This is a genomic window from Streptomyces prunicolor (assembly GCF_045162825.1).
In the GTDB taxonomy this organism is placed as follows: domain Bacteria; phylum Actinomycetota; class Actinomycetes; order Streptomycetales; family Streptomycetaceae; genus Streptomyces; species Streptomyces prunicolor.
Window position 1 is genome coordinate 2,785,898 of the sequence record NZ_CP108676.1, and the last position, 57,671, is coordinate 2,843,568.

At 70.0% G+C, this 57,671-nt stretch carries 47 protein-coding genes (1 of these 47 cut by a window edge); 15 read left to right on the forward strand and 32 right to left on the reverse strand.

Features of this window, described 5'->3' with window-relative positions; genetic code table 11:
* On the reverse strand, positions 1 to 839 hold the 5' portion of the coding sequence (locus OG588_RS12580; RefSeq protein WP_405947351.1) for a histidinol-phosphate transaminase. 271 nt of this gene lie to the left of the window's left edge; only the first 839 of its 1,110 coding nucleotides appear in the window; it begins with the start codon at positions 837 to 839; its stop codon lies off the left edge, out of view.
* The gene (hisD, locus tag OG588_RS12585) at positions 836 to 2,158 is read right to left on the reverse strand and encodes a histidinol dehydrogenase (RefSeq protein ID WP_405947352.1); all 1,323 of its coding nucleotides are present in this window, start codon (positions 2,156 to 2,158) and stop codon (positions 836 to 838) included. The genes OG588_RS12580 and hisD overlap by 4 nt, the downstream gene beginning before the upstream one ends.
* A 171-nt stretch (positions 2,159 to 2,329) precedes the next feature.
* Between hisD and OG588_RS12590 the strand changes: the two genes are divergently transcribed.
* The 4 genes from OG588_RS12590 (at position 2,330) to ybaK (ending at position 6,457) form a co-directional block, all read left to right on the forward strand.
* Positions 2,330 to 3,907 (forward strand): oxidoreductase, encoded by a 1,578-nt coding sequence (locus OG588_RS12590; protein WP_405947353.1) that lies wholly within the window; start codon positions 2,330 to 2,332, stop codon positions 3,905 to 3,907.
* Between the two features lie 140 nt (positions 3,908 to 4,047).
* Positions 4,048 to 5,181, forward strand: coding sequence for a hypothetical protein (locus OG588_RS12595; protein ID WP_405947354.1), 1,134 nt, complete (start codon positions 4,048 to 4,050; stop codon positions 5,179 to 5,181).
* Between the two features lie 11 nt (positions 5,182 to 5,192).
* The gene (locus OG588_RS12600; protein WP_366092006.1) at positions 5,193 to 5,936 is read left to right on the forward strand and encodes an LON peptidase substrate-binding domain-containing protein; all 744 of its coding nucleotides are present in this window, start codon (positions 5,193 to 5,195) and stop codon (positions 5,934 to 5,936) included.
* 20 nt (positions 5,937 to 5,956) lie between these two features.
* Complete coding sequence (gene ybaK / locus OG588_RS12605; RefSeq protein ID WP_405947355.1) at positions 5,957 to 6,457, forward strand: Cys-tRNA(Pro) deacylase; 501 nt, start codon at positions 5,957 to 5,959, stop codon at positions 6,455 to 6,457.
* Between the two features lie 630 nt (positions 6,458 to 7,087).
* On the opposite strand, the gene OG588_RS12610 is transcribed toward ybaK, so the two are convergent.
* From OG588_RS12610 to OG588_RS12625, 4 genes are all read right to left on the reverse strand, one after another.
* Positions 7,088 to 7,828, reverse strand: coding sequence for a DUF2567 domain-containing protein (locus OG588_RS12610; RefSeq protein WP_405947356.1), 741 nt, complete (start codon positions 7,826 to 7,828; stop codon positions 7,088 to 7,090).
* 34 nt (positions 7,829 to 7,862) lie between these two features.
* Positions 7,863 to 8,690 carry an ABC transporter permease gene (locus OG588_RS12615; protein WP_019062297.1) on the reverse strand — a complete coding sequence of 276 codons (828 nt, stop codon included), beginning with the start codon at positions 8,688 to 8,690 and terminating at the stop codon, positions 7,863 to 7,865.
* A gap of 64 nt (positions 8,691 to 8,754) precedes the next feature.
* Positions 8,755 to 9,726: an ABC transporter ATP-binding protein gene (locus tag OG588_RS12620; RefSeq protein WP_405953107.1), complete on the reverse strand. Its 972-nt coding sequence runs from the start codon at positions 9,724 to 9,726 to the stop codon at positions 8,755 to 8,757.
* 152 nt (positions 9,727 to 9,878) lie between these two features.
* Positions 9,879 to 11,102 carry an NYN domain-containing protein gene (locus OG588_RS12625; RefSeq protein WP_266878055.1) on the reverse strand — a complete coding sequence of 408 codons (1,224 nt, stop codon included), beginning with the start codon at positions 11,100 to 11,102 and terminating at the stop codon, positions 9,879 to 9,881.
* A 224-nt stretch (positions 11,103 to 11,326) separates the two neighbouring features.
* On the opposite strand from OG588_RS12625, the gene OG588_RS12630 reads away from it, so the two are divergent.
* Positions 11,327 to 11,491: a hypothetical protein gene (locus OG588_RS12630; protein WP_199827393.1), complete on the forward strand. Its 165-nt coding sequence runs from the start codon at positions 11,327 to 11,329 to the stop codon at positions 11,489 to 11,491.
* A gap of 90 nt (positions 11,492 to 11,581) precedes the next feature.
* Here OG588_RS12630 and dnaE read toward each other — a convergent pair whose 3' ends face one another.
* Positions 11,582 to 15,121: a DNA polymerase III subunit alpha gene (gene dnaE / locus OG588_RS12635; protein ID WP_405947357.1), complete on the reverse strand. Its 3,540-nt coding sequence runs from the start codon at positions 15,119 to 15,121 to the stop codon at positions 11,582 to 11,584.
* Positions 15,122 to 15,308: 187 nt separating this feature from the next.
* Here dnaE and OG588_RS12640 point away from each other — a divergent pair, with 187 nt between their 5' ends.
* The 4 genes from OG588_RS12640 (at position 15,309) to OG588_RS12655 (ending at position 20,063) form a co-directional block, all read left to right on the forward strand.
* Positions 15,309 to 16,634, forward strand: a complete 1,326-nt coding sequence (locus OG588_RS12640) for a DUF2252 domain-containing protein (protein WP_405947358.1) — start codon at positions 15,309 to 15,311, stop codon at positions 16,632 to 16,634.
* A gap of 68 nt (positions 16,635 to 16,702) precedes the next feature.
* Positions 16,703 to 17,392 carry a hypothetical protein gene (locus OG588_RS12645; protein WP_405947359.1) on the forward strand — a complete coding sequence of 230 codons (690 nt, stop codon included), beginning with the start codon at positions 16,703 to 16,705 and terminating at the stop codon, positions 17,390 to 17,392.
* Between the two features lie 86 nt (positions 17,393 to 17,478).
* Positions 17,479 to 18,288, forward strand: coding sequence for a thioredoxin domain-containing protein (locus OG588_RS12650; RefSeq protein WP_405947360.1), 810 nt, complete (start codon positions 17,479 to 17,481; stop codon positions 18,286 to 18,288).
* A gap of 113 nt (positions 18,289 to 18,401) precedes the next feature.
* On the forward strand, positions 18,402 to 20,063 hold the full coding sequence (locus OG588_RS12655) for an alkaline phosphatase D family protein (protein ID WP_405947361.1): 1,662 nt from the start codon (positions 18,402 to 18,404) through the stop codon (positions 20,061 to 20,063).
* A gap of 21 nt (positions 20,064 to 20,084) precedes the next feature.
* Here the strand turns inward: OG588_RS12655 and OG588_RS12660 are convergent, their stop codons facing one another.
* Entirely contained in the window at positions 20,085 to 20,654 is a 570-nt protein-coding gene (locus OG588_RS12660) for a dienelactone hydrolase family protein (RefSeq protein ID WP_405947362.1), read from the reverse strand.
* Between the two features lie 29 nt (positions 20,655 to 20,683).
* Between OG588_RS12660 and OG588_RS12665 the strand changes: the two genes are divergently transcribed.
* Positions 20,684 to 21,793 (forward strand): mechanosensitive ion channel family protein, encoded by a 1,110-nt coding sequence (locus tag OG588_RS12665; protein WP_405947363.1) that lies wholly within the window; start codon positions 20,684 to 20,686, stop codon positions 21,791 to 21,793.
* A gap of 533 nt (positions 21,794 to 22,326) precedes the next feature.
* On the opposite strand, the gene OG588_RS12670 is transcribed toward OG588_RS12665, so the two are convergent.
* The 6 genes from OG588_RS12670 to OG588_RS12695 form a co-directional block, all read right to left on the reverse strand.
* Positions 22,327 to 23,067 carry an SDR family NAD(P)-dependent oxidoreductase gene (locus OG588_RS12670; protein WP_405947364.1) on the reverse strand — a complete coding sequence of 247 codons (741 nt, stop codon included), beginning with the start codon at positions 23,065 to 23,067 and terminating at the stop codon, positions 22,327 to 22,329.
* Between the two features lie 260 nt (positions 23,068 to 23,327).
* Positions 23,328 to 24,914, reverse strand: a complete 1,587-nt coding sequence (locus tag OG588_RS12675; protein ID WP_405947365.1) for a Na+/H+ antiporter — start codon at positions 24,912 to 24,914, stop codon at positions 23,328 to 23,330.
* A gap of 104 nt (positions 24,915 to 25,018) precedes the next feature.
* Complete coding sequence (locus OG588_RS12680; protein WP_405947366.1) at positions 25,019 to 25,489, reverse strand: GNAT family N-acetyltransferase; 471 nt, start codon at positions 25,487 to 25,489, stop codon at positions 25,019 to 25,021.
* Positions 25,486 to 26,430, reverse strand: coding sequence for an RluA family pseudouridine synthase (locus tag OG588_RS12685; protein ID WP_026151228.1), 945 nt, complete (start codon positions 26,428 to 26,430; stop codon positions 25,486 to 25,488). Before OG588_RS12685 ends, OG588_RS12680 begins: the two co-directional genes overlap by 4 nt.
* Positions 26,431 to 26,494: 64 nt before the next feature.
* Positions 26,495 to 27,070: a signal peptidase II gene (lspA, locus tag OG588_RS12690; RefSeq protein ID WP_405947367.1), complete on the reverse strand. Its 576-nt coding sequence runs from the start codon at positions 27,068 to 27,070 to the stop codon at positions 26,495 to 26,497.
* Between the two features lie 84 nt (positions 27,071 to 27,154).
* Complete coding sequence (locus OG588_RS12695) at positions 27,155 to 28,180, reverse strand: TraR/DksA family transcriptional regulator (protein WP_405947368.1); 1,026 nt, start codon at positions 28,178 to 28,180, stop codon at positions 27,155 to 27,157.
* Between the two features lie 604 nt (positions 28,181 to 28,784).
* Here OG588_RS12695 and ileS point away from each other — a divergent pair.
* A complete protein-coding gene (ileS, locus tag OG588_RS12700) occupies positions 28,785 to 31,922 on the forward strand; it encodes an isoleucine--tRNA ligase (RefSeq protein WP_405947369.1) in 3,138 nt (1,045 codons plus the stop codon).
* Between the two features lie 199 nt (positions 31,923 to 32,121).
* Here the strand turns inward: ileS and OG588_RS12705 are convergent, their stop codons facing one another.
* From OG588_RS12705 to rsmH, 16 genes are all read right to left on the reverse strand, one after another.
* Positions 32,122 to 33,363, reverse strand: coding sequence for a DivIVA domain-containing protein (locus OG588_RS12705; protein ID WP_405947370.1), 1,242 nt, complete (start codon positions 33,361 to 33,363; stop codon positions 32,122 to 32,124).
* A 52-nt stretch (positions 33,364 to 33,415) separates the two neighbouring features.
* Positions 33,416 to 33,706: a YggT family protein gene (locus OG588_RS12710; RefSeq protein WP_200712994.1), complete on the reverse strand. Its 291-nt coding sequence runs from the start codon at positions 33,704 to 33,706 to the stop codon at positions 33,416 to 33,418.
* 50 nt (positions 33,707 to 33,756) lie between these two features.
* The gene (locus OG588_RS12715) at positions 33,757 to 34,398 is read right to left on the reverse strand and encodes a cell division protein SepF (RefSeq protein WP_033284465.1); all 642 of its coding nucleotides are present in this window, start codon (positions 34,396 to 34,398) and stop codon (positions 33,757 to 33,759) included.
* 128 nt (positions 34,399 to 34,526) lie between these two features.
* Positions 34,527 to 35,246, reverse strand: a complete 720-nt coding sequence (locus tag OG588_RS12720) for a YggS family pyridoxal phosphate-dependent enzyme (protein ID WP_405947371.1) — start codon at positions 35,244 to 35,246, stop codon at positions 34,527 to 34,529.
* A gap of 6 nt (positions 35,247 to 35,252) precedes the next feature.
* Positions 35,253 to 35,981 (reverse strand): peptidoglycan editing factor PgeF, encoded by a 729-nt coding sequence (gene pgeF / locus OG588_RS12725; RefSeq protein ID WP_405947372.1) that lies wholly within the window; start codon positions 35,979 to 35,981, stop codon positions 35,253 to 35,255.
* Complete coding sequence (gene ftsZ, locus OG588_RS12730) at positions 35,978 to 37,165, reverse strand: cell division protein FtsZ (protein ID WP_366092026.1); 1,188 nt, start codon at positions 37,163 to 37,165, stop codon at positions 35,978 to 35,980. Before ftsZ ends, pgeF begins: the two co-directional genes overlap by 4 nt.
* 277 nt (positions 37,166 to 37,442) lie before the next feature.
* A complete protein-coding gene (locus OG588_RS12735) occupies positions 37,443 to 38,237 on the reverse strand; it encodes a cell division protein FtsQ/DivIB (protein WP_405947373.1) in 795 nt (264 codons plus the stop codon).
* A gap of 25 nt (positions 38,238 to 38,262) precedes the next feature.
* Positions 38,263 to 39,354 (reverse strand): undecaprenyldiphospho-muramoylpentapeptide beta-N-acetylglucosaminyltransferase, encoded by a 1,092-nt coding sequence (murG, locus tag OG588_RS12740; protein ID WP_033284460.1) that lies wholly within the window; start codon positions 39,352 to 39,354, stop codon positions 38,263 to 38,265.
* 6 nt (positions 39,355 to 39,360) lie between these two features.
* The gene (gene ftsW, locus OG588_RS12745) at positions 39,361 to 40,728 is read right to left on the reverse strand and encodes a putative lipid II flippase FtsW (RefSeq protein ID WP_365309908.1); all 1,368 of its coding nucleotides are present in this window, start codon (positions 40,726 to 40,728) and stop codon (positions 39,361 to 39,363) included.
* Positions 40,729 to 40,749: 21 nt separating this feature from the next.
* Positions 40,750 to 42,183, reverse strand: a complete 1,434-nt coding sequence (gene murD, locus OG588_RS12750; protein ID WP_405947374.1) for a UDP-N-acetylmuramoyl-L-alanine--D-glutamate ligase — start codon at positions 42,181 to 42,183, stop codon at positions 40,750 to 40,752.
* Positions 42,165 to 43,238 carry a phospho-N-acetylmuramoyl-pentapeptide-transferase gene (gene mraY / locus OG588_RS12755; protein WP_405947375.1) on the reverse strand — a complete coding sequence of 358 codons (1,074 nt, stop codon included), beginning with the start codon at positions 43,236 to 43,238 and terminating at the stop codon, positions 42,165 to 42,167. Before mraY ends, murD begins: the two co-directional genes overlap by 19 nt.
* Entirely contained in the window at positions 43,235 to 44,650 is a 1,416-nt protein-coding gene (murF, locus tag OG588_RS12760; RefSeq protein WP_405947376.1) for a UDP-N-acetylmuramoyl-tripeptide--D-alanyl-D-alanine ligase, read from the reverse strand. The genes mraY and murF overlap by 4 nt, the downstream gene beginning before the upstream one ends.
* 4 nt (positions 44,651 to 44,654) lie before the next feature.
* Positions 44,655 to 46,190, reverse strand: coding sequence for a UDP-N-acetylmuramoyl-L-alanyl-D-glutamate--2,6-diaminopimelate ligase (locus tag OG588_RS12765; RefSeq protein ID WP_405953108.1), 1,536 nt, complete (start codon positions 46,188 to 46,190; stop codon positions 44,655 to 44,657).
* A 173-nt stretch (positions 46,191 to 46,363) separates the two neighbouring features.
* On the reverse strand, positions 46,364 to 48,355 hold the full coding sequence (locus OG588_RS12770) for a peptidoglycan D,D-transpeptidase FtsI family protein (RefSeq protein ID WP_405947377.1): 1,992 nt from the start codon (positions 48,353 to 48,355) through the stop codon (positions 46,364 to 46,366).
* A gap of 5 nt (positions 48,356 to 48,360) precedes the next feature.
* Positions 48,361 to 48,969, reverse strand: a complete 609-nt coding sequence (locus OG588_RS12775; protein WP_405947378.1) for a septum formation initiator family protein — start codon at positions 48,967 to 48,969, stop codon at positions 48,361 to 48,363.
* 37 nt (positions 48,970 to 49,006) lie between these two features.
* The gene (gene rsmH, locus OG588_RS12780) at positions 49,007 to 49,963 is read right to left on the reverse strand and encodes a 16S rRNA (cytosine(1402)-N(4))-methyltransferase RsmH (RefSeq protein WP_405947379.1); all 957 of its coding nucleotides are present in this window, start codon (positions 49,961 to 49,963) and stop codon (positions 49,007 to 49,009) included.
* Between the two features lie 428 nt (positions 49,964 to 50,391).
* Here rsmH and OG588_RS12785 point away from each other — a divergent pair, with 428 nt between their 5' ends.
* The 4 genes from OG588_RS12785 (at position 50,392) to OG588_RS12800 (ending at position 55,935) form a co-directional block, all read left to right on the forward strand.
* Entirely contained in the window at positions 50,392 to 50,940 is a 549-nt protein-coding gene (locus OG588_RS12785) for a beta-class carbonic anhydrase (RefSeq protein ID WP_393042682.1), read from the forward strand.
* Between the two features lie 236 nt (positions 50,941 to 51,176).
* Positions 51,177 to 52,202 (forward strand): MoxR family ATPase, encoded by a 1,026-nt coding sequence (locus tag OG588_RS12790; protein ID WP_026151232.1) that lies wholly within the window; start codon positions 51,177 to 51,179, stop codon positions 52,200 to 52,202.
* A complete protein-coding gene (locus OG588_RS12795) occupies positions 52,202 to 53,557 on the forward strand; it encodes a DUF58 domain-containing protein (protein WP_405947380.1) in 1,356 nt (451 codons plus the stop codon). The genes OG588_RS12790 and OG588_RS12795 overlap by 1 nt, the downstream gene beginning before the upstream one ends.
* Positions 53,554 to 55,935: a DUF3488 and DUF4129 domain-containing transglutaminase family protein gene (locus OG588_RS12800; RefSeq protein ID WP_405947381.1), complete on the forward strand. Its 2,382-nt coding sequence runs from the start codon at positions 53,554 to 53,556 to the stop codon at positions 55,933 to 55,935. The genes OG588_RS12795 and OG588_RS12800 overlap by 4 nt, the downstream gene beginning before the upstream one ends.
* A 121-nt stretch (positions 55,936 to 56,056) precedes the next feature.
* Here OG588_RS12800 and OG588_RS12805 read toward each other — a convergent pair whose 3' ends face one another.
* Both OG588_RS12805 and OG588_RS12810 read right to left on the reverse strand, forming a co-directional pair.
* Positions 56,057 to 56,458, reverse strand: a complete 402-nt coding sequence (locus OG588_RS12805; RefSeq protein ID WP_019062335.1) for a DUF3040 domain-containing protein — start codon at positions 56,456 to 56,458, stop codon at positions 56,057 to 56,059.
* Positions 56,459 to 56,735: 277 nt separating this feature from the next.
* Positions 56,736 to 57,506: a methyltransferase gene (locus tag OG588_RS12810; RefSeq protein WP_393042679.1), complete on the reverse strand. Its 771-nt coding sequence runs from the start codon at positions 57,504 to 57,506 to the stop codon at positions 56,736 to 56,738.
* Positions 57,507 to 57,671: the final 165 nt, after the last annotated feature.

The following is a 57,671-nucleotide window of genomic DNA, read 5'->3' on the forward strand; positions in this document are numbered from 1 at the left end:
AGCAGTGTGTCGGTGTGCTCCAGGGCGGCCAGCGCGGTCGCCTGGGTGATCGCCGACAAGTGGTAGGGCAGCCGTACGAGTTGGACGGCGTCGACGACGGCCGGGTGCGCGGCGAGATAGCCGAGGCGGAGCCCCGCCGCCCCGAAGGCCTTCGACATCGTCCGCGAGACGACGAGATTCGGCCGACCTTCGAGCAGCGGCAGCAGCGAGTCGCCGTGGCTGAACTCGATGTACGCCTCGTCGACGATCACCATCGACGGCTTGGCGGCCTGCGCGGCTTCGTACAGCGCGAGGACCGTCTCGGGCGGAACGGCGTTGCCCGTGGGGTTGTTGGGGGTCGTGACGAACACGACGTCGGGCTTGTTCTCGGCGATCCACCGCTCGGCGGCGGCGAGATCGATCGTGAAGTCCTCGTTGCGCGGGCCGGAGATCCAACCGGTCCCCGTGCCGCGCGCGATGAGCGCGTGCATCGAGTACGACGGCTCGAAGCCGATCGCGGTACGGCCGGGCCCGCCGAAGGTCTGGAGCAGTTGCTGGATGACCTCGTTGGAGCCGTTGGCCGCCCACACGTTCTCGACCCCGACCCGGTAACTCCCGGTCTTCGTCAGGTAGTTGGCCAGCTCGGTGCGCAGCTCTACGACGTCCCGGTCCGGGTAGCGGTTGAGATCGCGGGCGGCTTCACGAACCCGCTCGGCGATCCGCTCGACCAACGCCTCGGGCAGCGGGTAGGGGTTCTCGTTGGTGTTCAGCCGTACGGGGACGTCCAACTGGGGCGCGCCGTAAGGGGACTTGCCGCGCAGCTCGTCCCGTACGGGAAGATCGTCGATTCCGAAGCTCACTTGCCGGGCACCTTCCAACCGAACCTAGCCTTGACCGCCGCGCCGTGCGCGGGCAGATCCTCCGCCTCCGCCAGCGTCACCACGTGATGCGCCACGTCGGCCAGCGCGTCCTTCGTGTAGTCGACGATGTGGATGCCACGCAGGAAGGACTGCACGGAGAGCCCGGAGGAGTGGCAGGCGCAACCCCCGGTCGGCAGCACGTGGTTGGAGCCGGCCGCGTAGTCGCCCAGCGACACAGGCGCCCAGGGTCCGACGAAGATCGCGCCCGCGTTCCGCACCCGGTCGGCGACCGCGGCGGCGTCGGCCGTCTGGACCTCCAGGTGCTCGGCGCCGTAAGCGTTGACGACCCTGAGCCCCTCGTCGATGCCGTCGACGAGGACGATCGCGGACTGTCGGCCGGCCAGCGCCGGGGCGATCCGGTCCTCGATGTGCTTGGTGGCCGCGACCTGCGGTTCCAGTTCCTTCTCGACCGCGTCCGCGAGCGTCACGGAGTCCGTGACCAGGACGGCGGCGGCGAGCGGGTCGTGTTCGGCCTGGCTGATCAGGTCGGCGGCGACGTGCACGGGGTCGGCGGTGTCGTCGGCGAGGACCGCGATCTCGGTCGGGCCGGCCTCGGTGTCGATGCCGATCTTGCCGGTGAAGTAGCGCTTGGCGGCGGCGACCCAGATGTTGCCGGGCCCGGTGACCATGTTGGCCGGGGCGCAGGACTCGGTGCCGTGGGCGAACATCGCGACGGCCTGGGCTCCGCCGACGGCGTAGACCTCGTCGACGCCGAGCAGCGCGCAGGCGGCGAGGATCGTCGGGTGCGGCAGCCCGCCGAAGTCCGCCTGTGGCGGCGAGGCGAGCGCGACGGAGCCGACGCCGGCCTCCTGGGCCGGGACCACGTTCATGATCACGGACGAGGGGTAGACCGACCGCCCGCCGGGCGCGTACAGCCCCACCCGGTCGACCGGCACCCACTTCTCGGTGACGGAACCACCCGGCACCACCTGCGTGGTGTGTGTCGTACGGCGCTGCTCGCGGTGGACGAGCCGGGCGCGCCGGATGGACTCCTCCAGGGCCGCGCGTACCTCCGGGTCGAGCTGCTCCAGCGCGTCGCTGAGCGCCTGCGCCGGGACCCGTACCGATTCCAGCCGCACGCCGTCGAACTTCTCGGCGAAGTCGATCAGCGCCGCGTCGCCCCGATGATGCACGGCCTCGCAGATCGGCCGCACCTTCTCCAGGGCGGCCGAGACGTCGAAGTCGGCTCGGGGCAGCAGGTCGCGCAGGGCGGGTCCCTCGGGGAGGGCGTCACCGCGCAGATCGATTCGGGAGATCACGGGGCCAATTCTCTCAGACTGAGATCGGGCGCCGCTCACGCATATCAATGGCTGATACAGAACGTGGCCGGAACCCGGAAGATCCCCTTCACGTCTAGTGTTCCGGGCGTCACGGAGCGGGCATGAACAGCTGTGCGAAACCCGTGAGTAGTTGAGAGGGATGAAAGAGCAGTGACCGAGGGTGCCGGCCTCCGCGCGGGGGATGTGCCGGACGATCTGACCGCCGCCGAGGCCGGTATGTGGCAGGCCTTCCGCAACGGCAGCGTGTACGACCTGAGCAGCGGCGACACGGTCGTCGACGATCCGCACGGCGGGCACCCGTGGGGCCCGGAGCGGACGGTACGGGCCCGCATCGTGTGCTGGCTGCTCCTGGACGGACCGCCCGCGCTGTCGGGCCGGGTGGCCTCCCTGAAACTCACCGGCGTGCAGATCAGCGGCGTCCTGGACCTGGCGGGCGGCACCGTCACGCCGTACGTGGAGCTGAAGGGCTGCCGTTTCGAGCGGGAGGTGCTGCTGCCGGAGGCCCGCTTCCAGACCGTACGGCTGGTGGACTGCTCGGTGCCGCGGTTGGAGGCGGCGCGGGTGCACACGGAGGGCGATCTGCATCTGCCGCGCTGTCGCTTCCACAACGGGGTGCGGCTGACCGACGCGCACATCGGCACGGATCTGCTGCTGAACCAGGCGATCGTGTACCGGGACCGCACCGGGCGTTCGATCGCCGCCGACGGCATGACCGTGGGCCAGGATCTCCAGGCCGAACTCCTCGAATCGCACGGCGAGTTGAGCCTGCGCAGCGCCAAGGTCGGGGTCTCGCTGAGCCTGCGCGGCGCCCGGCTGGCGAACCCGTACAGCCGACTCGCCCTGAACGCGCCCCAGTTGACCGTGGGCCGCACCCTGTACCTCACCCCGGCCGGTGTCGGCGGCCCCTGGCTGAGCGGCACAACTCCCGCGCGCGGGACCCGCATCCAGCGTTTCTCGTGCCAGGGCGGGGTGCGGCTGGACGACGGGCGGTTCGGGGACGCGGTGGACCTGGAGCGGGCCCGGTTCACGTTCACGGACGACCAGGAACTGTCGCTGCTGCGCATCCAGGCACCGGAGTTGCGCTTCCTCGGGGAGCGGCCGCAGCGCGGGAAGGTGGTGCTGTCGGGGGCGCGGGTGGTCAACCTGATCGATTCGGCGACCAGTTGGCCGGGTCCCGGCAACCTGCACATGGGCGGCTTCGTGTACGAGAACCTCGTACCGCAGGGCCCGTTCCCGCTGGACACCCGCCTCGACTGGGTGGCCGCGGCGACCGCCGAGTACGCCCCGGAGCCGTACGAGCGGCTTGCGACCGTGCTGCGCAACGCCGGTGAGGACGAGGACGCGCGCGAGGTGCTGCTCGCCAAGCAGCGCAGGCGCCGGGAGAGTCTGCCGATCGCGGCCAAGGTGTGGGGGATCGTGCAGGACTGGACGGTCGCCTACGGGTACCGGCCGGGCCGGGCCGCCGTATGGATGGCGGTGCTGTGGGCGGCGAGCTCGCTGGCCTTCGCACACGCCGACCACGCGCCGGTGAACACGAACGGGCATCCGCCGTGGAGCCCGGCCCTGTTCGCGCTGGACCTGCTGCTGCCGGTGATCGACCTGGGGCAGGTGGGCCAATGGCAGCTGCACGGGGGCTGGCAGTGGCTCTCGGTGGCGCTGATCCTGCTGGGGTGGATCTTGGCCACGACGGTGGCGGCGGGCGCCACACGCCTGCTCAGACGCGGTTAGGAACCCGTCCGCGAAGGCCCCCGGCACAGCACTCGAACAGGTGAGCAACAGTCACCTTTTACCTTCCCTTGACCAGGGCGCGTACAACTTTCAGCCGGGTGCTCAATCGGTCTGGCGCACTCCGGATCCACGGTCTTTCAATGGTCGACACCATGGCTCTGCTGCGCGCGTTCATCCGTACCGCCCGGATGGCAAGGAACACCTCGCGGCTCGCCGCCGGGCTGCCGGCCGACGACGAGGTCCTCCTCGACGCGCCCGACGACCGGCTCGGCCCCGCGCTGGTCGCCGCCGGACGCGGCGAGTACGGCCCGGCCTCCGCACTGCTGGCCGCCACGCGCGCGGCCGCCGAGTGGGAGGACCGCGACCGCCACACGCGTCGGCTCGCCGCGTTCGCCCGCTGCCGCCCCGAGTGGCTGGACGACTGGTGCGCGGCGGCCCCTCGGAATCCGGACGCACTCCTCATCACGGCTCAGCTGGCGATGGACCGCTGCTGGGAGTCACCGGCCCGCGCCGAACTGCTGCGCGAGCTGAGCCCGCTGATCACGGCGGCCGCCGAGGCCGAACCGCGCGACCCGGTGCCCTGGCGCATCGCCCTCGACCGGGCACGGGGCACGAACGCCGGGCACACCGAGTTCGAACGGCTGTGGGGCGAGGCGGTCCGCCGTTCCCCGCACCACTACGGCTGCCATGTGGCCGCCCTCCAGTACCTCTCGGCCGCCTGCTGCGCGCAGTGGGGGAACACACCGCACACCGCCCGCTGCTCCCACCGCGCGTGCTTCGACTTCGCCGAGCCGGCCGCACAGGACGCCCTGCCCGGCTCGCTCGTCCAGGCGCTGCCGGTGCGGGCAGCCTTCGCCTGTCTGACCGACGGCTGCGCTCCGCCGGTGCCCCGCGCCCGCCTGGACGCGGCGGCCGACCTGGCCATCGCCCTGTCGGCCACGTACGCGCCGGCGGACCCCTGGCCCGCGGAGGTCCGCAACCTCCTGACCTACGTCCTCATCCGCCTCGAACGCTGGACGGACGCGCTCGACCAGCTCCGCCTGATCGGCCCGTACGCCACGTCCTTCCCCTGGGACCGGATCTCGGACGACCCGCTGGGCCAGTTCCTGGAAATCCGGGACGGCGTACGCGTGGCGGTGGCCTCGGACGTCCCGCTCGGCGGCCCGATTCCCCCCACGCTGCCGGCGATTCCGACGCAGCCGTGGGCCTTCGAGGACGCTCCCGGGTATCCACGGAGTGAGCACGACGGCCGTGCCCGCTCCGGCGACCATTAGGATTTTGCGGCGTGACCACCGTCCGGCTGCCGCTCTTCCCCCTGAACTCGGTTCTGTTCCCGGGGCTCGTGCTTCCTCTGAACATTTTCGAGGAGCGCTATCGCGCCATGATGCGCGATCTGCTCAAGACCCCTGAGGAGGATTCGCGCCGATTCGCCGTCGTGGCCATCCGCGACGGCCACGAGGTGGCATCGACCGCCCCGGGCATGCCCGACCAGACGGCCGTGCCCGAACGCGGGCCCACCGCCGGCTTCGGCCCCGACCCGCTCAAGGCCTTCCACTCGGTGGGCTGCGTCGCCGACGCGGCCACGATCCGCGAGCGCGCCGACGGCAGTTTCGAGGTGCTGGCGACGGGCACGACCCGGATGCGACTGCTCTCCGTGGACGCCTCGGGCCCGTTCCTGACGGCCGAGCTGGAGGAGCTGCCCGAGGAGAAGGGCGACGAGGCGGGCGCGCTTGCGGAGGGCGTGCTACGCGCGTTCCGCCAATACCAAAAACGCTTGGCAGGCGCCCGAGAACGCACCCTGTCGACGGGCGAGGCCGAACTCCCCGACGAACCGGCGGTGGTCTCCTACCTGGTGGCCGCCGCGATGATGCTGGACACGGCGACAAAACAACGCCTCCTCCAGGCCCCCGACACGGCTTCCCGCCTCCGCGACGAACTGAAACTCCTTCGCTCCGAGACGGCCATCATCCGTAACCTGCCGTCCCTGCCCGCGTCGGACCTGACCCGAGGCCCGACAAGCCTGAACTGACCCGGAAACCGGACCAACTGATGGCCAAGAAGCCAAAACAACAACAGCCGGGCGGCACTCCCGCGACGGTCGTCCTGACGACCGCGGGAGTGCCGTACGACCTCCACGCCTACGACCACGACCCGTCCCACCCCTCCTACGGCGAGGAGGCGGCCGAGGCGATGGGCGTCTCCCCGGACCGGGTTTTCAAAACCTTGCTGGCGGACGTGGACGGCACGTTGACGGTCGCCATCGTCCCGGTGGCGGGCCAGCTGGACCTGAAGGCACTCGCGTCGGCGGTGGGCGGCAAACGCGCGGCGATGGCCGACCCGACCCTCGCCGAACGCACCACGGGTTACGTCCGAGGCGGCATCTCCCCCCTCGGCCAACGCAAAAAACTCCGCACGGTCCTGGACGACTCGGCCTCGTCCCACCCCACGATCTGCGTCTCGGCGGGCCGCCGCGGCCTGGAGGTGGAGCTCTCCCCCGAGGACCTGAAAACCCTCACGGCCGCGGTACTGGCCCCCATCGGCCGTGCGTGACCTCTCGACGCGGCGCCCGTCCTGGGTTAAGCACAAGGGGCATGTCGAAGAAAACGCGAAAACGAAAGTGGCGCGTACGGAAGCACAGGGCTAATCACGGACGCCGACCGGCGTAGGCGTTTCGGACGCCGGTCCGGTGACTTTCGGGGGGGGGCGTCTGGTGTCTCCCGGGGATGGCTTCTGAACGCGAGGGGGGCAACCCAGCCTGTCCGGCGTTCCTTGAGGGCGCGACTTCTCGCCGCAGGCGGGCGACCCAGCCCGTCGGGCGCTCCTTGGGGCCCGACTTTCTCAGCGAGAGGGCGACTCAGCGCCGACGGCCGGCCCATCCAGCTGATCCCGCGTTCCTTGAGGGGCCGGCACTTCTCCACGCCGACGGGCAGAATCCAGCCCGTCCGGCGTCCGAGGACAAACCAGGGCAATCCCCTCCATCACAGCCGACACATCCAGCCGGTCCGGCGTCTCCCGCAGGGGGCGCCTCTCAACACAGGCCCACAAATCCAGCCCGTCCGGCGATTGAGGACGAGGCCGTTCAGGCCGATGGGGGGTCTGGGGGCGGAGCCCCCAGACGGGGCTGAAGGGGCAGAGCCCCTGGGGGATGGGACGGGTAGGGGCGGCGGGGGCGAAAACCCCCTACCCCATCGGCGCCCCGTACCCGTCCTTGGGAACCGCCCCCTCCTGCAGATACACCGGCTCAGGATCCCGAGGCCCGAACAAGGCCGTCAGCCCCAGATGAACGACCAGCGCGGCAACCGGCCAAGCCAGCAACGCCCCCTTCGCCCCCAACTTCAGCGGCGCGGAGAACGTAACCCCCTTACCCACAGCCTTGGCATGCGCGAGCACATCCTTCGTGGGCCCGAACCACATCCCCAGCCGCCAGGCGAGGAACGAAGCGAGCAGCCCACCCAAGGCCAGCGCAGCGACCAGCGGCACTCCCCCACGCCGCCGCAACAGGAACACGGCAAGCGCACTCAGCACCCCGAAAGCCACCGCGAGCAGAGTGAACGTTCCGTCCACCCCCACCGCCTGCTCGCCCTCGGAGTCCTTGAGGTAGACGACCCAGCTCTTGTCGACCACGTCCCCGACCAGCGGCACATGCGGCGCCAGCCACCACCACAACACCCCGAGCAACACCCCACCGAGCGCGACGGCGACCGTGCCGACCACGCCCTCGATCAGCTCGGTCTTCATCCCGGGCCCGTCCTGGCCGTAGGACGCTTCCTGCGGGGGATACGCGGGATACCCGGCACCGGAGGCACCCGGGTCGGCCGAGGCGCCGGAGTCACCCGAGGTGTCCGGATCACCCGGCGGCTGCCACGGGTCGTGCGGGGACTGGTCACGCGGCGGCGGAGGCGGAGTCAGCGGTGCGGTCACGGTGCCATCGTGCCAGGCCCCGCTGTGCGGCGCGTCACCGGACGGCAGCCCGACGGTAGGCCCAGGCGGCGACGGCAAGCGAAACGACCCCGACCCCGGCGCATACGGCGAGGTCACCGAGGACGAGCGCCCAGTCCGGATGCGCGGCGAAGGTCTGCGCGAACGCCTCCACGCCGTACGTCGAGGGCACCAGATCCCGCAGGAACCGCACCGCGTCCGGCATCCGATCAGCAGGCAGCACACCCAGCAACAGAGCCGCGGACATGCCCAACTGCCCGAGCAGCGTGGCGAGTTCGGGGCGAGGCGCAAGCAGCCCGAGAGCCGCCCCGAGCCCGGCGAGCGCGGCCCCGGCGAGCGGGATCACCGCCGCCAGGATCCAGATGTTCCCCATCGGCAGCCCGAAGAGCACGCACCCGAAGACGGCGGTGAGCGCGGTCCCGGGCACGGTGAAGGAGGCGTACGCCCCCGCGGCGCCCAGCACCACGGCCGCGGGCGGCACCGGCAGGGTGGCGTAGTGGTCGAGCCCGCCGCTCCCGCGCAGCTGCCCGAAGTACTGCGCGAGCAGGTTGAGGCCGACGTAGGCGACGACGAGCACGGACGAGCCGGCGACGACGAACCGGGCGTCGTGGCTCCCGCCGTCGACGACCCCGCGCATCATGATCAGGATGCCGACCGACTGGAAGGTCGCCACGAACAGCAGCGGAATCCGCGCGACCCGCGCCCGGGACAGCTGCGCCCGGTACACGGCGGCCATGGAGGGCCACAGCCTGGCCTTCGGCCCCAGCTCGGCCGCGCCCGTCCCGACGGCCTCCGGCACGGCCAGCGGGCCACTCGGCAGAACATCGGCGGATACGACACTCACGTCGCGCTGCTCCTCTCGACGCCGGCACTCGCCCTGTCCCATACGGATACGACGGCTCGTGTACTCATGCCTTCACCAGCCCCTGCGCGTTTCCGCCCAGCGTCAGATACACGTCCTCCAGGCTGGGCGTGGCCAGGGTGAAGTCGTCCAGGGCTGCGAACGCGGCCCCGCCGGTCACCGTGGCGACGGCCACCCGGGCCTCCTCGGGGGCGAGCCTGAGCGTCCAGCGGCGGCCCGACTCGACGGCCCGGTCCCGCAGCGCGGCGACCTCCGGGACGTCCAGCGGCGGCTTCTCCCGCCACACCAGCTCGACCCGCACCTCGCCCGCGACCTGTTCCTTGAGCCCGGCGGGGGTGTCGCAGGCGATGACCTTGCCCTGGTCGAGGACGGCGACCCGGTCGAGGACGGTCTCGGCCTCGATGACGTTGTGGGTGACGAGCAGCACGGTGGACCCGCGCTCGGCCCGGCGCCGGTCGACGGCGGACCACACGGCCCTGCGCGCGACCGGATCCATCCCGGTGGTCGGCTCGTCGAGCACCAGCAGCGACCGCTCCCCGACCAGCGCGGCGGCCACACACGCCAGCCGCCGCTGCCCACCGGACAGCTTCTTGAGCGCCCGCCCGGCAATGGCCGTAAGCCCCAACTCGTCCAGTACGGCGTCCCGTTCGGCCCTCGCCTCGCGCAGGTCCAAGCCGCGCAGCCGGGCGGTGGTCTCGGCGGCCAGCGACACGGTGAGTTCGTCGAGCGCGGAGGACTCCTGGCCGAGGTAGGCGAGGATCCGCGCGGCCCGCTCCGGGTGGCGGACGATGTCGTGGCCGAGGATCTCGACGCTGCCGGCGTCGGGCCGCATGAGCCCGGTCAGCTGGCGTACGAGGGTGGACTTGCCGGCGCCGTTCGGCCCGAGCAGTCCGAAGATCTCGCCCCGGTGGATGTCGAGGGTCACGTCGTCGGTGGCCCGCACCTCGGGGGTGCCCGGCGCACCGCGTCGGCCGCGCACCGCCGGATAGGTCTTGCTGAGCCCGCGCACCGCGCACACGACATCCCCACCGTGTCGAAGTGCCACTCCCGCGCGCGTACTCACGGGACGAGACTACGGGGTCCGGGAGGCCCGCCCGTTCGCGGGTCGGTCGAGAACGGCACATTCGTCGGTAAAGCCGCCCCGCCGCAAGGCCACCCGGCCGACTCCGCTCACTCGCCCGCGGGTGCGTGCTCCGCGGCCGTCCGTACGTCGATCTCGCGCCAGAACCCGGCCCGGATCGCGTACCGGTCGTGCTCGTCGATCTGGTCGTCCTTGTGGGCGAGGAGGCCGAACCGGGCGGCGTAGCGCAGCAGTTCGCCGTCGATGCGGTGCGGGACGCGCGGGTACATCCCGGACAGTTTCTGCAGGTGGCTGCCGTGGTCGCCGAGGCGGCCCATCCAGCGGCGGGCGAAAACCTGGCCCACTTCGTAGGGGTCGCCGCCGACCGTGGTGATGTCCTCCTCGCGGTCGGCCCAGCGCTGCTCGGCGGTGGTCAGCTGCGCCAGCGTCGGCATCGAGGCGACCTCGGGCGGCTCGGCGGCGCCTCCCGGCCGGTCGACCCACCCTTTGTCGGAGGACCAGCGCAGGGTCGCGCTCGTGGGCTGCGGTACGGGCTGGGCGGCACCCGGGGCCTTCAGGCTCGCGAGGTCCTTCGGGGTGGGCACGCCCTTGGACGCGGGCACCCGCTCCTGCGAACCGTTCTCCGAACCGGCCTCGGCCGCCGCGTGCTCGCCCTCCTCGGCCGGCCGCTCGCGCGTGGCCGGCGCGGACTCGGGCAGCGGCGCGGACAGGATCGCGGCGATCTCCGGCCGCGGCACCGGCGGCGGCGCGCACACACCGCCGAGATCCTTCGCCCGTACGGCCTTGGTGATCCAGGTCCGGTCGAGCACCCGCCGCTCGTCGGCCTCGGCGACCAGGTCCTCGGACTGGTTGTAGTCCCCGTCCGCGGCCTGCACGGCCCACAGGTGTACGGCGACGCCGTGCTCCTTGGCGGCCATCATGCCCGGCAGCAGATCGCCGTCGCCGGTGACGAGCACGACGTCGGAGCAGGCGCGGTTGCGGGCCAGTTCGGTCAGTTCGGCGTGCATGGCGGCGTCGACGCCCTTCTGCGCCCAGCGGCCGTCGCTGCGGGTCAGGGCGCCGAGGCGGACGGTGACGCGGGGCATCACGCGCAGCCTGCGGTGCTCGGGCTGCGGGACGCGGTCGGGGGCGCCGTCGAACCAGTAGATGCGCAGCAGAGGTCGTTCGGTGTCGGACTCGGCTCGCTCGCGCAAACCCTGGATGAGGGCGGCGTGATCGACGGTGATACGGGAACGCGAGGGCTCTCCGGCGAGGAGACTGGCTGCGGCCCCCAGCAGATACCCGGCGTCCACCAGGACGATGCAGCGGTCCACGCGACTCACCCTCTTCCCGGTCGGTTCACTTCGGGCTTGCTTCGAGTCTGCCCGACCGCACAGGGGTTAACGGCCCGAACTCGATCTTCGGCGTGGCGTTTCGGGGCTTCTCTCTCGTACCAACCATGTCACACACGGTAATTATCCGAAATGCGTTCTTCGTCAGCCTATGTGAATCTGGTCGCGGCCCCGGCCCCTAGATCTCCCCCAGGAGGCAGATCACCATGGCCAAGAACAAGCACCGTGACCGTAAGCAGCCGCAGTCCGAGCGCGCCGAGGAGCAGGCCAAGTCGTCCTCGATGCAGGACCAGGCCGAACAGCGCATATCCCAGGCGACTCCGAGCGACATGGCCCGCAAGGGCAGGGAGAAGCGCTTCGGCCACAACTGAGGCCTGCGTTGAGGGTTGTTCAATGACTGAGGGGCGCATCCGTTGGCGGATGCGCCCCTCAGTCACTTCTCTGTGTCTGTCGTCCGTTGCTCAGCCGGCCAGGCAGGCCGCGCCGAGCAGCACCTTCAAGTCGCCGAACAGCGCCGGGTCGGGCTTCACCCGGTGCTTGTCCAGACGCAGGATCGTGGTCTTGGTCGGGCCCTGGAGCTTGATGCGGACCTCGCTGTCGCCCCGGTGGTGGCTGAGGATCTCACCGAGCCTGCTGACCATGGGCGGAGTGACCCTGGTCGCCGGGATGGTGAGGATCACGGGCGCGTTGGTGCCCACGTTCGACACGTCCGGGACCTGCATCTCCATCGCGACCAGGCGCGGCACGTCCTCGCGCTTGTCGAGGCGGCCCTTGACGAACACGATGGTGTCCTCGACGAGTTGGGTCGACACCAGCTGGTAGGACGCCGGGAAGAACATGCACTCGATCGAGCCCGCGAGGTCCTCGACGGTGGCGATCGCCCAGGCGTTGCCCTGCTTGGTCATCTTGCGCTGGAGGCCCGAGATGATGCCGCCGATGGTGACGACCGCGCCGTCGGAGTGCTCGCCTCCGGTGAGCTGGGCGATGCCCGCGTCGGCCTTGTCGGACAGCACGTGCTCCAGGCCGAAGAGCGGGTGGTCGGAGACGTACAGCCCGAGCATCTCCCGCTCCTGGGCGAGGAGATACGTCTTCTCCCACTCGTCGGTGGTGAACTCCACGTCGAGTCCGAAGCCGGGCTCGCTGGTGTCCTCGTCGCCCATGCCCCCGAAGAGGTCGAACTGCCCCTCGGCCTCCTTGCGCTTGACCGCCACCACGTTGTCGATCATCGGCTCGAAGTGCGCGGTGAGGCCCTTGCGGGTGTGCCCCAGGGTGTCGAACGCACCGGCCTTGATGAGGGATTCGGTGGTCCGCTTGTTGCAGGCGGCGGCCTCGACCTTGTCCAGGTAGTCGGGGAACGAGCCGTACTTCCCCTTCGCCTTGCGGGACCTGATGATCGAGTCGACCACGTTCGTGCCGACGTTGCGCACGGCCTCCAGGCCGAAGAGGATCACGTCGTCGCCCTGGGCGGCGAAGTTGTGCACCGACTCGTTGACGTTCGGCGGGAGCACCTTGATCTTCATGCGCCGGCACTCGTTCAGGTAGATCGCGGACTTGTCCTTGTCGTCCTTGACCGAGGTGAGCAACGCCGCCATGTACTCGGCCGGGTAGTTGGCCTTCAGGTAGGCGGTCCAGTAGGAGACCAGGCCGTACGCGGCGGAGTGCGCCTTGTTGAAGGCGTAGCCGGCGAAGGGGACCAGGACGTCCCACAGGCCCTGGATGGCCTCGTCGCTGTAGCCGTTCTTCTGGGCGCCGGCCTGGAAGATGGTGAAGTTCTTCGCCAGCTCGTCGGCCTTCTTCTTGCCCATCACGCGGCGCAGGATGTCGGCCTCGCCGAGCGAGTAACCGGCGACGATCTGGGCGGCCTTCTGCACCTGCTCCTGGTACACGATCAGCCCGTAGGTCACCGCGAGGACCTCCTCGAGGGGCTCCTCCAGCTCCTTGTGGATCGGGGTGATCTCCTGCCGCTTGTTCTTGCGCTCGGCGTAGTTGATGTGCGAGTTCATGCCCATCGGGCCGGGCCGGTACAGGGCCGAGACGGCGGAGATGTCCTCGAAGTTGTCGGGCTGCATCTGGCGCAGCAGCGAGCGCATGGGGCCGCCGTCGAACTGGAAGACGCCCAACGTGTCGCCGCGGCAGAGCAGTTCGAAGGTCTTGGGGTCGTCCAGCGGGAGGGCGAGCATCTCCAGGTCGATGCCCTTGTTGGACTTCACCATCTTGATGGCGTCGTCCATGATCGTGAGGTTGCGCAGGCCCAGGAAGTCCATCTTCAGCAGGCCGAGCGACTCGCACTGCGGGTAGTCCCACTGCGTGATGGTCACGCCGTCGGTGTGACGCACCCACACCGGTGCGTGGTCGACGATGGGTTCGCTGGACATGATGACGCCGGCCGCGTGCACGCCCATCTGCCGGACCAGGCCCTCGACGCCCTTGGCGGTGTCGATGACCTTCTTGACGTCCGGCTCGTTCTCGTACATCCCGCGGATCTCGCCCGCCTCGCCGTAGCGGGGGTGCTTGGGGTCGGTGATGCCGGAGAGGTCGATGCCCTTGCCGAGGACGTCGGCGGGCATCGCCTTCGTGAGGCGGTCGCCCATCGCGTACGGGTAGCCCAGCACGCGCGCGGAGTCCTTGATGGCGTTCTTCGCCTTGATCTTGCCGTAGGTGCCGATCATGGCGACCTTGTCGGCGCCGTACTTCTCCGTCACGTACCGGATCACCTCGACGCGCCGACGCTCGTCGAAGTCGATGTCGACATCGGGCATGGAGACACGCTCGGGGTTGAGGAACCGCTCGAAGATCAGGCCGTGCGGGATGGGGTCGAGGTCGGTGATGCCCATGGCGTACGCGACGATCGAACCGGCCGCGGAGCCTCGGCCGGGGCCGACCGCGATGCCGTTGTTCTTCGCCCACATGATGAAGTCGGCGACCACGAGGAAGTAGCCCGGGAACCCCATCTGGATGATGACGTCCATCTCGTAGTCCGCCTGCTTCTGGCGGTCGTCGGGGATGCCGCCCGGGAAGCGGCGCTCCATACCCCGGCGGACTTCCTCCTTGAACCAGGTGATCTCGGTGTAGCCGTCCGGGATGTCGAACTTCGGCATGAGGTTCTTGGCCTCGAACATGCCGGAGGTGTCGATCTGTTCGGCGACCAGGAGGGTGTTGCGGCAGCCCTCCTGCCAGGCGTCCGAGGAGTCCACGGCGTACATCTCGTCGGTGGACTTCAGGTAGTAGCCGGTGCCGTCGAAGCGGAAGCGGTCCGGGTCGGAGAGGTTCTTGCCGGTCTGGATGCAGAGCAGGGCGTCGTGGGCGACCGACTCGTGCGCGTACGTGTAGTGCGAGTCGTTGGTCACCAGGGGCGGGATGCCGAGCTTCTTGCCGATGTCGAGGAGGCCGTCACGGACCCGGCGCTCGATCTCGATGCCGTGGTCCATCAGCTCCAGGAAGTAGCGGTCCTTGCCGAAGATGTCCTGGTACTCGGCGGCCGCCTTCAGGGCCTCGTCGTGCTGGCCCAGGCGCAGCCGGGTCTGGAGTTCGCCCGAGGGACAGCCGGTGGAGGCGATGAGGCCCTCGGACCACTGGGAGATGGTCTCCTTGTCCATGCGCGGCCACTTCTGCAGCCAGCCCTCGGCGTACGCGTCCGAGGAGAGCTTGAAGAGGTTGTGCAGGCCCGTCCTGTTGGCCGCCCAGATCGTCTTGTGGGTGTAACCACCGGAACCGGACACGTCGTCGCGCTTCTGGTGCGGCTGGCCCCACTGGATCTTGCGCTTGTTGCGCCGGGACTCGGGGGCGACGTACGCCTCGATGCCGATGATCGGTGTGACGCCCGCTTTTTTCGCCGTGTGGAAGAAGTCGTAGGCCCCGTGCAGGTTGCCGTGGTCGGACATGGCGATATGGGTCATGCCCATCTCGTTGCACGCGTCGAACATGTCCTTCAGCCGCGCGGCACCGTCCAGCAGCGAGTACTGGGTGTGGACGTGCAGGTGCGTGAACGGCGGCTTTGACACGGCTTGGCCTCCAGGGATAACAGGGGAAACGATCGACAAAGTGCGGCGGACGGTCTGGGGGGACGAGACCGAATCCTATGCCTCGGGACTGACACAAGCAGGGCACTCCCACGTACCTTCGAGCGTTGGAAGGTGACGACAGACCCGTCACATGTCACGTACCACCCGTACCAGGAGGCACAGAGCGATGTCGGTTCCGCAGCTCAACGACGAGCACCGCGGCGAGGAGATCCTTGCCGTCTTCGACACCGCCTTCGGCGAGCTCCTGGCCGCCGACCCGGCCGCGTTCCGCGTGAAGTTCCGGAAGATGGCGGCCTCCGCCTTCGCCTTCTACCGGGGCACGGCGGCCCTCTTCTACCACGACCTGGATGCCGAGAAGCGGGGCGGCCCGTACCTGGACGAGCGCACCTCGCGCGTGTGGATCCACGGCGATCTGCACGCGGAGAACTTCGGCACGTACATGGACTCGAACGGCCGGCTGGTCTTCAACGTCAACGACTTCGACGAGGCCTACGTCGGCCCCTTCACCTGGGACCTCAAGCGCTTCGCCGCCTCCGTCGCGCTGATCGGGTACGCGAAGGCGCTCAGCGACGAGCAGATCACCGAGCTGGTGCAGGTCTACGCGGGCGCGTACCGCGAGCGGGTGCACGCGCTGGCGACCGGCGCGAAGAGCGACGAGGTGCCGCCGTTCACGCTGGACACGGCCGACGGCCCGCTCCTGGGCGCGCTGCGCACCGCCCGCTCGCTGACCCGCTTCGAGCTGCTGGACTCGATGACCGAGATCCGCGACTTCGAGCGCCGGTTCGCTTCGGGCGGTGGCTCCATCGAGCTGGACGCGGCGACCCGCTACAAGGTCCTCGCGGCCTTCGACGGCTACCTGGAGACGCTTCCTGAGTCCTCCCTGGACCGGCCCGACTCCTACCGCGTCAAGGACGTCGTCGGCCGCCGGGGCATCGGCATCGGCTCGGCCGGGCTGCCGTCGTACAACATCCTTCTGGAGGGCAACAGCGACGCCCTGGAGAACGATGTGGTGATCTACATCAAGCAGGCCCAGACGCCGGCCGTCTCGCGGCACATCACGGACGCGGCGATCCGGGACTACTTCCAGCACGAGGGGCACCGCACGGTGATCTCCCAGCGCGCGCTCCAGGCGCACGCGGACCCGTGGCTGGGCTGGACCGAGCTGGGCGGGACCGGGCAGCTGGTCGCCGAGGTGTCGCCGTACGCGGTGGACCTGGACTGGAGCGACATCGACGACCCGGAGGAGATCGCCGCCGTCGTCGCCGACCTCGGGCGGGCCACGGCGACGATGCACGCGGCGGCCGACGACCAGTCCGGCGAGTCCCTGGTGCCGTTCTCCACGGAGCGGGCCATCGACGCGGCGATCGCGGCCGACGAGGACGGCTTCGCGGGCGTGCTCGTGGACTTCGCGCACAGCTACGGCGCACGCGCGCGTGCCGACCACCAGACCTTCGTCGACCTGTTCCGCAACGGCCGGATTCCGGGTCTGTAACCATCCGTACGCTCACAGGAACCCTTTAGGGGTCCCTTACCGGAGCACATGACAGACTCACCTCTGCTATGGACATATCCGGGATCCAGCTCAGGGCCGTACGCGCGGCGCTGTTCACGGCACTGGTCGTGACGCTCAGCACCGCGTCGCACGTGCTGCTGTCCCGGGTCCCGCTGCCGCTCGGCACGGTGGCGGCGATCGCCGCCACCGTGTTCGTGATCGCCTACGCGCTCGCGGGCCGCGAGCGCGGCTTCGGCAAGATCGCCGCACTGCTGATCCCGCTGGAACTGGCCGCCGACACGGTGTTCACCACCGGCCAGCACGCCTGCTACGGCAGGGCGGGCGGCCCGGTCGCCGGACCACTGCGCGCGGTCGGCCTGGACGTGCTGTGCAGCGGCGGCAGCGTGGGCACCTCACTGGCCCGGATGACCGACAACCCCCATCAGGCGGCGGCGCTGCTCACGCACACCGACGCCACCGCCGCCTGGCTGCTGCTCGGCGCGCACATCGGCGTCGGACTCCTGGCCGCCGCCTATCTGCGCCGCGGCGAGCGCGCGCTGTCCGAACTGCTGCGCGCGGCGACGGCGGTGGGCTTCCGCCCGCTGCTGCTGGCCGTCGCCGCGGTGTCGGCCCGACGCACCTCACCGGCCCGACGGCTGCCGCGCGCCACGCACCGCATGGCCACCGCCCGTGAGCGGCTGCTGGTGCACTCCCTGGGACGGCGTGGACCGCCGTGCTCGCTCCTGCCCGCGGTCTGAACACCCCACAGGTACCTGAGCACACATCAGTCCCCCACACGTATTCCGCGTACGACGTGTACGCGTCCCATATGGAGATCACCAACATGAGCAAGCGGAACAGCGCGGCGGCGAAGACGCAGGCCCGTGAGCGGCTGCGCGCCGAGCGCGAGCGCCAGGCCAAGCGCGCCAAGGTCAGGCGGCAACTCATAGTCGCCGCCTCGGTCGTCGGCGTCCTCGCGATAGCCGGCGGCATCGGCTACGCCGTCGTACAGAACAACAAGCCCACCTACTGGGAGTCGGCGAAGGACGACAAGCTCGTCAAGCCGGCCAACACCACCGGCACCAACGGCACGACAGTCGTCTTCGGCAAGAGCACCGCCAAGAAGACCCTGGTCATGTACGAGGACCCGCGCTGCCCGATCTGCGCCCAGTTCGAGCAGGTCGTCGGCTCGACCGTGAAGAGCGACTGGGACGCCGGCAAGTTCAAGATCCAGTACGTCGGCGCCACGTTCATCGACAACAAGGACAACGGCGAGGGCTCCAAGAACGCGCTGAGCGCCATGGGCGCCGCGCTGAACATCAGCCCCGAGGCGTTCCTCGAGTACAAGACCGCGCTCTACTCGACGAAGTACCACCCGGACGAGACGACCGACACGTTCAAGGACGACTCGTACCTGATCAAGGTCGCGAACACGGTCCCCGCCCTGAAGAACAACAAGGCCTTCCAGAAGGCCGTGAAGGACGGCACCTACGACAAGTGGGCGCTGGACATGTCCGCCACGTTCGACAAGAGCGGGGTGACCGGCACGCCGACCCTGAAGATGGACGGCAAGGCACTGACCTCCGACGGTTCGAGTGCGCCGATGACCGTGGACACCTTCAACACGGCGCTCGCGGCGGCCCTCAAGGGCTGATCCTTCTTGTAACTCCAGGCCTGAGCCTCCTTGCAAGACGCGCAGCCGAAGAGCGGGCGAACTTTTACGAGTTCGCCCGCTCTCGTTAATACTGATCAGTAACCTGGTCGCTCGTGACCAGTCGATACAGAGCACCCGAGAGCGTCAATTCGCCCTCCCCGCGCCGCCGTACGGTCGTCAAGGCCGCGGCCGCCACCGCCGTCCTGGCCGGACCACTGATCGCCGCGCTGCCCGCCGGGGCCGCGACCGAGACCCCCTCCTTCCTGCACGGGATCGCCTCCGGTGACCCGCTCCCGGACGGTGTCCTGCTGTGGACCCGGGTGACGCCCACCGCCGAGGCGGTGCCCGGCTCCGGACTCGGCCCGGACACCGAGGTGAGCTGGACCGTGGCCACCGACAGGGCGTTCACGAACGTCGTCTCCAGGGGCTCCCTCACCGCGACCGCCGCCTCCGACCACACCGTCAAGGCCGACATCCGCGGCCTGGCACCGGCCACCGACTACTTCTTCCGCTTCTCGGCCGGCGGCACCGACTCCCCGGCGGCGCGCACCCGCACCGCGCCGGCGACGGACGCGACCGTGACCGGCCTGCGCTTCGGCGTAGTCACCTGCGCCAACTGGGAGGCCGGCTACTTCTCCTCGTACCGCCATCTCGCGGCCCGCAACGACCTCGATGCCTGGCTGCACCTGGGCGACTACATCTACGAGTACAAGTCCGGCGAGTACGCGGCGCGCGGCACGGTCGTACGGCAGCACGCGCCGACCAACGAGATCATCACGCTCGCCGATTACCGCACCCGGCACGGCAAGTACAAGACCGACCCGGACCTCCAGGCCCTGCACGCGAAGGCGCCGGTCGTCGCGATCTGGGACGACCACGAGTTCGCGGACAACGCCTGGTCGGGCGGCGCGGTCAACCACACCGAGGGCGCCGAGGGCACCTGGACGGCCCGTCAAGCGGCCGCGAAACAGGCGTACTTCGAGTGGATGCCGGTCCGACCGGCGATCGCGGGCACCACCTACCGCCGCCTGCGCTTCGGCAAGCTGGCGGACCTCTCACTCCTCGACCTGCGCTCCTTCCGTTCGCAGCAGGCGAGTTCGGGCAGCGGTTCGGTGGACGACCCGGACCGTACGATCACGGGACGCGCCCAACTCGACTGGCTGAAGGCCGGGTTGAAGGCGTCGGACACCAAGTGGCGGCTGGTCGGCAACTCGGTGATGATCGCGCCGTTCGTCGTCGGCGCGCTCTCCGCCGACCTGTTGAAGCCGCTCGCCAAACTGCTGGGCCTGCCGCAGGAGGGGCTCGCCGTCAACACCGACCAGTGGGACGGCTACACCGACGACCGCCGTGAACTCCTCGCCCATCTGCGCACGAACGCGATCGGCAACACGGTCTTCCTCACCGGCGACATCCACATGTCCTGGGCCAACGACGTGCCGGTGGACGCCGGCACGTACCCGCTCTCGCCGTCCGCGGCAACGGAGTTCGTGGTCACCTCGATGACCTCGGACAACCTCGACGACATCGTGAAGGTCCCCGAGGGCACGGTCTCCGCGCTCGCCGCACCGGTCATCCAGCTCGCCAACCGGCACGTCCACTGGGTCGACACGGACCGCCACGGCTACGGCGTCCTGGACATCACGGCCGACCGCGCGCAGATGGATTACTACGTCCTGTCCGACCGCACGTCCGCGACCGCGACCTCGTCCTGGGAGCGGTCGTACCGGACGCGGAGCGGCACGCAGAGGGTGGAGCGGACGTACGACCCGGTGTAAGTCCCGGTGTGAGCAAGGCCGTTACAGGGTCTCCAGGAAGCCGAGGGCCACCCGCCAGGTGGCTTCGGCGGCCTCCTCGTCGTAGTCCGGGAGGCCGGGGTCGGTGTACAGGTGGCCGGCTCCGGCGTACCGGTAGATCTCCACATCCGCGCCCGCCCTGCCCATCTGGAGATACCAGGAGCTGAGCCAGTCGTCGGTCTCGAACTGGTCGGGCTCGGCGACGTGCAGTTGCACCGGCAGATCGTCGACGGAGGCGTTGGCCGCGATGTCCGAGGTGCCGTGCAGGAGGAGCAGCCCCAGTGCCTTCTCGTCGCCGAGGGCGAGGGTCTGCGCGACGGAGGCGCCGAGCGAGAACCCGGCGTAGACGAGCCCGCGCTCGGAGTAGGGAGCGGCGGCCAACACGGCCCGCTTGAGGAGCTCGTCCTTGCCGATCTCCTGGTTCAGGGCCCTGCCGTCCTCGACCGTGTCGAACGTACGCCCCTCGAAGAGGTCCGGCGTCCACACCTCGTGGCCCGCCGCGCGCAACCGATCGGCGGCGTCGCGCACCGCCGGCCGGAGTCCGTACGTCGAGTGGAAGAGCATGATGTTCATGAAGCCATCGTGCCAGTACGGTCGGACACATGGAGAACGTACTGCGCCCGCTGATCGTCATCGGCGGCTCCGTCGTCCTCACGCTGCTCATCGGCTGGGTCACCGACCTGCTGCTGCGCAAGGCGGACGCCCGGCACGACGACACCACGCTGTGGGGCCTGCTGCGCCGAGGCCGCGTCCCGTACCAGCTCGTACTCTGCGCGGCCTTCCTCAGAGCCTCCTACGACCAGGCACAGCTCCTGGAGGAACACCGGATCGGCATCGGCCAGACCCTCACCCTGGTGCTGATCGGCGCCACCGCGTGGCTGATGATCCGGGTCGCGGCGGCGATCGTGGAGTCGTCGTACGCCCGCTACGCCCGCGCCTCCCGCGACGCGGCCCGGGTCCGCCGGGTCCGAACCCAAGTGACGCTGATCACGCGGGTGGTGGCCGCGATCGTCGGCGTGGTGGCGGTCGCCGCGATGCTGCTGACGTTCCCGGCGATGCGCGCGGCCGGCGCGTCGCTGCTGGCCTCGGCGGGCGTCCTGGGCATCGTCGCCGGTGTAGCGGCGCAGTCCACGCTCGCCAACCTCTTCGCAGGACTGCAGATCGCCTTCGGCGACATGGTCCGCATCGGCGACACGGTGGTGGTGGACGGCGAGTGGGGCACGATCGAGGAGATCACCCTGACCTTCCTGACGGTACGGACCTGGGACGAGCGCCGGATCACCATGCCGGTGTCGTACTTCACGTCCAAGCCCTTCGAGAACTGGTCCCGCGGCACCCCCCAGATGACCGGCATCGTCTACTTCCAGGTCGACCACTCGGCCCCGGTGGACGCGATGCGCACCCAGCTCCGCGAGATCCTGCGCGCCTGCCCGGCCTGGGACGGCCGCAGCTACGGCCTCGTCGTCACCGACACCACCCCGAACACGATGGAGGTCCGCGCCCTGGTCACGGCCAAGGACGCGGACGACATCTGGACGGTACGGGTCACGGTCCGCGAACAGATGATCCGCTGGCTGTACGTGGAGCATCCCTACGCGCTGCCTCGCGTGAACACGGCGGACGCGGCGCCGATTCCGGGGGAGGATCCGTCGCCGAACGGTGGTGGCGTCGGGCGCGCGGCGCATGAGCCTCCGGGGGGTAACCGGGGCTGAGGGTCGGGCGGGGCGAGGTATGCCGGTCGGCTGCCGACCACGGCTGAATTGCCCACTCACGCCCACCCGTTCACATGCGGTCGAGGGGTGGGCGTCTGCCGTAGGGGTGCGGCACCGCCGGCGACTGGCGGTCGGCCGGTTCAAGGCCTCAACACCCGCGCCGGGTGAGTACCCCCTCACCCACGAGCGACAGAACCAGAACCGGGTCCGGGCGACTCCGACCCCTCAACGCCCATGCCGGGCAACCTCGTTGGACCGGTCGACCCGCGAAGCGACCGGGAACCGGCCAAGTCTGAGCACCTCCGGGCACCCCAACACCCGTGCCCAGCACCACCATTGACCCGGACGCCCAGCGAGGCACCCGGCCCCCGGAGCGACCGGCCGACCCGAGGTCGCAACGCCCATGCCCGGCGAGAACCCTCCCCCACCCCGAACGTCCGAGCCCGAGCCGAATCCAGTGCCCGGCGCCTCAATCTCCGCGCCCGACAACGCCGTTGACCGGAACCGAACCCCAGCTCCTCAGCCCCAGCCCCTCAACGCCCCCGCTCAGCCCCGCCGTTGACCTGGATCACCTGCGAGGTGACATGCCCGGCGGCCGGGGACGCGAGCCAATGCAGGGTCGCGGCGATGTCCCCGGGGGTACCGGCACGCCCGGTCGAGGTGTCTCGGATCATCCGTTCACGCCGCGCTTCCGCGATCTCGGGGCCGAAGAACTCCGTGTCCTCGATGTACCCGGGCGCGACCACGTTCACGGTGATGCCGCGCGGCCCGAGATCCCGGGCCAGATCATGGGCGTACGGGTGCAACGCGGCCTTGGCCCCGCCGTACGCCCCACTCCCCGAACCTCGGTACGCGGCGATGGAACTGACGAACAGCACCCGCCCGCCCGGCTCCGCGAGCCGCGTCCTCAGCGCCTCGGTGAGCAGCGCGGCGCTCAGGGTGTTGCTGCGGAAGTTCACGGTCCAGTCATGCGCGACGGCGTCCAGCGCATCGCCGCTCGCGCTCGCGGGTTCCAGGCTCCCGTTGCCGCCCGCGCTGTGCACCAGCACATCCACCGTGCCGAACTCCTCGGCTACGAACCGCCCGACGCCCCGCACCACTTCGGGCTCACTCAGATCCCCGGAATACGTCAGCGCCCCGGGCACTCCGGCCTTCTCCAACACCTCGCGCCGCCGCCCGAGCAGCAACACCCGGTCCCCGTCGGCCGCGAAGGCATGCGCCGCGGCGAGCCCAATTCCCGTACCGCCACCACTGATTACTACGTTGCGAGCCATGGGACGAGCGTACAAAGAGGGCGAGGACAAACACGAGCCAATTCAAACGGCGGCCCGCCGACAGCGACAGCACTCAACTCGCAGCCGCCAACGGGGCCGAGCCCCCACAGGAGAGGTCCGGTCCACCCTTCAATCGCCCGTAAACGGGCGGCGCGCGGGTGGGCAAGCATTTAGACCCGCAGCCGCCAACAACGCCCAACCCCCACGGCAAACGCCCACCCTCCAGCCCACGGTGAACGGGCGGTGCGTGGCTGGGCGACTCACCTCAGACTACGCACGTCAAGATGCCGAAGCACCCGGTCCACGATCTCCGGATCCGCCCCCGGCTCACTCCGCGCCGCCAACACCTCATGCCGAGCCGCGCTCATCATCTCCCCCTGGATCCGCCGCATCCGCTTCACCCGCTTCACCCGCTTCTCGTACGCCTCCCGCCGCTCCCCGTCCCCCACCTCGGGAGAGATCCGCACCCCGATGTCGAACGCCCGCCGCAACAACTGCTCGGACACCTCCTCCGGCAGCTCCTCGACATCCTCGATCTCCCGCAGCCGCCGCTTCGCGGCCTTCGCCGCCCGCACCCCCAGCTCCTTCTCGAACGCCTTCTCGCTGTCGGTGTCGGCCCGCACCCCCAGCCGCTTCACCAGCCACGGCAACGTGAGCCCCTGAAGCACCAGCGTCGCCATGATCACCCCGAACGCGATGAACACGATCTCGTCCCGGTCCGGGAACGCCGACCCGTCGTCCATGGTCAGCGGAATCGCCAGCGCCAGGGCAACAGACGCCACCCCGCGCATCCCCGCCCACCACATGATCACGGTCTCCCGCCAGGATGTCGGGATCTCCTCGTCGTAGTCCCGCTTGGCGTGCAGCCGTTTCGTCAGCCAGGTCGCCGGCAGCAACCACGCCAGCCGTACGACGACCACGACTCCGACGATCGCCGCGGCCCAGCCGAGCATCTCGCCCCACCGCCCGGACGCCGTACGGATCGCGTTGTGCAGTTCGAGCCCGATGAGCCCGAAGGCCACCCCGGTGACCAAGGTGTCCACCACGTCCCACACGGTCGCCCCGGCGAGCCGGGTCAGGACGTCGTCGGCACCGAGGGCGTACTCGGCGAGGAACAGCGCGGTGGTGAGCACGGCAAGCACTCCGGAGCCGTGCAGTTCGTCGGCCAGGACGTACGAGGCGAACGGCACCAGGAGGGTGAGCCCGATCTGGAGGGTGGCATCGTCGAGGATCGACATCAGCTTGTTCGCGGCCCACCCCAGGGCCAGTCCGACCACTACGGCGACGACGGCGGACAGCACGAAGTCGAGCCCGGCACGCCAGGGGTTGAAGCTCCCGCTGACGGCCGCGGCGATCGCGACGTGGTACAGCACGATGGCCGTGACGTCGTTGAAGAGCCCCTCGCCCTCCAGGATCGACACCAGCCGCCGCGGCAGCCCGAGTTGCCCGGCGACGGCGGTCGCGGCGACCGGGTCGGGCGGTGCCACGAGCGCGCCGAGCGCCACGGCGGCGGCGATCGGCAGGCCGGGCACGATCGCGCTCGCGACGGCGGCCACGGCGAGGGTGGTGACGAAGACCAGCGCCACGGCCAGCAGGAAGATGGGGCGGATGTTCGCCGTGAACTGCCGCCAGGAGGTGCGCCGCACGGCCGCGTACAGCAGCGGTGGCAGCAGCAGGGGCAGGATCAGGTCGGGCGGGACGTTCACGTTCGGCACGAAATCGGCCACCGCGAGGACTATCCCGAGGAGGGTCATGAGCACCGGCGCCGGCAGACCGAGCCGGTCCCCCAGCGGGACACTCACCACGGCCCCGAGCAACAGGACGAAAAGCAGGGCCAATTGATCCACGGTCAGGGCTCCGGCGGGATCTCGACGTTCACACAGCGGACGCCCCAGCCTGCCACGCCGCCCGCCCGACCAGCTCTTTCGACGCCCTCAGGTTATGGAGCCGGTCACAGCGCGCACCGCATCGCCCGATGCGGAATCCCCGCGTCCGGGAACTCCGGCCCATACGCCTCGTAGCCGAGCCGTTCGTAGAACCCCAGCGCATGCGTCTGCGCATGCAGATCTACGGCGGCCAGCCCACGCGCGCGTGCCGCGTCCTCGATGGCCCGCACCAACGCGACCCCGACCCCGAGCCCTCGCGCCTCCTTGGTGACGGCCAGCCGCCCCAGGGACCCCACGGTCGCATCCCCGTCGGTCTTCGCCGCGGCCGCCTCGCCGTACAACAACCGCCCGGTCCCGAGCGGCACCCCGTCCTCCCGCACGGCGAGGACATGCGTCGCTACGGCGTCGTAGTCGTCGTACTCGATCTCCTGAGGCACGCCCTGCTCGACGACGAAGACCTCCTTGCGCACCACGAAGCAGGCCTCACGGTCGGCGGGATCCTCGGCGACACGCACCACGTACGACGACGGACTCACGCGTACGTCTCCTCGCGCACCAGGTCCAGGGCCTGCTGAAGGTCGTCGGGGTAGCCGCTCTCGAACTCGACCCACTGGCCGTCGGCGGGGTGCTCGAAGCCGAGCCGGACGGCGTGCAGCCACTGGCGGGTCAGGCGCAGCCGCTTGCTGAGCGTCGGGTCGGCGCCGTAGGTCAGGTCGCCCACGCACGGGTGGCGGTGGGCCGCCATGTGCACACGGATCTGGTGGGTGCGGCCGGTCTCCAGCTTCACATCGAGCAGGGAGGCCGCGCGGAACGCCTCGATCAGGTCGTAGTGCGTGATCGACGGCTTGCCCTCGGCGGTGACCGCCCACTTGTAGTCGTGGTTCGGGTGACGGCCGATGGGGGCGTCGATGGTGCCGCTGGTCGGGTCCGGGTGGCCCTGGACCAGCGTGTGGTAGCGCTTGTCGACCGTGCGCTCCTTGAACTGGCGCTTCAACGAGGTGTACGCCCGCTCCGACTTCGCGACGACCATCAGGCCGGACGTGCCTACGTCGAGGCGGTGCACGATGCCCTGGCGCTCGGCGGCACCGGACGTCGAGATGCGGTACCCGGCGGCGGCGAGGCCGCCGATGACCGTGGTCCCGGTCCAGCCGGGGCTGGGGTGGGCGGCGACGCCGACCGGCTTGACGATCACTACGACGTCATCGTCGTCGTAGACGATCTCCATGCCCTCGACCGGCTCGGCGACGATCTGCACGGGCGCGGGCGCCTGCGGCATCTCGACCTCGAGCCAGGCCCCGCCGTGCACCCGCTCGGATTTCCCGACCACCGAGCCGTCGACCGTGACCTTCCCCGCCGTGGCCAGCTCGGCGGCCTTCGTACGGGAGAAGCCGAACATGCGGGAGATGGCGGCGTCGACACGCTCGCCCTCCAGGCCGTCGGGCACGGGCAGGTTTCGGATCTCGGGAACTGTGCTCACCCGGTCGAGTATGCCGGACGGGTCCGACACTGCCTTACCTGAGCCCGTACGGCCGCCCGTGCGCTCAGTCCTTGTGGACGGTGCCGTCCGGGTCCAGGCCGCGGAAGGAGAGCAGCACGATCAGGATGCCGCCGCACACGATCGCCGAGTCGGCGAGGTTGAAGACGGCGAAGCCCTTGGGCGCGATGAAGTCGACGACCTCGCCCTGGAAGATGCCGGGCGAACGGAAGATCCTGTCGGTGAGGTTGCCGAGCGCACCGCCCAGCAGCAGCCCGAGCGCGATGGCCCACGGCAGGCTGTAGAGCTTGCGGGCCAGCCGGGCGATCACCACGATCACGGCGGCGGCGATCATCGTGAAGATCACCGTGAAGGCCGCGCCGAACCCGAAGGCGGCGCCGGGGTTGCGGATCGCGTGGAACTCCAGCCAGTCCCCGAAGACCTCGATCGGCGCGTGGTGCTCCAGCTTGGCGACCACGAGCAACTTGCTGACCAGGTCGAGGGTGTACGCGAAGACGGCCACCACGAACAGCACGGCGATCCGCCGCCTGCCCCTGGAGGGCGCGCTCTCGCCCTGCTCCGGCTCGGCCCCCGCCGCCTCTGGGGTATCCGGCGTACCGATGATGCGCTCCGCCTCTGCCACGTGAGTCCCTCGACCTAGGTGCCTAACTCAGGATGAGGGTACGGCACACCTGTCGGGAGCTTCAGTACCGGCGTCAGTACCGGGTCAGTACCGGCGCTCCTGCTTCTGCTTGCACTCCACGCACAGGGTGGCCCGGGGGAAGGCCTGCATACGGGCCTTGCCGATCGGGTTGCCGCAGTTCTCGCACAGGCCGTAGGTGCCGGCGTCCAGCTTCCCCAGGGCGCGCTCGGTCTGGATCAGCATCTCGCGCGCGTTGGCGGCCAGCGCCATCTCGCTCTCGCGCGTGATGTTCTTGGTCCCGGTGTCGGCGTCGTCGTCGCCCGCGCCGTCCCCGGAGTCCCGCATCAGGCCGGCGAGGGCCTGCTCGGTGGACGTGATCTCCTCGCTCAGCCGCGCCGCCTCGGACTGCAGCTCGGTACGGGCCTCCTCGACCTCTTCGGGCGTCCAGGGGTCCTCCCCGGGGCGCACCGCGAGCTCGCCGGGCACCGCCGCGACCCGCGCTTTGGGAACGGCCCTCTTCGCCGCAGTGGCCGTACCCGGAGTCTTCTTCGCAACCACCGTCGTGGCTCCCGTCTGCTCCGCGGCCTGCGCCGCGCCCGCCTTTGCCTTCTTGGCCGCGCTCTTCTTCGTGCCGGTCGTGCCCGTGGTTGCCGTGGTTCCCGTGGTTCCCGCAGTGCGATTCGTGCCCGTGGTGGTCTTCGCAGAACCGCTTTTCGCGCCGGTGGTGCTCTTCGTAGGGCTGCTCTTCGCCGACGTGCCCTCAGGGGCGACGGTCTTCTTCACGGCCGCTTTCTTCACAGCCGTCTTCTTCGTGTCCGTGGCCTTCGGGACGGCCGTCGCCTTCGTAGCGGTCGTCTTCCTGGTCACCGTCTTCGTAGCGGTCGTCTTCGTAGCCGTGGCCTTCGTAGCCGTGGCCTTCGTAGCCGCCGCCTTCTTCGTCACCGTGGTTTTCGCGGCGCTCTTCTTGGCCACCGCCTCCTCGGCCACCGCCTTCTTGACCGCCCCCGGTCTTTCGGCCCCTTCCCCGGTCGCCTTCTTCGAAGAAGCCGCCTTCGTAGCGACCGCCTTCTTCGTCGCGGTCTTCTTCGCTGCGGTCTTCTTCGCCACCATGGCCGCGGCCCCTTCACATTTTGTGATCACGCACGCGAATCGTGCTGGGACGATAAATCGACTTGAGTCCCGCGGCAACGGGGCACGCCGCCCGATTCGTCCACCCCCCTGGCCTCGCGCGGCAAGCCTTCATGCGTTGTGCCCAGCTCCCCGCCGGGTAATCCGCCGAGTCCGACACCTCGAACATCGAACGCGTGTTCAGCGCCATTCGAGTCATGAAACGCGTTCGCAAGCCTCCCGCCGAGGCCCACGCAAAACCGGTCGGCCGCTGTCCGTGCGGCCCCGTACACTGGGCGGAGCGAGAAGCGTGGATGGGGACGAGTAGCGGCGTACGCAGCCCAGAGCGACCCGGGGACGGTGGAAGCCCGGGGGCCGGCGCGACGTGAAGATCACCCCGGAGCCGCCGGAAGAAAGCCGCAGCCCACCAGCCGCGGCCGGTAGACCCGGTATCGCGACCCCAATGAGGGGGCTCACTGGTGTGCAAGGTGCACCGGGGAGCCAAGGAGGGTGGTACCGCGGGAGCGCGCCGCACACGGCGTACGGAAAGTCGTAGCTCTCGTCCCTCCGGACGGAAGGCAGAAAGTCCGCCGGAGGAAGCTCGCTGATGACAACGCCGACGTACCGCCAGGTGCCCGCCCAGGTCGACCTGCCCGCGCTCGAGCACGCCGTGCTCGACTTCTGGCGCGAGCAGAAGATCTTCGCCAAGACCCTGGACCAGTCCGAGGGGCGCCCCGAGTGGGTGTTCTACGAGGGCCCGCCCACGGCCAACGGCATGCCGGGCGCCCACCACATCGAGGCGCGCGTCTTCAAGGACGTCTTCCCCCGCTTCCGGACCATGCGCGGCTACCACGTGGGCCGCAAGGCCGGCTGGGACTGCCATGGCCTCCCGGTGGAGCTGGCGGTCGAGAAGGAGCTGGGCTTCACGGGCAAGCAGGACATCGAGGCGTACGGCATCGCCGAGTTCAACGCCAAGTGCCGCGAGTCCGTGACCCGGCACACCGACGCCTTCGAGGCGCTCACGAACCGCATGGGCTACTGGGTCGACCTGGACGACGCGTACCGCACGATGGACCCCGAGTACGTGGAGTCCGTCTGGTGGTCCCTCAAGGAGATCTTCAACAAGGGCCTGCTGGTCCAGGACTATCGCGTCGCCCCGTGGTGCCCGCGCGACCAGACGGGCCTCTCGGACCACGAGCTGGCGCAGGGCTACGAGACGGTCGTCGACCCCTCCGTGTTCGTCCGTTTCCCGCTCACCTCCGGTCCGCTGGCCGGCCGCGCCGCGCTCCTGGTCTGGACGACGACCCCCTGGACGCTGGTGTCCAACACGGCCGTCGCCGCACACCCCGAGGTCACCTACGTCGTCGCGACGAACGGCGAGGAGCAGCTCGTCGTCGCCGAGCCGCTGCTCGCCAAGGCGCTCGGCGAGGGCTGGGAGACCACCGGCGAGACCTTCACCGGCGCCGAGATGGAGCGCTGGACATATCAACGTCCGTTCGAGCTCGTGGAGTTCCCCGAGCCCGCCCACTACGTGGTGAACGCGGAGTACGTGACGACCGAGGACGGTACGGGTCTGGTCCACCAGTCCCCCGCCTTCGGTGAGGAGGACCTCAAGGTCTGCCGCGCGTACGGCCTGCCGGTCGTGAACCCGGTCCGTCCGAACGGCACCTTCGAGGAGAGCGTCCCGCTGGTGGGCGGTGTCTTCTTCAAGAAGGCCGACGAAAAGCTCACCGAGGATCTCAAGGATCGCGGTCTGCTCTTCAAGCATGTGCCGTACGAGCACAGTTACCCGCACTGCTGGCGCTGCCACACCGCGCTCCTGTACTACGCGCAGCCGTCCTGGTACATCCGCACCACCGCCGTCAAGGACCGTCTCCTCCAGGAGAACGAGAACACCAACTGGTTCCCGGACACCGTCAAGCACGGCCGCTACGGCGACTGGCTGAACAACAACATCGACTGGGCCCTGTCCCGCAGCCGCTACTGGGGCACCCCGCTGCCGATCTGGCGCTGCACGGAGGACCACCTCACGGTCGTCGGCTCCCGCGCGGAACTGACCGAACTGACCGGCACCGACCAGTCGGGCCTGGACCCGCACCGCCCGTTCATCGACGCGGTCACCTTCGCCTGCCCCCAGTGCGCCGGGACCGCCACCCGCGTGCCCGAGGTCATCGACGCCTGGTACGACTCGGGCTCGATGCCGTTCGCACAGTGGGGCTACCCGCACAAGAACAAGGAACTCTTCGAGTCCCGCTACCCCGCCCAGTTCATCAGCGAGGCCATCGACCAGACCCGCGGCTGGTTCTACACACTGATGGCGATCGGCACCCTCGTCTTCGACAAGTCCTCGTACGAGAACGTCGTCTGCCTCGGCCACATCCTCGCCGAGGACGGCCGCAAGATGTCCAAACACCTGGGCAACACCCTGGACCCGATCCCCCTGATGGACCGCCACGGCGCGGACGCGGTGCGCTGGTTCATGGCCGCCGGCGGCTCCCCCTGGGCAGCCCGCCGCGTGGGCCACGGCACCATCCAGGAGGTCGTCCGCAAGACCCTCCTGACGTACTGGAACACGGTCGCCTTCCAGGCCCTGTACGCCCGCACCTCCGACTGGGCACCGAGCGCGGCGGACCCGGCCCCGGCCGACCGCCCGGTCCTGGACCGCTGGCTGCTGTCCGAACTCCACGCGCTCACCGACCAGGTGACCCAGGCTCTGGAGTCCTACGACACCCAGCGCGCCGGCAAGCTCCTGTCGGCGTTCGTCGACGACCTGTCCAACTGGTACGTCCGCCGCTCCCGTCGCCGCTTCTGGCAGGGCGACAAGGCCGCGCTGCGCACCCTGCACGAGGTCGTCGAGACGGTCACCCAACTCATGGCCCCGCTGACCCCGTTCATCACCGAGCGGGTCTGGCAGGACCTGATCGTCCCGGTGACCCCGGGCGCCCCGGAGTCGGTCCACCTGTCCTCATGGCCGGACGCGGACCTGACCGCCATCGACCCCGAGCTGTCCCAGCAGATGGTCCTCGTACGCCGCCTGGTGGAGCTGGGCCGCGCCACACGCGCAGAATCCGGCGTCAAGACACGCCAGCCGCTCTCCCGCGCGCTCATCGCAGCCACCGGCTTCGCCGCCCTGGACCGCGAACTGCACGCGCAGATCACCGAGGAACTCAACGTCGAGGGCCTCGCCTCGCTGAGCGAGGTCGGCGGCTCACTGGTCGACACCACGGCCAAAGCCAACTTCCGCGCCCTGGGCAAACGGTTCGGCAAACGCGTCCAGGACGTCGCCAAGGCCGTCGCGAACACGGACGCCGCCGCCCTGTCCCTCGCCCTGCGCGAGGGCACGGCGACCGTCGAGGTGGACGGCGAGACCATCACGCTGGCCCCGGATGAGGTGATCATCACAGAGACCCCGCGCGAAGGCTGGTCCGTGGCCTCCGACTCGGGCGCGACAGTCGCCCTCGACCTGGAGATCACCGAGGAGCTGCGCCAGGCGGGCCTGGCCCGTGACGCGATCCGGCTGATCCAGGAATCCCGCAAGAACAGCGGCCTGGACGTCGCCGACCGCATCGCCCTGCGCTGGACGTCGACCGACCCGGCGGTCATCGCGGCCCTGTCCGAGCACGCAACCCTGATCGCCGACGAAGTCCTCGCCACGGACTTCACCCAGGGCGAGGCGGACGACACCTACGGCACCCCGTTCACGGACGAGGGCCTGTCCCTGGTGTTCCGCCTGCACAAGGTCTAGGCACCACCGGCACCCGAAAGGGCCCGGCCTCCTTCGTGGAGGCCGGGCCCTTTTCTCACGCCCAACGGCCAACTCACCTGAACCAACGGTCAACCCGCGTGATCCAGCGCTCAACCCGCGTAAAAAGGACGGGGCCCCGGATCGAAATCCGGGGCCCCACCCTGAACGCTGCCGACGCCGAAGGCGTACTAAAGGCCGGTCAGTTGTCGTCCTCGTCGATCAGGAACCCGCGCATCGGCGAGGGAGCCTGACCCATCGGGGACGGGCCCTGCGGCCGTACCGGCGCCATCGGCTGGGTCATGGCCGGAGACATCTGCTGCTGGCCACCGTAGGACGGACCGGCCGGAGCCGGGCCACCCATGCCCTGCGGGCCGCCGTACGACGGGGCGCTCGCGCCGGCCGGGGCCATCGAGGGCGCCGGGGACGGCGGAAGCGACGCGGCGGCCGGAGCGCGCGGCGGAGCCAGCGAGTCGTCGGCCTGGGTCTCCAACTGACGCAGCTGGGACTCCAGGTAGGACTTCAGACGCGTGCGGTACTCGCGCTCGAAGCCGCGCAGGTCCTCGACCTTGCGCTCCAACGTGGCGCGGGCGGACTCCAGGGAGCCCATCGCGACGCGGTGCTTCTCCTGCGCGTCCCGCTCCAGGGCGTCGGCCTTGGCACGGGCGTCACGCTCAAGACCCTCGGCGCGCGAACGGGCCTCGCCGACAATCTTGTTGGCCTCGGAACGAGCCTCGGCGATCGCCTGGTCGGCGGTCTGCTGGGCCAGCGAGAGGACACGGGCGGCACTGTCGCCACCGGGGCCCTGCTGCGGCATGCCGCCACCCATGGGTCCGCCCATCGGGCCGCCCATCTGCTGCTGCATGGGGGGCTGGCCGCCCATCTGACCCTGCATCGGGCCCTGGCCCATCTGCTGCATCTGGCCCTGCATCGGACCCTGGCCCATCGGACCCTGACCCATGGGGCCCTGTCCCATCGGACCCTGACCCTGCGGGCCGCCCTGGCCGCTGGGGCCTGCGGGCAACTGCGGGGCACCGCTCGGCAGCTGGGGCGGGCCGCCCATGGGGCCGCCCATCTGCTGCGGCGGGCCCGATATGCCGGCGGGCACCGGGCCACCCGGACCGCGCATGCCTTGCGGGGGCATCCCCTGCTGGGGCATCCCCTGCTGCTGCATGCCGCCCTGCTGCTGCATGCCGCCTTGCTGCTGCATGCCGCCCTGCTGCTGGTCCTGTTCGGGGGGCTTGCGCATGTTCTGTTGGTTCTGGGCGGCTGCGCGCGTGGCCGCGGCCAACTTGGCGCGCAGGTCCTCGTTCTCGCGCAGCAGGCGCGTCAGTTCGGCTTCGACCTCGTCGAGGAAGGCATCAACCTCGTCCTCGTCATAGCCTTCTCGGAGGCGGACGGTCGTGAACTGCTTGTTCCGCACGTCCTCGGGGGTCAACGGCATCTCTTCACCTCAACGTAGTCATCGGCAGTCGGCAAGACCGTATCGTCCACTGTCACCCCGCGAGTTTGCCCACGATAGAGATCAAGATGTAGACGATGATCATCAGGACGAAGAAGGACAGGTCGAGCGCCACGCCCCCGAGACGCAACGGCGGGATGAACCGCCGTAGAAGCTTCAACGGTGGATCGGTGACAGTGTAGGCGGCCTCCAGAACGACCACCATCGCCTTACCAGGTTGCCATGAGCGGGCGAACTGGAAGACGTAGTCCATGACCAACCGGAAGATGAGCACGATGAGGAACACCATCAGCGCGATGTAGATCACCTGCGCGAACACGCTCATGGTCTGTCTTTCCCTCTCCCCTGTTCCGTGCTTCCTAGCGGCTGCCTGTCTCAGCTCTGATTGAAGAACCCGCCCTCTGCGATGCGGGCCTTGTCCTCCGCCGTGACATCGACGTTAGCAGGCGACAACAGGAACACCTTCTGCGTCACCCGCTCGATGCTGCCGTGAAGACCAAACACCAAACCGGCTGCAAAGTCGACAAGTCGCTTGGCGTCTGTGTCATCCATCTCGGTCAGATTCATGATCACCGGGGTGCCTTCACGGAAGTGTTCCCCGATGGTACGGGCCTCGTTGTAGGTCCGGGGGTGCAGTGTGGTGATCCGGTAAGGCTCTCGTTCCGACACGACCTTGGGCATGATCACCGGTGCGTTCTTCTCCAGGGACTGGCGTTCTTGTGTGATGGATGCCACGGGCGCGATACGCGCCGGACGCCCTGATTCCGCACCCAGTGAAGCGGAATGGGACACCGGTTCACGAGGGGCCGGAGGCTGCACCACTCGTACCGGTTCGTCCCTTTGAGACTGATGTGGGGTGTGTGACTGGTGCGACGGCTCGTGCCGTCGACGGTCCCGCTCGGGCTCCGGGTCCAGTTCGGGTTCGAAGTCGTCATCGGGGTCGAAACCCCGGCCGTCGTACCCATCGTCCTCCACGAGGCCGAGGTAGACCGCCATCTTGCGCATCGCGCCGGCCATGCTCTGAGTCCTCCGCTCTGTGGTGGATCGGCTGACGACTGCCAAGTGCCCGCGATCCACGAGGTCGTTACGCCCACTTTCGGGGGCGTTGACCATATTTTCTGCTGTGGTCCGACTTCCTGGCGACGTTACCCGAGCCTGGGGCGCACGCCGAGTACCGCAGTGCCGACGCGTACATGTGTCGCTCCGGCTGCCACGGCCTGTTCGAGGTCCGCACTCATCCCTGCCGACACCATGTTCGCAGCAGGATGGGCTCGGCGCAGGTCAGTCGACAAATCCATCAACCGCCCGAACGCCTCCTGTTGGCGTCCGGCGTACTCACCGGTGAGCGGAGCGACGGTCATCAGACCGTCGAGCCGCAACCCCGGAGCCCCGGCGACGAGATCGGCCAAGTCCCCGATCCCGCCCGGCCCGACGCCACCCCGCTCGCCCCGCCCGCTCACTCCCGCGTCGAGCGCGACCTGGATGAGACAGCCCAGTTCGCGCCCGGACCGCTCGGCCTCCTTCGACAGCGCGGTGACGAGCCGGGAACGGTCGACCGACTGCACGACATCGGCGTAACCGACCACGGATCGCACCTTGTTGGTCTGCAACTGACCGACAAAGTGCCAACTCAGCGGCAGATCCGCGCAGTCGGCGGCCTTCGGGGCGGCGTCCTGGTCCTTGTTCTCGGCGACATGACGCACACCGAGTTCGGCCAACGTTCGTACATCGCTCGCCGGATAGGTCTTGGTGACCACGATCAGGGTCACCTCTTCGCGCTTCCGCCCGGCCGCCGCGCAGGCGGCGGCGATGCGCTCCTCGACTCTCGCCAGATTCACGGCGATTTCTTGCTTACGGTCCGTCATGCCCGATCAGTCCAGCCAGACATAGCTCGCCAGCCGCCCGGTCGTCCGGTCGCGGCGGTACGAGAAGTGGTCGCCCGATTCACGGGTGCACACCGGCGACTGCTCCCGGTCGCGCACCCCGAGCCGGTCGAGCTGCGCGTGCGCTCCGGCGGTCACGTCGACCGCGGGAGTGCCCCAACTCGTCTCGGCGTACGCCGCGGATTCCACGGCGGCGACGTCGGCACGCATGTCCGCGGGCACTTCGTAGCACCGGCCGCAGACGGCGGGTCCGGTGCGGGCGACGATCCGGGCGGGATCGGCGCCGAGTTCCACCATGGCCGCTACGGCGGCGGGAACGACCCCGGCGACCATGCCCGGGCGTCCGGCGTGGGCCGCGCCGGCGATCCCGGCGACCGGGTCGGCGAGCAGGACCGGGGTGCAGTCGGCGGTCAGCACGGCGAGGGCGAGGCCGCGCCGGGCGGTGACGACCGCGTCGACGGCGGGGATGTCCGAGGAGCCCCAGGGCCCCTCGACGACCGCCACGTCCGCGCCGTGCACCTGGTTCATCCAGACCACCAGCGCCGGGTCCAACCCCAGTGACTTGGCGGCCAGTTCGCGATTGGTACGTACCGCTTCGGGGTCGTCGCCGACCGCACCGCCGAGATTGAGCTCCTCGTACGGAACGGCGCTCACCCCGCCCCACCTGTCGGTGAAGGCGAAGTGCGCGCCGCTCACGGTGTCGAACTGTCCTATCACTTCAGGAAGTCCGGTACGTCCAGCTCCTCGGCGGCGCTGTCCGAGTAGGTCCGCGACGGCGGGACCGGCGGCGAGACCGGGAGGTCGGCGACCGGCTCCGGAGCGTGCTCCGGCTCCTCCTTCGGCTTGACGCTGCCGAGCGAGCCGAAGGACGGACGGCTCTCCTGCCGTACCGGAGTCGGCTCGTCGCGGCGGGCCGAGGACGAACTCGAGCCCGTCTCACGCCGGGTCGGCGGCTGGCCGCCGTCGAAGCCGGCCGCGATGACCGTGACCCGGACCTCGTCGCCGAGGGCGTCGTCGATGACCGCGCCGAAGATGATGTTGGCCTCGGGGTGCGCTGCCTCGCTGACCAGTTGGGCCGCCTCGTTGATCTCGAACAGGCCGAGGTCGGAGCCGCCGGAGATGGAGAGCAGGACGCCGCGGGCGCCGTCGATGGAGGCTTCCAGGAGCGGCGAGGAGATCGCCATCTCGGCGGCCGCCACCGCGCGGTCGTCGCCGCGGGCCGAGCCGATGCCCATGAGGGCCGAACCGGCCTCGGACATCACGGACTTGACGTCGGCGAAGTCGAGGTTGATCAGGCCGGGCGTGGTGATGAGATCGGTGATGCCCTGGACACCGGAGAGCAGGACCTGGTCCGCCGACTTGAAGGCGTCGAGGACCGAGACCTGGCGGTCCGAGATGGACAGCAGCCGGTCGTTCGGGATGACGATGAGGGTGTCGACCTCTTCGCGGAGTTCGGCGATGCCGTCCTCCGCCTGGTTCGCCCGGCGCCGTCCCTCGAAGGTGAACGGGCGGGTGACCACGCCGATGGTGAGGGCGCCCAGGGAGCGCGCGATGTTGGCCACGACGGGTGCGCCGCCGGTGCCGGTGCCGCCGCCTTCACCGGCCGTCACGAAGACCATGTCGGCCCCCTTGAGGACCTCCTCGATCTCCTCACGGTGATCCTCGGCGGCCTTGCGGCCGACGGCCGGGTTGGCGCCGGCGCCGAGTCCGCGGGTGAGTTCGCGGCCGACGTCGAGTTTGACGTCGGCGTCGCTCATCAACAGCGCCTGCGCGTCGGTGTTGATGGCGATGAACTCGACGCCCTTGAGGCCGACCTCGATCATCCGGTTGATGGCATTGACACCACCGCCGCCGACACCGATGACCTTGATGACTGCGAGGTAGTTCTGCGGTGCTGCCACGTCGAAGGCCTCTCGCCTCGAGTTACGTGTCGCCGATCGCGGTGTTCCACGATCCGACGACGGATGCCGAATGGGACGGTCCGTAGCGCCGACCCGAACCCTAACGTTGAAGTTTAGGGTTACCAGTGTGTCCGTTCCTTGAAGTCTTCTGAACAGGACACTAAGTCGACAAGTGGCGCACGTTCAACGAACACGCCGAACCTCCCGTTTTTCTTTTCACCCTATGTGATCAGCCGTAGCGCTGCCCAACCAGGGTGCTGGCCTGCGCGAATGTGCGTCAACTCCCGGCTGACGCAGGGGCGGTGGGAACACTTACGTCGAAGTACCGGGCGCCGGAAGCTGCTTTCATGAGAGCGGTGAGCGTACGCGCCTTCGCCGCGCCCTTGTCGCCACTTCCCCAAGAGACCGTCCGGCCGCCGCTCAACTCCAGCGAGATGTCGTCGTAGGAACGGACCTTGACGACTTGAGTGTCCTTCGCGACCGCGGCCGGAATGTCACCCGCGACCTTCACCGCCTCACGCATGAGCCGGCCCTCGCCGAAGCGGCGCAGGCTGGCCGCGGACGAACTCGACTGGGAGAGCGTCAATTCGAGGGTGGGGACGGACTTCGGCGGCGTGGAAACAGTGGCGAATCGCACGCCCTTGCCGTCCACTTCGACGAAGTTTCCACCCTTTTTCACCACCAGAACCGGGCTGCGTTCGGTCACTTTCAGCCCGATTCCATGAGGCCAGGAACGGACTACGTCAACCGCGTCAATTCGGGGCAATTTCCTGCGGAGTCGGGCTTCGATCGCATCAGTGTCGACGGAAATCAGCGGTCCGCCGACCGGAACGCCGGCGGCTTCGCGCACCTGCTCCGGCGTCAGAACCTTGGTCCCGGAGACCGACACCTTCTCGACCCGCAGCCACTGCGAGCCGTAGAGCAGCCAGACCGCGGCGGTGCCCAACAGGGCTGCGGCGAGGGCGAGTACGACAATCAGACGAAGGCGCCGTGGTCCCAGGCGCCGGACAAGGGGCGGGCCGGACGACTCCTGTTGGCGTTCACCGCGCTCGGCGGTCGTCGATCCGGCCACGATCCCCTGCCTCTCTCACATATGGCTAGCGGTGCCGCGAGGCGATCGCCTCGTACACCATGCCGACGAGCAGGTCGTCGGCGTCCCGGCGGCCGAACTCGCTTGCCGCGCGCGACATTTCGTACAGCCGGTGCGGGTCGGCGAGCACGGGCAGGACGTTGCCCTGGACCCACTCGGGCGTCAGTTCCGCGTCGTCGACCAGGAGTCCGCCGCCGGCCTTGACCACCGGCTGGGCGTTCAACCGCTGTTCGCCGTTGCCGATGGGCAGCGGGACGTAGGCGGCCGGTAGTCCGACGGCGGAGAGTTCGGCGACGGTCATCGCGCCCGCGCGGCAGAGCATCATGTCGGCCGCGGCGTACGCGAGGTCCATCCGGTCCACGTACGGTACCGGGATGTAGGGGGGCATCCCCGGCATCTGGTGCACCTGCGGCAGTTCGTTCTTCGGGCCGACCGCGTGCAGGATCTGGATTCCGGCCTGTTGGAGGTACGGCGCGACCCGCTCGACCACCTCGTTCAGGTGACGGGCGCCCTGCGAGCCGCCGGAGACCAGCAGCGTCGGCAGGTTCGGGTCGAGCCCGAACGCGGCCCGGGCCTCGGGGCGTACGGCCGCGCGGTCCAGGGTGGCGATCGTGCGGCGCAGCGGGATGCCGATGTAGCGGGCGTCCCGCAGCTTGCTGTCCGGGGTCGAGACGGCGACCCGGGCCGCGTACCGCGAGCCGATCTTGTTGGCCAACCCGGGCCGGGCGTTGGCCTCGTGGATCACGATCGGCACCCCGAGGCGCTTGGCCGCGAGATAGCCGGGCAGCGCCACATAGCCGCCGAAGCCGACGACACAGTCCGCCTTGGTGCGCTCCAGGATCTGCTCGGCCGCCTTGATCGTGCCGCGCAACCGGCCCGGCACGGTGATCAGTTCGGGGGTGGGCTTGCGCGGCAGGGGTACGGCGGGGATCAGCGCGAGTTCGTAGCCCCGCTCGGGTACGAGACGGGTCTCAAGGCCGCGCTCCGTGCCCAGGGCCGTGATCCCCACAGTGGGGTCCTGCCTGCGCAGGGCGTCCGCGAGGGCGAGCGCGGGCTCGATGTGGCCGGCGGTCCCCCCACCGGCGAGTACGACATGCACCGAAATTCACCGCTCTCCGGACGAACGCGCCGCCGAGGCACGCCGTCTCATCGTGTTCCATCTGCGGGGACTCCGACCGGAACCGGGTCCCCTGGCCCCCCGTTTTCTACCAAAGCGGGGTTGCCGCATCGCAAGCGCCGCCCGCGCAGCGGGGTCGTCGCGCGCGAAGGCGATCAACAACCCGATGGCGAACATGGTCGGCAGCAGGGCGGAACCCCCGTAGGAGAACAGCGGGAGCGGGACGCCGGCGATCGGCAGCAGGCCGAGCACCGCACCGATGTTGATCACCGCCTGAGCGATGATCCAGGTGGTCACGCCTCCCGCGGCATACCTGACGAAGGGGTCCTCCGTGCGTCCGGCCACGCGGATACCCGCATAGCCTAGAGCCGCGAAGAGGGCGAGCACCGACAGTGTGCCCGCCAGACCCAGTTCCTCACCGGTGACGGCGAAGATGAAGTCGGTGTGGGCTTCGGGGAGTTGACCCCATTTCTCCACACTCGCCCCGAGCCCGGAGCCGAAGATCCCGCCGGATGCGAGCGCGTAGATCCCGTGCACGGCCTGCCAGCAGTCGGCGACCCCGGTCTTGGGCTCGGTGGCGCCGATGCAGGCGAGCCGGGCCATGCGGTTGGGGCTGGTCTTGATGAGGATCACACCGATCGCGGCCGCGATCGAGAGAACGCCGACGAAGAGCCGGGTCGGCGCACCGGCCAGCCAGAGCAGGCCGAACAGGATCGCGGTGAGGATGATCGCCGTACCCATGTCGCCGCCGAGCATGATCAGCCCGAGCAGCATGAACGCGACCGGCACCAGCGGCACCAGCATGTGCTTCCACTGGGACAGCATCGCCTTGTCCTGCTTGCGGGCGAGCAGATCGGCGCCCCACAGGACGAGGGCCAGCTTGCCGAACTCGCTGGGCTGGATCTGGAAGGAGCCGCCGAGCGAGATCCAGTTGCGGTTGCCGTTGACCGACATCCCTATCCCCGGCAACTGCACCAGCGCCATCATGAAGACGGCGCCCGCGAGGATCGGATAGGCCAGCGCCCGGTGCAGTTTGACCGGCATCCGCGAGGCGGCAAGCGCCAGCACCCCGCCGATACAGGCCGCGAGGAACTGTTTGCGGAAGAAATACGAGCCGGGCAGCGAGAGTTGGAGCGCGGTGATCTGGGAGGCCGAGTAGACCATCACCAGACCCAGCACGGTGATCAGCACGCTACCGCCGGCGATCAGGTAATAGGCCGTCAGCGGACGGTCCCAGGCCCGGCGCGCGTTGGCGTAGAGCCGTCGTACGGGGTTGTCACGGACGGTCCTGGCGGCTGCGGGACGTCTGGGGGTCCGCTGCTGCACGGGCGGCCGGCCGGTACGGCTACTGGGCATCAGCGCCTCCGCTTGCGTCGGTCAGGCGCCGAGTTCGCGAACCGCCGTGGCGAACGCGTCACCGCGCTTGTTGTAGTTGGCGAACATGTCCATGGAGGCGCAGGCGGGGGCGAGCAACACCGTGTCGCCGGCGGCGGCGAGCCGCTGTGCCTCCTGGACAGCCGCGAGCATCGCCCCAGTGTCGGTCCGGTCGAGGTCGACGACGGGTACTTCCGGCGCGTGTCGCGCGAGGGCTTCGCGGATCAGCGCGCGATCGGCACCGATCAGCACCACGCCCCGAAGGTGCTTCGCCGACTTGGCGACGAGTTCGTCGAAGGTCGCACCCTTGGCGAGTCCGCCCGCGATCCACACGATCGACTCGTAGGCCGCCAACGAGGCTTCCGCCGCATGGGTGTTGGTGGCCTTTGAGTCGTCGATGTACGCGACACCGTCCACATCGGCCACGTGCGCGATGCGGTGCGCGTCGGGCGTGAAGGCCCGCAGCCCGTCCCGTACGGCCTTCGCGGGCACCCCGAAGGCGCGCGCGAGGGCAGCGGCGGCAAGGGCGTTGGCGATGTTGTGCGGGGCGGGCGGATTGACGTCCGCGACCTCGGCGAGTTCCTGCGCGTTCTTCTGCCGGTCCTCGACGAAGGCGCGGTCCACCAGAATGCCGTCCACGACGCCGAGTTGGGACGGCGCGGGACTGCCGAGGGTGAAGCCGATCGCCCGGCACCCCTCCTCGACGTCGGCCTCGCGGACCAGTTCCTCAGTGGCCTTGTCGGCAACGTTGTAGACGCAGGCGACCCGATTGCCTTCGTAGATACGGCCCTTGTCGGCGGCGTACGCCTCCATCGAGCCGTGCCAGTCGAGGTGATCGGGCGCCAGGTTGAGAACGGCGGCGGAGTGGGCGCGCAGCGAGGGCGCCCAGTGCAGCTGATAGCTCGACAGTTCCACGGCGAGGACGTCGTACTGCTCGTCCCCGAGTACGGCGTCCAGGACCGAGACGCCGATGTTGCCGACCGCCGCCGTACGCAGGTCCGCCGCCTTCAGGATGGAGGCGAGCATCTGGACGGTGGTGGTCTTGCCGTTGGTGCCGGTGACGGCCAGCCAGGGGGCCGCCTCGGGGCCGCGCAGACGCCAGGCCAACTCCACGTCCCCCCACACCGGAACGCCCGCCTCGCGCGCCGCCGTGAACAGCGGCTTGTCGGGCTGCCAGCCGGGGGTGGTGACGATCAGTTCGGTGCCGTCGGGCAGGGTCGCACCATCGCCGAGGCGCACGGTGATGCCGAGCGCCTCCAAGTCGGCCGCCTGGGCCCGGGAGCGCTCGTCGGCGCCGTCGTTGACGACCGTGACGAGCGCGCCGAGGCCGTGCAGGACCTTGGCCGCCGGGATGCCGGAGACACCGAGCCCGGCGACGGTGACGTGCTTGCCCTCGAAGGAGAGCCCCTGCCCATCGGTCACTTTTCCGCTGCCCATCCCGCGTAGAAGAGGCCCAGGCCGACGATCACGCAGATGCCCTGGATGATCCAGAAGCGGACCACGATGAGCACTTCGGACCAGCCCTTGAGTTCGAAGTGGTGCTGGAGCGGGGCCATGCGGAAGACCCGTTTGCCGGTGAGCTTGAAGGAGCCGACCTGGATGACCACCGACATGGTGATGAGGACGAAGAGGCCACCCATGATGGCGACGAGCAGCTCCGTGCGGGAGAGGATCGCCAGGCCGGTGAGAACACCGCCGAGGGCGAGTGAGCCCGTGTCCCCCATGAAGACCTTGGCCGGCGAGGTGTTCCACCACAGGAAGCCCAGGCAGGCACCCATCAGCGCGGAGGCGATGACCGCGAGGTCGAGCGGATCGCGCACTTCGTAGCAGGCGTTCGGGTTGGTCAGGGTCGTCGCGTTGGCGCAGGACTCCTGGAACTGCCAGACACCGATGAAGGTGTAGGCGCCGAAGACCAGGACCGAGGCGCCGGTGGCGAGGCCGTCCAGACCGTCCGTCAGGTTCACGCCGTTCGACATCGCGAGGATCATGAACAGCGCCCAGATCACGAACAGGATCGGGCCGATCTTCCAGCCGAAGTCCGTGATGAACGACAGCTTCGTCGAGGCCGGGGTGTTGCCGCGGGCGTCCGGGAACATCAGCGCGAGGACCGCGAAGCTGATGCCGACGATCAGCTGGCCGGCCATCTTCGCCTTGGCCCGCAGGCCCAGCGAACGCCGCTTGACGATCTTGATGTAGTCGTCGAGGAAGCCGACCAGACCCATGCCGCACATCAGGCCGAGCACCAACAACCCCGAGTAGGTCGGGGGGTAGCCGGTGATGAGCTTGGAAAGGAAGTAGGCGGCGACCGTCGCCAGGATGAAGGCGATACCGCCCATCGTCGGCGTACCGCGCTTGCTGGCGTGCTCGCGCGGGCCGTCGTCACGGATGTACTGGCCGTAGCCCTTGCGGGCCAGCAGCTTGATCAGCAGCGGGGTGCCGACCAGCGTCAGGAAGAGACCGATGACGCCCGAGAACAGGATCTGCTTCATCATCGGGCATCGACCCCACCCTCGGCACCGGTCTCGACGAGCGCCTGCGCCACGCTCTCCAGACCGACCGACCGGGACGCCTTCACGAGAACGACGTCTCCCGGGCGCAACTCGCTGCGCAACAGGTCGACCGCCGCCTGTGCGTCGGACACGTGCACCGACTCCTCACCCCACGAACCCTCGTTATATGCGCCCAGTTGCAGCCAGGACGCTTCCCTGCCCCCGACCGCGACGAGCTTGCCGACATTGAGCCGGACGGCCAGCCGTCCGACCGCGTCGTGCTCGGCGAGCGCCTCGTCCCCGAGCTCGGCCATCTTGCCGAGCACCGCCCAGGTCCGCCGCCCCTTGCCCATGGCCGCGAGCGCGCGCAAGGCGGCTCGCATGGACTCGGGGTTCGCGTTGTAGGCGTCGTTGACGATGGTCACGCCGTCCGAACGCTCGGTGACCTCCATCCGCCAGCGGGAGAGGGAGCCCGCCTCGGAGAGCGCGGTGGCGATCTCGTCTGCGGACATGCCCAGCTCATGGGCGACGGCGGCCGCGGCGAGCGCGTTCGACACGTGGTGCTCACCGTACAGGCGCATGGTCACGTCGCTTGCACCGGAGGGTGTGTGGAGCCTGAAGGCGGGCTGTCCGCTGTCCGTGAGTCGCACGTTCTCGGCCCGTACGTCCGCTTCGCCGGACTCTCCGAAAAGGATCACCTTCGCCTTCGTACGGGACGCCATGGCTCGTACGAGCGGATCGTCCGCGTTGAGGACCGCGACGCCGCCGTCTTCAACTGAAGGGAGCGCCTCCACGAGTTCACCCTTTGCCTGCGCGATCTGCTCCCGACCGCCGAACTCGCCGATGTGGGCGGTGCCGACGTTGAGGACGAGGCCGATCTGCGGGGGCGTCAGATCCGCGAGGTAGCGGATGTGACCGATGCCGCGGGCGCCCATCTCCAGGACGAGGAACCTCGTCTCGGCGGTGGCGCTCAGCGCGGTCAGCGGCAGCCCGATCTCATTGTTCAACGATCCCGGTGTGAACACCGTGGGCGCCTTGCGGGCGAGCACCTGGGCGATGAGGTCCTTGGTGCTGGTCTTGCCCGCCGAGCCGGTGAGGGCGACGAGGGTCGCGCCGAGCCGTCGTACGACATGACGGGCGAGGGCGCCGAGCGCGCTCTGGACGTCGTCCACGACGATCGCGGGCACGCCGACCGGGCGGGACGCCAGGAGGGCCACCGCGCCCGCCTCGACCACCGCGTTCGCGAAGTCGTGGCCGTCGACGTGCTCGCCGACGAAGGCGACGAAGAGGCTGCCGGGTTCCACTTCCCTGGAGTCGCGGACCACCGGGCCGGTGACCTGGACGGACGGATCCGGTATGTCGTGCGTCTGCCCGCCGACGACTTCTGCGATCTCGGCGAGGGAGAGGGCGATCACAAGTTCATCCCTGGGTCTTCTGGATAGCTTCGCGAAGCACCTGGCGGTCGTCGAAGGGACGGACCACTCCGGCGATGTCCTGGCCTTGCTCGTGGCCCTTGCCCGCGACCAGCACGGTGTCGCCCGGCTGTGCGCGGGCGACGGCGGCGGCGATGGCGGCGGCCCGGTCCTCGAAGACCTGGACCTCGCCACGCTCGTGCGCCGGCACCGACGCGGCGCCCTGGAGCATGGTCGCGAGGATCGCGAGGGGGTCCTCGGAGCGGGGGTTGTCGGAGGTCAGTACGGCGGTGTCGGCGTGCCGGGCGACAGCGGCGCCCATCGGCTCGCGCTTGGTCTTGTCGCGGTCGCCGCCGCAGCCGAGCACGACGTGCAGCTTGCCCTCGGTGACCTTGCGCAGCGCGCGCAGGACCGATTCGACGGCGTCCGTCTTGTGGGCGTAGTCGACGACCGCGAGATACGGCTGCCCGGCGTCCACCCGCTCCAGGCGCCCCGGCACGCCCGGCACCTCGGCGATGCCATCGGCGGCGAGTTGCGGGTCGAGCCCCGCGGTGGCGAGGGCGGCGATCGCGGCGAGGGTGTTGGCCACGTTGAAGGAACCGGCGAGCGGCGAACGAGCGGTGATCAGCTCGCCCTTGGGGCCGACCGCGGTGAACGTCGAGTCCATCGGGCCGACTTCGACGTCCTGGGCGCGCCAGTCGGCGTCCGGGTGGCCCTCGGCGGAGTAGGTGGTCACGGGGACCGTGGCCTCCCGGGCGAGCCTGCGGCCGTACTCGTCGTCAAGGTTGACTACTCCCTGCCTGCTGCGCAGTGGCGTGAACAGCTGCGCCTTGGCCTGGAAGTAGTCCTCCATGCCCGTGTGGAACTCCATGTGTTCCGGGCTGAGGTTGGTGAAGACCGCGATGTCGAAGATGCAGGCGTCGACCCGGCCGAGGACCAGCGCGTGGCTGGAGACCTCCATGGCGACCGCGTCGACCCCGCGCTCCAGCATGACCGCGAACAGGGCCTGGAGATCGGTGGCTTCGGGGGTCGTGCGCTCCGACTTGATGCGCTCGTCGCCGATGCGCATCTCGACCGTACCGATCAGACCGGTGGACCGGACCGTTTTCAGGCCGCCCTCCACGAGGTACGCGGTCGTCGTCTTGCCGGAGGTGCCGGTGATGCCGATCTGGAGCAGATCGCGGCCGGGATGGCCGTAGATGGTCGCCGCCAGCTCGCCCATCTGCCCGCGCGGATCCTCAACGACCAGCACCGGCAGGCCTGTTGCGGCCGCGCGGTCGGCGCCGGCCGGGTCCGTCAGCACCGCTACGGCGCCGAGGCCTGCCGCCTGGGTGACGAAGTCGGCGCCGTGCAGCCGGGCGCCGGGGAGCGCGGCGTACAGGTCGCCGGGGCGGACGGCGCGCGAGTCATGGGTGATGCCCGTGATCTCGGCGGTCGGCACCGGCGCTGTCGTCATGGTCACGGCGGCGCCCAGTTCGTCGGCGAGTTCCGCGAGGGGTGTGGCGGAGAGCTGCGCCGGCCTGGGCGGCCCCGGGTAGGTCACGGATGCGCCCTTCTGGGGGGTTTGGGAGTGGTCGGCGGGTGGCACGGCGGTGAGCGTACCGGGCGCACCCGCCCCGGGGCGAAGCGAGGGGCCGGGCCTGCTGTCCTGCTGGCCCTGGTTCCCGGACTGGGAAGTGATCATGGTCACGGATCGGTTCCTGGCTGTTGCGCTGATCAGGGCGTGAAGGTCACGGGCAGATTCGCGGCCTTCGCCCCGGTGGGCGGGACCTGGAGGGTTTTGAGGGCGAACTCCATCACCTGCTTGTAGATCGGTCCGCAGATCTGACCGCCGAAGTAGCTTCCGCTGGTGGCGTTCTGGATCGCGCAGTAGACGGTGATGCGGGGGTTGTCGGCGGGCGCGAACCCGGCGAACGACGAGGTGTAGCCCTTGTACTTGCCGGTGGCCGGATCCACGCGGTTGGCGGTGCCGGTCTTGCCCGCGACCCGGTACCCCGGAATCGCGGCCTTACCGCCCGTGCCCTGCTCGTCGTCCACCACGGACTCCAGCATCTGGGCGAGGGTCTTCGCCGTCTTCGCGCTGATCACCCGGGTCTTCTTGGGCGTCGCCGCGGGCGTGAAGCGGCCGTCGGGACCCTTCGTGCCGCGCACCAGGGTGGGTTCGACGCGGACTCCGCCGTTGGCGACCGTCGAGTAGACGGACGCCGCCTGGAGGGCGTTGAGGGACATGCCCTGGCCGAAAGGAATCGTGTACTGCTGCGAGGTCGACCACTTGTCGGCGGGCGCGAGGATGCCCTTGGTCTCACCGGGGAAATTGAGCCCGCTGTAGCTGCCGATGCCGAACTTGCGCAGATACGAGTACAGGACCTGGTTGGCCTCGGGCTGGGTCTTGCCGAGCTGCCCGGCCGCCTCGATGGTGCCGATGTTGCTGGACTTGGCGAGCACGCCGTTGAGGGTGAGGTTCCAGGTCGCGTGGTCCACGTCGTCCTGGAAGAGCCGGTCCCCGCGGTGCAGCCGGTTCGGCACGACGACATGCGTCAGCGGGGTGGCCGCGTTCTCCTGGAGTACGGCGGCCATCGTCATGACCTTGGCGGTGGAACCGGGCTCGTAGGCGTCCTGGACGGCCGCGTTGCCCAGGGACGCGGCGCTGGCCTGCGAGAGGTCGTTCGGGTCGAAGCCGGGCGCGTTGGCCATGGCGAGGATCTCGCCGGTGCGGGTGTCCTGCACTATCACGTACCCGCGGTCCGCCTTGGACTTCTTCACCTGCTCGGCGATGGCGTTCTGCGCGGCCCACTGGATGTCACGGTCGATCGTCAGCTCCACGTCGGCACCGGGCACCGCGGGCGTCTCCGTGGAGCCCGCGGTGGGCACCTGGAGACCGCCGGACTGGGCGTAACGGACCTTGCCGTCCTTGCCGGTGAGGTCCTTGTTCAGCTGCTGCTCGACCCCGCCGCCGCCCTTGCCGTCGGCGTTGACCCAGCCCAGTATCCCGGCGGCGAGATCGCCGTTCGGGTACACGCGCTTGGTGGTGGGGACGGCGAGGACACCGGCCACGACGTTGACCGTGGTCGGGTCGGTCGAGGCCTTCGTGTTCAGCGCGCTCTTCAGGTCCTTGATCTGCTTCCAGACCTGCGGGGTCTGGCGGTTGGCGAGCACTACGTAGCGCAGGTTCTTGTTCGCGGGCCTGAGCTTCTTGACCAGTCCGGCCTGGTCCACGCCGAGGATCGGGGCGAGTAGGGCGGCCGCCTGTTCGGGCCCGTCGTCGATCTTCAGCTGCTTACGGGTGAAGAGCGTCGGGTCGGCGGTGATCGTGTACGCGTCCACGCTGGTCGCCAGCGCCACCCCGGAGCGGTCGGTGATCTCGCCGCGCTCGGCGGCCAGGACGTAGTCGACGTACCGGTTCTGCGCGGCCTTGGCGGCGTACGCGCTCGCGTCGACGGCCTGTACCTGGAGCAGCCGTACGACGAACGCGATGAGTACGAGGGTCAGCGCGAGGCTGATCATGCGCAGCCGGGGGCGGGGGCTGCCGAGCCGGAGGGAGCGGGGGCCCGCCGGGCGGCCGGCTGCGGCCGAGGGCGGAGGCGATGCCGGGCGGCGGGCCGGACGGGCACCGGGCCCGGGGCGGCGCCGGGGGGCGTTACCGCCCTCCGGGCGTTCGGGCCTGGCCGGTCCTGGCACTCGGCGGCGCGGCGGTTCCCTGTCGGACACTTCCGTCACCTGCCGGGTGTTGTCGGGGTGGAGGACTGTGCTGTGGATGACTGCGCGGTGGAGGTCTTGGTTGTAGAGGTCTTCGCGGGCTGTACGGGCCGGGTCGCGACGGGGGTGGCCGCGGGGGCCGGTGCCGGTACGACGGCCGTGGAGCCCGGGCTCGAACTGGGGCTCGGGCTCGGCCTGCTGACGAGTGCTTCGGGGGCGAGGACCGCCGGTGTGCTCACGGTCTTCGCGGCGGCCTGTTCCGGGACACCCTTCACCGTGCCATTGGGGTCGAGGAAGGCGGGGTCCCCGCCGGGCACCATGCCCAGCTCGTGGGCACGGCGCTGGAGGGCGTCGGGGGCGGAGTAGGCGTCGACGTCCCGCTGGAGGGCCTGTTCCTCGTCGGTGAGGCTCTTCGTCTGCTTCTGGAGGTCGTCCAGCTTGAACTGCCCTTCGCTGAGCGCGGAGTTCAGCACGAGCAGCGCGATCAGGCCGCCGCCCAGGAGGAGGACGACAAGGAGGACGAACGGGGTCCGGGCCGCCTGGATCCCGCCTGTCTGCGCGGGCCCGGTGGGGAAGAGCCGCGCGAGTCGGGCAGCCCTGCCCCTCAGTTCAGGTTTCCTGCTCACTCGCACCCCAGACGCCACGCCCACACGCGATACGCACTCACCCGATGTCCTCCCTGATGCGCTGAGCCCCTCGCAGCCGCGCGGGTGCCGCCCGCCGGTTCTCGGCGACCTCTTCCTCGGTGGGAAGTTCGGCACCGCGCGTCAGGAGCTTGAGCCGGGGCTGGTACTGCTCGGGTACAACAGGCAGCCCAGGAGGCGCGGTGTTGGCGGCGCCGGCCGCGAACACCTGCTTGACCAGGCGGTCTTCGAGCGAGTGGTACGACAGGACGGCGATCCGGCCGCCCACGGCAAGGGACTTCACGGCGGCGGGGATCGCACTCTCCAGGACGGAGAGTTCGCCGTTGACCTCGATGCGCAGCGCCTGGAAGGTGCGCTTGGCCGGGTTGCCGCCGGTCCGCTTGGCGGCCTGGGGCAGCGAGTCGCGGATCAGCTCGACGAGCCGCGCGCTGTTGCTGAACGGCTCCTTGTCGCGCTCCCGTACGACCGCGGAGACGATCCGCTTGGCCTGCTTCTCCTCGCCGTACGCCCGCAGGATGCGGACGAGTTCACCGGGCGCGTAGGTGTTGAGGACCTCGGCCGCGCTGATGCCGGTCGTCTGGTCCATGCGCATGTCGAGGGGCGCGTCCTGGGCGTAGGCGAAACCGCGGTCGGCCTCGTCGAGTTGCATGGAGGAGACGCCGAGGTCGAACAGAACGCCCTCCACGCGCGCGAGGCCGAGCCGTTCCAGTACGTCGGGCAACTCGTCGTAGACGGCGTGCACAAGGGTGGCGCGGTCACCGAAGGGGGCGAGGCGTTCGCCGGAGAGGCGCAGGGCCTCCTTGTCGCGGTCGAGGGCGACGAGACGGGCCTCGGGGAACTGGGTCAGCAGGGCCTCGCTGTGCCCGCCGAGGCCGAGCGTGCAGTCGACGACCACCGCGCCCGGCCGCTCCAGCGCGGGGGCCAACATGTCCAGGCACCGCTGGAGCATCACCGGGACGTGTCGACTCTGGCTCAAGGGGCCCTCTCAGATCCGGCAGGCCGTACGCACCGCCGGGTCCCCGCCCGCGGGTGAAGGGGAAGCCTGCCGGCGCCGAAAGCGTCAGCCGAACGGGAGCGGGAGGAGGCCGAGCCGTACGTACGCGCCGCGCACGTGTCGTTCAAGCTGGGGGAGAATCCGGAAAGTCGCCGGGGTCTCCGGGAAAAGTCCAGCAGGGAGAGCCTCGCCTCCCGCTTCGCGCAACTTTAGTCCACGCTGTCTCACGGTCAATCAACCGGCCTGCGCGTCGCGGGCCCGGGTGCGTGTGAAGCGTCAAAACGGGAAGAATCACCCGGACGGGTGCACCCCCGCCACCCGTGTGGGTTACCTCACAAGAGGACGCAATGACGCTCTTTTTCCCATCCCGCACCAAGACCGCACCGCCGGTGACCAGTACCGTCACAGGTATGACGACCTCCGCATCCGTACCCACAGAGTCCGAAGGCGCCATAGCCGACGGCGGGACCGTGACGGACCGCCTCGTCGAGGCCAACGCGCGATACGCCGCCGCCTTCACCGATCCCGGGATGGACGCCCACCCAGTCCTCCAGGTGGCCGTGGTGGCCTGCATGGACGCCCGCCTCGACCTGCACGCCGCGCTCGGCCTGGAGCTCGGCGACTGCCACACGATCCGCAACGCGGGAGGTGTGGTCACCGACGACGCGATCCGCTCCCTCACCATCAGCCAGCGGGCGCTCGGCACCCGCAGTGTCGTGCTCATCCACCACACCGGCTGCGGTCTGGAGTCCCTCACCGAGGAGTTCCGGCACGACCTGGAGATGGAGGTCGGCCAGCGCCCCGCCTGGGCGGTGGAGGCCTTCCGGGACGTGGAACAGGACGTACGGCAGTCCATGCAGCGTGTGCGCACCTCGCCGTTCCTGCTGCACACTGATGATGTGCGCGGCTTCGTCTTCGACGTGAAGTCGGGTCTGCTGCGCGAGATCGACCCCGCCTGACGCACCCGCCCGCCCCGAAACTTCGAAAAGTTCGCCCCTCGGACCGCGCAAAAGGTCGTAAGACCCGACAAAGCGAAGGCAGTTGTCCACAGGCGAGTGACACGAACCGGTAACGGCAACAAGAATGCGGGTGTGGCGTCACGCGGAACTTTTCCCGCGTGCCGTCCGTGTTTCGGGGTGGGCCGGTCCGCAGTGCGCGCGTCGGCCCATGGAAAGAACGGGCCGAGGAGGGCCGGGTGACGACCTATGACGATCGAGCGAGCCTTACAGATCTGACCGCCACTGTGGAGCGTGTCCGCAGTTCGGTGGAAGGAGTGATCGAGGGCAAGCCCGAGGTCGTACGGCTTTCGCTGACCGTGCTGCTCGCCGAGGGACATCTTCTGATCGAGGACGTTCCGGGTGTGGGCAAGACAATGCTGGCCAAGGCGCTGGCCCGGTCGATCGACTGTTCGGTGCGGCGAATCCAGTTCACGCCCGACCTGCTGCCCTCGGACATCACCGGTGTGTCCATCTGGGACCAGCAGCAGCGGGACTTCGAGTTCAAACCGGGCGCCATCTTCGCCCAGATCGTGATCGGCGACGAGATCAACCGCGCCTCGCCGAAGACCCAGTCCGCGCTCCTGGAGTCCATGGAGGAGCGGCAGGTCACCATCGACGGCCAGACCTACGAGCTGCCCAGCCCCTTCATGGTGGTCGCCACGCAGAACCCGGTCGAGATGGAGGGCACCTATCCGCTGCCCGAGGCCCAGCGCGACCGCTTCATGGCCCGGGTCTCCATCGGCTATCCCAGCGCGGAGGCCGAGCTACAGATGCTGGACATCCACGGCGGGGCGAGCCCGCTGGACGACCTCCAGCCGGTGGCGCACGCGCACGACATCGTCAAGCTGGTCGAGGCGGTCCGCGGCGTCCACGTCGCCGACCCGGTGCGCAGGTACGCGGTGGAGCTGGTCTCCGCCACGCGCAACCACCCCGACCTCAGACTCGGCGCCTCCCCGCGCGCGACGCTGCACCTGCTGCGCGCGGCGAAGGCCTCCGCAGCCCTGAGCGGCCGTGAGTACGCTCTGCCGGACGACATCCAGGCGCTCGCGGTCGCGATCCTCGCGCACCGCCTGCTGCCCACCGCCCAGGCCCAGCTGAACCGTCGTACGGCGGAGCAGGTGGTCCAGGAGATCCTCCAGCGCACCCCCGTGCCCGCGGCGCCGGCCCCGCAGAGCGGCCTGGGCCTCGGGGGGTACGGCCAGCAGCCTCCCCGGAGGCTGTGATGACCACCGGGGAGGCGGAGACCGACCGGGACGAGAAGGGCGGTGTCCGTACGGCCCTGGCCGGGCTGACGACCCGTGGACGCTCCTTCCTGGCCGCCGGTATCGCCGCGGCGGTCTGCGCGTACGTCCTGGGGCAGAGCGATCTGCTCCGGGTCGGGCTGCTGCTGGCCGTGCTGCCCCTGGTCTGCGCGACCGTGCTCTACCGCACCCGCTACCGAGTGGCCGGCAGCCGTCGGCTCTCCCCCGCGCGTGTGCCCGCCGGCAGCGAGGCCCGCGTCCATCTGCGGATGGACAACGTCTCGCGGCTGCCCACGGGCCTGCTGATGCTCCAGGACCGGGTGCCGTACGTGCTCGGCCCGCGTCCCCGGTTCGTCCTGGACCGGGTCGAGGCGGGCGGCCGGCGCGAGGTGTCCTACCGGGTCCGCTCGGACCTGCGCGGCCGCTACCCCCTGGGCCCGCTGCAACTGCGTCTGACGGACCCCTTCGGGATGTGCGAACTGACCCGCTCCTTCTCGACCTTCGACACCCTCACCGTCATCCCGCGCGTGGAGGCCCTCCCTCCGGTCCGCCTCAGCGGCGAGGCCAAGGGCTACGGCGACGGACGCAACCGCTCGCTGGCCCTGGCGGGCGAGGACGACGTGATCCCGCGCGGGTACCGCTACGGCGACGACCTGCGCCGCGTGCACTGGCGCTCCACCGCGCGCTACGGCGAGCTGATGGTCCGCCGCGAGGAGCAGCCCCAGCGCGCCCGCTGCACGGTCCTGCTCGACACCCGGGGCATCGCCTTCGCGGGCCAGGGCCCGGACTCGGCCTTCGAGTGGGCCGTCTCCGGCGCCGCCTCCGTCCTGGTGCACATGTTGGAACGGGGCTTCTCCGTACGGCTGTTGAGCGACACCGGCAACTCGGTGCCCGGCCAGGACGCCGACGGGTTCGCGGGCGCGAGCCAGGAGTCGGCGGACGCGGCCGGGCTGATGATGGACACCCTCGCGGTGATCGACCACTCGGACGGCGCGGGCCTGTCCCGGGCCTACGACGTCCTGCGCAGCGGGAACGAAGGGCTTCTGGTGGCCTTCTTCGGCGACCTCGACGAGGAACAGGCGGCGATCGTCGCCCGGATGCGGCAGCGCAGCGGGGGCGCCCTCGCCTTCGTGCTGGACAGCGACGGCTGGGTGCGCGAGTCGACCGACGTGGCCGGTCCCGGTGACGAGCGCGAGGAGCGGCTGCGGTTGCTGCGCGACGCGGGCTGGACCGCCGTGGGCGTACCGCGCGGCGCGTCCCTGACGGAGTTGTGGCAATCGGCGGACCGGGAGCGGAACGGCATCACCGCGACCGGCCTCGGGGAGGGATGGGCATGAGCGGGCGGGCACGACTGGCGATCTGCGCCTGGGTGGCCACACTGCTGGCGTCCTGCGCCCTGCTGCCGCTGGTCTCCCCGGCGACCTGGATCGTCCAGGCCGCCTTCATGCTGGCGATCCAGACCGGCGTGGGCGCGGCGACCCGGCGGGTGCCGCTGGCCCGGCCGCTGACCGTCGCCGCGCAGGCCCTGGTCACGCTGCTGATGCTGACCCTGGTCTTCGCGCACGCGCAGGCCCTCGCCGGGTTCGTCCCCGGCCCCGAGGCCTTCCAGCACTTCGCCGACCTGCTCCAGCAGGGCTCCAACGACGTCTCCCGGTACGCGATCCCGGCCCCGCTGCACGACGGCATCCGGCTGATGCTCATCGGCGGTGTCCTGGTGATCGGCCTCGCGGTGGACACGCTCGCGGTCACCTTCCGCAGCGCGGCGCCTGCCGGGCTGCCGCTGCTCGCGCTGTACTCGGTCGCCGCCGGGCTGTCCGAGAGCAGCGTCAGCTGGCTGTGGTTCCTGCTCGCCGCGGCCGGTTATCTGATGCTGCTGCTGGCCGAGGGCCGGGACCGGCTCGCCCAGTGGGGCCGGGTCTTCGGCGGGGCGGCCCGTACCACCGGGGGCCCGGAGTCCTCGGGACCGCTCGCCCCGGTGCGCACCGGGCGGCGGATCGGCGCGGTCGCGATGGCCATCGCCCTGTTGCCGCTGCCCACCATCTCGGGCGGCCTGCTGGACGCCGCCGGGACGGGCGTGGGCGCGGGCACCGGAGGTGGCGGCACGATCTCCGCGGTCAACCCGCTGGTCTCGCTCCGCGACAGCCTGAACGTGGACGAGAACCGCCAGGTCCTGTCCGTGGACACCACCTCGACCGACCCCTCGGACATGTATCTGCGGATCGTGTCCCTGGACGACTTCGACGGCACCACCTGGAAGCCGTCCCAGCGGCACATCGTCGGAGTGCCGAACCAGTTCCCCACCCCGACCGGCCTCGGCGCCGACGTCAAGCGCTCGAAGATCCTGACCCGGATCTCGGCCGCGGACTGGTACGCCCAGGACTGGCTGCCGATGCCGTACCCGCCCAGCCACGTGAGCATCGACGGCAGTTGGCGCTACGAGCCCGTGGGCATGACGGTCGTGGGCGACCACGGCCAGAACACGCGTGGGGCGACCTACACGGTCACCAGCCTGGACGTGGAGCCGACCGCGGAGCAGCTGGCCACCGCGCCGCAGGCGTCGTCGGCCATGAGGGACCAGTACACCAAGGTGCCGAAGTCGCTGCCCGCGGTGGTGGCCGACACCGCCCGCAAGGTCACCGCGGGCTCGACCAGTCACTACGAGCAGGCGGTCAAGCTCCAGGACTACTTCGCGGTGACCGGCGGCTTCCAGTACGACACCCAGGTGGACGTCGGCACCGGCCGCGACGCGATCGCCAAGTTCCTGCGGGACAAGCAGGGCTTCTGCGTCCACTTCTCCTTCGCGATGGCGGCGATGGCCCGCACCCTGGGCATTCCGGCCCGGGTCGCGGTGGGCTTCGCGCCCGGCACCCCGGAGGCGGACGGCACGGTGTCGGTGGGCCTGAAGGACGCGCACGCCTGGCCCGAGCTGTACTTCGAGGGCGTGGGCTGGACCCGCTTCGAGCCGACCCCCAACCGGGGCTCGGTGCCGTCGTACACCCAGTCGACCACGCCCGGCAGTGACGTCCCGGACCCGGCCGTCCCCTCGACCTCGACGAGCACGGCGCCCTCCGCGGCCCCCTCGGCGAGCGAGAGCTGCACGGCCCAGCAGCGGAAGCTGGACGACTGCACGAGCCAGGCCCCGGCGCTCGCCACGGGCGGTGAGCCGCGGGGTCCCTGGTGGTACGCGCAGATGGTGGCGCTGGGCCTGGCCGCGCTCCTGCTGCTGACGGTCCCCTTCGCGCCGATGCTGTGGCGGACCCGGATGCGTTCCGTACGGCTGGGAGCGCACGGTCGTACGGAGGCGGACGCGGCCATCCACACGCTGGCCGTGTGGGAGGAACTGACCGATACCGCCTGGGACTTCGGGATCTCGCCCGACGAGTCGCTGACCCCGCGCAAGGCGGCGGCCCGGATCGTGAGACTCGGGCATCTCGACCCACCGTCCGCCGCTTCGGTGCACCGCGTGGCGGACGCCGTGGAGCAGGTCCTGTACGCGCCCCGGCCGCAGCTGGCGGCGGGGCTCGCGAAGGATGTCCGGCGGGTCGTCGTCGGGTTCCAGGAGACGGCCGGCCGCTCCACGCGGCTGCGCGCACTGGTCGCCCCGCGCTCGACCGTCCGGGTGGTGTGGGCGCTGTCGGCCTGGTGGATGTCGGTGACGACACGGGCGGCGGCGCTGCGGCCGACCCTGCGCAAGCCGTCCGGACAGCAGGGCTAGCGGGCACGGCCCGGAGAGCACAGCAGGCATACGGGAGGGGGTGACCACCGAATCGGTGGTCACCCCCTCACTCGTGTCTTGAGGAGCGCCGCGTGTTCTGCTTCCGCGGGGCCGGGTGCCGCTACTGGCCGCCGCCCTGTTGCTCGTCGCGGCGGCGCTGCCAGCGCTGCTCGATACGATCCATCACCGAGCGCCGCTGCCGTCCCTGATGGCGGGCGTGCGGTGCGCCCGCGGCGGGCTGTTCGCCAGGCTTGGGGGCTTTGCGCCAACCGGTCACGACGAGCACCGCACAGCCCAGCATGACGAGGAACCCCATCACGCTGACCCAAATCTGCTTGGCGACCATTCCTGTCATGAGGAGCGCAATACCCACGAGGAAGCCGGCCATCGCCTGGTAGACCCGTCGCCGGGTGTACGTGCGCAGCCCGCTTCCCTCAAGCGCTGTCGCGAACTTGGGATCTTCGGCGTACAGCGCTCGCTCCATCTGCTCGAGCATTCGCTGCTCGTGCTCCGAGAGCGGCACGGAGTCCTCCTCATCGTGCAGTCGCCGGGGCGACCCGGGGGGTCCCTTCAGGATAGGCAGGGAATCGCCCCCGTGAAACCCGCCCCTCTACGCCAATTGACCAACCGGAATCCGCCATGGCCGTTCCGGCTCGCTGAAGCTTCCATTCCCCAGCGGCCGTCCCGTCATGCCGACCGGTCTCCCTCGATCATACGGCGCCGGGCCCCCGATCGGGGGGCCTGTGGCGTACTCCATGTGCTGTCGAGCCCCTGATCAGGGGTCCGGCACGGGAGGCCACTCACGCCTCGCCGGCACCCCGCGTCTCGCCGAGCACATGAAGCTGCGTGGCCACGGAGTGGAACGCCGGGAGCTCGGCCACCGCGGCCTCCAGCTTCAGCAGCGCGTCCAGGGCGCCGGGCTCGGTGTCCACGAGCACTCCGGGGACCAGGTCGGCGAAGACCCGCACCCCGTGCACGGCGCCGACGTCCAGGCCCGCGCCCTCGACGAACGCGGCGAGCTGCTCGGCGGTGAAACGGTGCGGGACGGGGTCGGCGGCGCCCCAGCGGCCGTTCGGGTCGTCGAGGGCCTGCCTGGCCTCCTTGAAGTGGCCGGCGAGGGCGCGCGCGAGCACCGCACCGCCGAGCCCGGCGGCGAGCAGGCTGAGGACGCCCTCGGGGCGCAGCGCGGCCACCACCGTGCGGACGCCCTCGGCGGGGTCGTCCACGTACTCCAGCACGCCGTGGCACAGCACCGCGTCGTAGCCGCCGCGCTCGACCACGTCGAAGAGGCCGTGCGCGTCGCCCTGGACGCCCTGCACACGGTCGGCGACACCGGCCTCGGCGGCGCGGCGCTCCAGCGCGAACAGCGCGTTCGGGCTGGGGTCGACGACGGTGACGCGGTGCCCGAGGCGGGCGACGGGCACCGCGAAGTTGCCGCTGCCGCCTCCGGTGTCGAGGACGTCCAGCGCGTCCCGACCCGTGGCCTTGACCCGGCGGTCGAGGGCGTCCTGAAGGACGTCCCAGACCACGGCGGTACGGAGGGAGGCGCGGGGGCGGCTCGGGTCCGACACGGCAGTTGACTCCTCGGCGCGGCACCGCCTGTGCACGGCGGAGCGAACGGGCTGCCTCCCCGGCCCGGCTGCGGGCGGAGGGAAGGCTTCAGGCGCCTTCCACCCTATTGCCTCCGGTGCCGTACCTGGTCATGCGTCTCGCGCGGAAGTGCTCCGCTGGTAGAG

Bases quoted from the DNA above. Each gene is read 5' to 3' on its own strand.
- OG588_RS12595 (WP_405947354.1), top strand. From the start codon at position 4,048: ATGGTCGACACCATGGCTCTGCTGCGCGCGTTCATCCGTACCGCCCGG.
- ybaK (WP_405947355.1), top strand. From the start codon at position 5,957: ATGGCCAAGAAGCCAAAACAACAACAGCCGGGCGGCACTCCCGCGACG.
- OG588_RS12630 (WP_199827393.1), top strand. From the start codon at position 11,327: ATGGCCAAGAACAAGCACCGTGACCGTAAGCAGCCGCAGTCCGAGCGC.
- OG588_RS12640 (WP_405947358.1), top strand. From the start codon at position 15,309: ATGTCGGTTCCGCAGCTCAACGACGAGCACCGCGGCGAGGAGATCCTT.
- OG588_RS12645 (WP_405947359.1), top strand. From the start codon at position 16,703: ATGGACATATCCGGGATCCAGCTCAGGGCCGTACGCGCGGCGCTGTTC.
- OG588_RS12650 (WP_405947360.1), top strand. From the start codon at position 17,479: ATGAGCAAGCGGAACAGCGCGGCGGCGAAGACGCAGGCCCGTGAGCGG.
- OG588_RS12660 (WP_405947362.1), bottom strand. From the start codon at position 20,654: ATGAACATCATGCTCTTCCACTCGACGTACGGACTCCGGCCGGCGGTG.
- OG588_RS12665 (WP_405947363.1), top strand. From the start codon at position 20,684: ATGGAGAACGTACTGCGCCCGCTGATCGTCATCGGCGGCTCCGTCGTC.
- OG588_RS12670 (WP_405947364.1), bottom strand. From the start codon at position 23,067: ATGGCTCGCAACGTAGTAATCAGTGGTGGCGGTACGGGAATTGGGCTC.
- OG588_RS12695 (WP_405947368.1), bottom strand. From the start codon at position 28,180: ATGGTGGCGAAGAAGACCGCAGCGAAGAAGACCGCGACGAAGAAGGCG.
- ileS (WP_405947369.1), top strand. From the start codon at position 28,785: ATGACAACGCCGACGTACCGCCAGGTGCCCGCCCAGGTCGACCTGCCC.
- OG588_RS12705 (WP_405947370.1), bottom strand. From the start codon at position 33,363: ATGCCGTTGACCCCCGAGGACGTGCGGAACAAGCAGTTCACGACCGTC.
- OG588_RS12710 (WP_200712994.1), bottom strand. From the start codon at position 33,706: ATGAGCGTGTTCGCGCAGGTGATCTACATCGCGCTGATGGTGTTCCTC.
- OG588_RS12715 (WP_033284465.1), bottom strand. From the start codon at position 34,398: ATGGCCGGCGCGATGCGCAAGATGGCGGTCTACCTCGGCCTCGTGGAG.
- OG588_RS12720 (WP_405947371.1), bottom strand. From the start codon at position 35,246: ATGACGGACCGTAAGCAAGAAATCGCCGTGAATCTGGCGAGAGTCGAG.
- ftsW (WP_365309908.1), bottom strand. From the start codon at position 40,728: ATGCCCAGTAGCCGTACCGGCCGGCCGCCCGTGCAGCAGCGGACCCCC.
- murD (WP_405947374.1), bottom strand. From the start codon at position 42,183: ATGGGCAGCGGAAAAGTGACCGATGGGCAGGGGCTCTCCTTCGAGGGC.
- mraY (WP_405947375.1), bottom strand. From the start codon at position 43,238: ATGATGAAGCAGATCCTGTTCTCGGGCGTCATCGGTCTCTTCCTGACG.
- OG588_RS12785 (WP_393042682.1), top strand. From the start codon at position 50,392: ATGACGACCTCCGCATCCGTACCCACAGAGTCCGAAGGCGCCATAGCC.
- OG588_RS12795 (WP_405947380.1), top strand. From the start codon at position 52,202: ATGACCACCGGGGAGGCGGAGACCGACCGGGACGAGAAGGGCGGTGTC.
- OG588_RS12800 (WP_405947381.1), top strand. From the start codon at position 53,554: ATGAGCGGGCGGGCACGACTGGCGATCTGCGCCTGGGTGGCCACACTG.